This is a genomic window from Streptomyces sp. NPDC026522 (assembly GCF_055567555.1).
On the sequence record NZ_JBVHQF010000002.1, the window covers coordinates 386,195 to 442,789 of the forward strand.

General features: G+C 71.0%; 52 protein-coding genes and 2 pseudogenes (1 of these 54 running past the window's edge). 23 read left to right on the forward strand and 31 right to left on the reverse strand.

The features are described from left to right. A protein-coding gene (locus ACZ4M3_RS06365) for a transglycosylase domain-containing protein (protein ID WP_467730476.1) crosses the window boundary here: on the forward strand, positions 1-2,120 show its 3' portion. Its footprint begins 160 nt before the window's first position; 2,120 of the gene's 2,280 nt are visible here — the last part of the coding sequence; the start codon falls outside the window, past its left edge; it ends in the stop codon at positions 2,118-2,120. 89 nt (positions 2,121-2,209) lie between these two features. Here ACZ4M3_RS06365 and ACZ4M3_RS06370 read toward each other — a convergent pair whose 3' ends face one another. The 3 genes from ACZ4M3_RS06370 to ACZ4M3_RS06380 form a co-directional block, all read right to left on the reverse strand. Further along, the gene (locus ACZ4M3_RS06370) at positions 2,210-4,336 is read right to left on the reverse strand and encodes a SpoIIE family protein phosphatase (RefSeq protein ID WP_467730477.1); all 2,127 of its coding nucleotides are present in this window, start codon (positions 4,334-4,336) and stop codon (positions 2,210-2,212) included. Between the two features lie 229 nt (positions 4,337-4,565). Further along, a complete protein-coding gene (gene fomD / locus ACZ4M3_RS06375) occupies positions 4,566-5,285 on the reverse strand; it encodes a cytidylyl-2-hydroxypropylphosphonate hydrolase (protein ID WP_467730478.1) in 720 nt (239 codons plus the stop codon). 102 nt (positions 5,286-5,387) lie between these two features. After that, on the reverse strand, positions 5,388-6,803 hold the full coding sequence (locus tag ACZ4M3_RS06380; RefSeq protein ID WP_467730479.1) for a class II fumarate hydratase: 1,416 nt from the start codon (positions 6,801-6,803) through the stop codon (positions 5,388-5,390). 107 nt (positions 6,804-6,910) lie between these two features. Here ACZ4M3_RS06380 and ACZ4M3_RS06385 point away from each other — a divergent pair, with 107 nt between their 5' ends. Then, positions 6,911-8,440, forward strand: coding sequence for a ricin-type beta-trefoil lectin domain protein (locus ACZ4M3_RS06385; protein ID WP_467730480.1), 1,530 nt, complete (start codon positions 6,911-6,913; stop codon positions 8,438-8,440). A 61-nt stretch (positions 8,441-8,501) separates the two neighbouring features. Here ACZ4M3_RS06385 and ACZ4M3_RS06390 read toward each other — a convergent pair whose 3' ends face one another. Next, positions 8,502-9,275 (reverse strand): glycerophosphodiester phosphodiesterase, encoded by a 774-nt coding sequence (locus ACZ4M3_RS06390; protein ID WP_467730481.1) that lies wholly within the window; start codon positions 9,273-9,275, stop codon positions 8,502-8,504. Positions 9,276-9,328: 53 nt separating this feature from the next. Between ACZ4M3_RS06390 and ACZ4M3_RS06395 the strand changes: the two genes are divergently transcribed. Further along, complete coding sequence (locus ACZ4M3_RS06395) at positions 9,329-9,715, forward strand: hypothetical protein (RefSeq protein ID WP_467730482.1); 387 nt, start codon at positions 9,329-9,331, stop codon at positions 9,713-9,715. A gap of 257 nt (positions 9,716-9,972) precedes the next feature. Further along, on the forward strand, positions 9,973-10,401 hold the full coding sequence (locus ACZ4M3_RS06400) for a phage major capsid protein (protein WP_467730483.1): 429 nt from the start codon (positions 9,973-9,975) through the stop codon (positions 10,399-10,401). A gap of 70 nt (positions 10,402-10,471) precedes the next feature. Here ACZ4M3_RS06400 and ACZ4M3_RS06405 read toward each other — a convergent pair whose 3' ends face one another. The 7 genes from ACZ4M3_RS06405 to ACZ4M3_RS06435 all read right to left on the reverse strand — a co-directional run bounded on the left by ACZ4M3_RS06405 (position 10,472) and on the right by ACZ4M3_RS06435 (position 15,778). Then, positions 10,472-10,900, reverse strand: a complete 429-nt coding sequence (locus ACZ4M3_RS06405; protein ID WP_467730484.1) for a hypothetical protein — start codon at positions 10,898-10,900, stop codon at positions 10,472-10,474. Between the two features lie 72 nt (positions 10,901-10,972). Beyond that, positions 10,973-11,413 (reverse strand): glycine-rich domain-containing protein, encoded by a 441-nt coding sequence (locus tag ACZ4M3_RS06410; protein ID WP_467730485.1) that lies wholly within the window; start codon positions 11,411-11,413, stop codon positions 10,973-10,975. A gap of 405 nt (positions 11,414-11,818) precedes the next feature. Then, positions 11,819-12,085 (reverse strand): DUF7848 domain-containing protein, encoded by a 267-nt coding sequence (locus ACZ4M3_RS06415; RefSeq protein ID WP_467730486.1) that lies wholly within the window; start codon positions 12,083-12,085, stop codon positions 11,819-11,821. Positions 12,086-12,350: 265 nt separating this feature from the next. Next, the gene (locus tag ACZ4M3_RS06420; RefSeq protein WP_467730818.1) at positions 12,351-13,181 is read right to left on the reverse strand and encodes a helix-turn-helix domain-containing protein; all 831 of its coding nucleotides are present in this window, start codon (positions 13,179-13,181) and stop codon (positions 12,351-12,353) included. Continuing rightward, positions 13,178-13,696, reverse strand: coding sequence for a DUF6879 family protein (locus tag ACZ4M3_RS06425; RefSeq protein WP_467730487.1), 519 nt, complete (start codon positions 13,694-13,696; stop codon positions 13,178-13,180). The genes ACZ4M3_RS06420 and ACZ4M3_RS06425 overlap by 4 nt, the downstream gene beginning before the upstream one ends. Continuing rightward, entirely contained in the window at positions 13,686-13,883 is a 198-nt protein-coding gene (locus ACZ4M3_RS06430) for a hypothetical protein (protein ID WP_356866561.1), read from the reverse strand. The genes ACZ4M3_RS06425 and ACZ4M3_RS06430 overlap by 11 nt, the downstream gene beginning before the upstream one ends. Before the next feature lie 227 nt (positions 13,884-14,110). Further along, positions 14,111-15,778, reverse strand: coding sequence for a fumarate hydratase (locus tag ACZ4M3_RS06435; protein ID WP_467730488.1), 1,668 nt, complete (start codon positions 15,776-15,778; stop codon positions 14,111-14,113). A gap of 181 nt (positions 15,779-15,959) precedes the next feature. Here ACZ4M3_RS06435 and ACZ4M3_RS06440 point away from each other — a divergent pair, with 181 nt between their 5' ends. Together ACZ4M3_RS06440 and ACZ4M3_RS06445 are read left to right on the forward strand one after the other, a co-directional pair. Then, positions 15,960-16,646, forward strand: coding sequence for a DUF1707 SHOCT-like domain-containing protein (locus ACZ4M3_RS06440; RefSeq protein WP_467730489.1), 687 nt, complete (start codon positions 15,960-15,962; stop codon positions 16,644-16,646). Positions 16,647-16,823: 177 nt separating this feature from the next. Further along, positions 16,824-17,222, forward strand: coding sequence for a WhiB family transcriptional regulator (locus ACZ4M3_RS06445; protein ID WP_467730490.1), 399 nt, complete (start codon positions 16,824-16,826; stop codon positions 17,220-17,222). Between the two features lie 122 nt (positions 17,223-17,344). On the opposite strand, the gene glpX is transcribed toward ACZ4M3_RS06445, so the two are convergent. Further along, positions 17,345-18,376, reverse strand: a complete 1,032-nt coding sequence (gene glpX / locus ACZ4M3_RS06450; RefSeq protein ID WP_467730491.1) for a class II fructose-bisphosphatase — start codon at positions 18,374-18,376, stop codon at positions 17,345-17,347. 225 nt (positions 18,377-18,601) lie between these two features. On the opposite strand from glpX, the gene ACZ4M3_RS06455 reads away from it, so the two are divergent. Continuing rightward, on the forward strand, positions 18,602-19,120 hold the full coding sequence (locus ACZ4M3_RS06455) for a DUF4245 domain-containing protein (protein ID WP_467730819.1): 519 nt from the start codon (positions 18,602-18,604) through the stop codon (positions 19,118-19,120). 96 nt (positions 19,121-19,216) lie between these two features. On the opposite strand, the gene ACZ4M3_RS06460 is transcribed toward ACZ4M3_RS06455, so the two are convergent. The 4 genes from ACZ4M3_RS06460 to ACZ4M3_RS06475 all read right to left on the reverse strand — a co-directional run bounded on the left by ACZ4M3_RS06460 (position 19,217) and on the right by ACZ4M3_RS06475 (position 22,975). Further along, positions 19,217-19,807, reverse strand: coding sequence for a malonic semialdehyde reductase (locus ACZ4M3_RS06460; protein ID WP_467730492.1), 591 nt, complete (start codon positions 19,805-19,807; stop codon positions 19,217-19,219). Between the two features lie 121 nt (positions 19,808-19,928). After that, positions 19,929-20,165, reverse strand: coding sequence for an exodeoxyribonuclease VII small subunit (locus ACZ4M3_RS06465; protein ID WP_467730493.1), 237 nt, complete (start codon positions 20,163-20,165; stop codon positions 19,929-19,931). A gap of 77 nt (positions 20,166-20,242) precedes the next feature. After that, complete coding sequence (gene xseA, locus ACZ4M3_RS06470; protein ID WP_467730494.1) at positions 20,243-21,571, reverse strand: exodeoxyribonuclease VII large subunit; 1,329 nt, start codon at positions 21,569-21,571, stop codon at positions 20,243-20,245. Positions 21,572-21,580: 9 nt separating this feature from the next. Continuing rightward, a complete protein-coding gene (locus ACZ4M3_RS06475; RefSeq protein ID WP_467730495.1) occupies positions 21,581-22,975 on the reverse strand; it encodes an APC family permease in 1,395 nt (464 codons plus the stop codon). Positions 22,976-23,061: 86 nt separating this feature from the next. Here ACZ4M3_RS06475 and ACZ4M3_RS06480 point away from each other — a divergent pair, with 86 nt between their 5' ends. Both ACZ4M3_RS06480 and ppgK read left to right on the forward strand, forming a co-directional pair. Next, positions 23,062-24,084: a 4-hydroxy-3-methylbut-2-enyl diphosphate reductase gene (locus ACZ4M3_RS06480; RefSeq protein ID WP_467730496.1), complete on the forward strand. Its 1,023-nt coding sequence runs from the start codon at positions 23,062-23,064 to the stop codon at positions 24,082-24,084. Positions 24,085-24,117: 33 nt separating this feature from the next. After that, positions 24,118-24,867, forward strand: coding sequence for a polyphosphate--glucose phosphotransferase (ppgK, locus tag ACZ4M3_RS06485; protein WP_467730497.1), 750 nt, complete (start codon positions 24,118-24,120; stop codon positions 24,865-24,867). Positions 24,868-24,889: 22 nt separating this feature from the next. Here ppgK and ACZ4M3_RS06490 read toward each other — a convergent pair whose 3' ends face one another. Further along, a complete protein-coding gene (locus tag ACZ4M3_RS06490) occupies positions 24,890-25,390 on the reverse strand; it encodes a DUF6542 domain-containing protein (RefSeq protein WP_467730498.1) in 501 nt (166 codons plus the stop codon). Positions 25,391-25,525: 135 nt separating this feature from the next. On the opposite strand from ACZ4M3_RS06490, the gene ychF reads away from it, so the two are divergent. Further along, a complete protein-coding gene (gene ychF / locus ACZ4M3_RS06495) occupies positions 25,526-26,614 on the forward strand; it encodes a redox-regulated ATPase YchF (RefSeq protein WP_467730499.1) in 1,089 nt (362 codons plus the stop codon). 109 nt (positions 26,615-26,723) lie between these two features. Here ychF and ACZ4M3_RS06500 read toward each other — a convergent pair whose 3' ends face one another. Then, a complete protein-coding gene (locus ACZ4M3_RS06500; RefSeq protein ID WP_467730500.1) occupies positions 26,724-27,056 on the reverse strand; it encodes a tyrosine-type recombinase/integrase in 333 nt (110 codons plus the stop codon). Between ACZ4M3_RS06500 and ACZ4M3_RS06505 the strand changes: the two are divergent. Beyond that, a pseudogene (locus tag ACZ4M3_RS06505) lies at positions 26,991-28,013 on the forward strand (tetratricopeptide repeat protein); the annotation flags it as partial. The gene ACZ4M3_RS06500 and the pseudogene ACZ4M3_RS06505 sit on opposite strands and share 66 nt — an antisense overlap. 1 nt (position 28,014) lies before the next feature. Continuing rightward, entirely contained in the window at positions 28,015-28,542 is a 528-nt protein-coding gene (locus ACZ4M3_RS06510; RefSeq protein WP_467730501.1) for an NUDIX domain-containing protein, read from the forward strand. 68 nt (positions 28,543-28,610) lie between these two features. On the opposite strand, the gene ACZ4M3_RS06515 is transcribed toward ACZ4M3_RS06510, so the two are convergent. Together ACZ4M3_RS06515 and ACZ4M3_RS06520 are read right to left on the reverse strand one after the other, a co-directional pair. Next, a complete protein-coding gene (locus ACZ4M3_RS06515; protein WP_467730502.1) occupies positions 28,611-29,549 on the reverse strand; it encodes a restriction endonuclease in 939 nt (312 codons plus the stop codon). A gap of 238 nt (positions 29,550-29,787) precedes the next feature. Then, positions 29,788-30,027, reverse strand: a complete 240-nt coding sequence (locus ACZ4M3_RS06520; protein WP_467730503.1) for a hypothetical protein — start codon at positions 30,025-30,027, stop codon at positions 29,788-29,790. Between the two features lie 377 nt (positions 30,028-30,404). Here ACZ4M3_RS06520 and ACZ4M3_RS06525 point away from each other — a divergent pair, with 377 nt between their 5' ends. Then, a complete protein-coding gene (locus ACZ4M3_RS06525) occupies positions 30,405-32,582 on the forward strand; it encodes a hypothetical protein (protein WP_467730504.1) in 2,178 nt (725 codons plus the stop codon). Positions 32,583-32,785: 203 nt separating this feature from the next. Here ACZ4M3_RS06525 and ACZ4M3_RS06530 read toward each other — a convergent pair whose 3' ends face one another. From ACZ4M3_RS06530 to ACZ4M3_RS06545, 4 genes and pseudogenes are all read right to left on the reverse strand, one after another. Then, complete coding sequence (locus ACZ4M3_RS06530; protein ID WP_467730505.1) at positions 32,786-33,175, reverse strand: CPCC family cysteine-rich protein; 390 nt, start codon at positions 33,173-33,175, stop codon at positions 32,786-32,788. Between the two features lie 319 nt (positions 33,176-33,494). Further along, positions 33,495-34,076, reverse strand: coding sequence for a Uma2 family endonuclease (locus tag ACZ4M3_RS06535; protein ID WP_467730506.1), 582 nt, complete (start codon positions 34,074-34,076; stop codon positions 33,495-33,497). A 509-nt stretch (positions 34,077-34,585) separates the two neighbouring features. Beyond that, positions 34,586-34,978: pseudogene (locus ACZ4M3_RS06540) on the reverse strand (Uma2 family endonuclease); the annotation flags it as partial. Positions 34,979-35,019: 41 nt separating this feature from the next. Next, a complete protein-coding gene (locus ACZ4M3_RS06545; protein ID WP_467730507.1) occupies positions 35,020-36,009 on the reverse strand; it encodes an SMP-30/gluconolactonase/LRE family protein in 990 nt (329 codons plus the stop codon). 92 nt (positions 36,010-36,101) lie between these two features. On the opposite strand from ACZ4M3_RS06545, the gene ACZ4M3_RS06550 reads away from it, so the two are divergent. From ACZ4M3_RS06550 to ACZ4M3_RS06565, 4 genes are all read left to right on the forward strand, one after another. Then, complete coding sequence (locus ACZ4M3_RS06550) at positions 36,102-36,539, forward strand: MarR family winged helix-turn-helix transcriptional regulator (protein WP_467730508.1); 438 nt, start codon at positions 36,102-36,104, stop codon at positions 36,537-36,539. A 130-nt stretch (positions 36,540-36,669) separates the two neighbouring features. After that, positions 36,670-37,797 carry an alpha/beta hydrolase gene (locus ACZ4M3_RS06555; protein WP_467730509.1) on the forward strand — a complete coding sequence of 376 codons (1,128 nt, stop codon included), beginning with the start codon at positions 36,670-36,672 and terminating at the stop codon, positions 37,795-37,797. A gap of 269 nt (positions 37,798-38,066) precedes the next feature. Then, positions 38,067-39,143, forward strand: a complete 1,077-nt coding sequence (locus ACZ4M3_RS06560) for an alpha/beta hydrolase (protein ID WP_467730510.1) — start codon at positions 38,067-38,069, stop codon at positions 39,141-39,143. An 8-nt stretch (positions 39,144-39,151) separates the two neighbouring features. Next, entirely contained in the window at positions 39,152-39,937 is a 786-nt protein-coding gene (locus ACZ4M3_RS06565) for a trypsin-like serine peptidase (RefSeq protein ID WP_467730511.1), read from the forward strand. A gap of 15 nt (positions 39,938-39,952) precedes the next feature. On the opposite strand, the gene ACZ4M3_RS06570 is transcribed toward ACZ4M3_RS06565, so the two are convergent. From ACZ4M3_RS06570 to ACZ4M3_RS06580, 3 genes are all read right to left on the reverse strand, one after another. Next, positions 39,953-40,846, reverse strand: a complete 894-nt coding sequence (locus ACZ4M3_RS06570; RefSeq protein WP_467730512.1) for an EamA family transporter — start codon at positions 40,844-40,846, stop codon at positions 39,953-39,955. Positions 40,847-40,889: 43 nt separating this feature from the next. Further along, positions 40,890-41,720: an isocitrate lyase/PEP mutase family protein gene (locus tag ACZ4M3_RS06575; RefSeq protein ID WP_467730513.1), complete on the reverse strand. Its 831-nt coding sequence runs from the start codon at positions 41,718-41,720 to the stop codon at positions 40,890-40,892. A gap of 367 nt (positions 41,721-42,087) precedes the next feature. Continuing rightward, positions 42,088-43,200: a pyridoxal-phosphate dependent enzyme gene (locus tag ACZ4M3_RS06580; RefSeq protein WP_467730514.1), complete on the reverse strand. Its 1,113-nt coding sequence runs from the start codon at positions 43,198-43,200 to the stop codon at positions 42,088-42,090. 202 nt (positions 43,201-43,402) lie between these two features. Between ACZ4M3_RS06580 and ACZ4M3_RS06585 the strand changes: the two genes are divergently transcribed. The 6 genes from ACZ4M3_RS06585 (at position 43,403) to ACZ4M3_RS06610 (ending at position 49,866) form a co-directional block, all read left to right on the forward strand. Beyond that, complete coding sequence (locus tag ACZ4M3_RS06585) at positions 43,403-44,554, forward strand: DUF4190 domain-containing protein (RefSeq protein WP_467730515.1); 1,152 nt, start codon at positions 43,403-43,405, stop codon at positions 44,552-44,554. A 141-nt stretch (positions 44,555-44,695) separates the two neighbouring features. Beyond that, the gene (locus ACZ4M3_RS06590; protein ID WP_467730516.1) at positions 44,696-45,448 is read left to right on the forward strand and encodes a GntR family transcriptional regulator; all 753 of its coding nucleotides are present in this window, start codon (positions 44,696-44,698) and stop codon (positions 45,446-45,448) included. Between the two features lie 235 nt (positions 45,449-45,683). Continuing rightward, the gene (locus tag ACZ4M3_RS06595) at positions 45,684-45,878 is read left to right on the forward strand and encodes an SPOR domain-containing protein (RefSeq protein ID WP_467730517.1); all 195 of its coding nucleotides are present in this window, start codon (positions 45,684-45,686) and stop codon (positions 45,876-45,878) included. A 62-nt stretch (positions 45,879-45,940) separates the two neighbouring features. After that, complete coding sequence (locus tag ACZ4M3_RS06600; RefSeq protein WP_453353523.1) at positions 45,941-46,345, forward strand: (deoxy)nucleoside triphosphate pyrophosphohydrolase; 405 nt, start codon at positions 45,941-45,943, stop codon at positions 46,343-46,345. Positions 46,346-46,654: 309 nt separating this feature from the next. Then, a complete protein-coding gene (locus ACZ4M3_RS06605) occupies positions 46,655-47,083 on the forward strand; it encodes an ATP-binding protein (protein WP_467730820.1) in 429 nt (142 codons plus the stop codon). 149 nt (positions 47,084-47,232) lie between these two features. Further along, on the forward strand, positions 47,233-49,866 hold the full coding sequence (locus tag ACZ4M3_RS06610; protein ID WP_467730518.1) for a SpoIIE family protein phosphatase: 2,634 nt from the start codon (positions 47,233-47,235) through the stop codon (positions 49,864-49,866). A gap of 48 nt (positions 49,867-49,914) precedes the next feature. On the opposite strand, the gene ACZ4M3_RS06615 is transcribed toward ACZ4M3_RS06610, so the two are convergent. The 4 genes from ACZ4M3_RS06615 to ACZ4M3_RS06630 are packed head-to-tail and all read right to left on the reverse strand — an operon-like array spanning position 49,915 to position 56,571. Beyond that, positions 49,915-53,004, reverse strand: a complete 3,090-nt coding sequence (locus ACZ4M3_RS06615) for a protein kinase domain-containing protein (RefSeq protein WP_467730519.1) — start codon at positions 53,002-53,004, stop codon at positions 49,915-49,917. Positions 53,005-53,058: 54 nt separating this feature from the next. Further along, positions 53,059-53,832 (reverse strand): succinate dehydrogenase/fumarate reductase iron-sulfur subunit, encoded by a 774-nt coding sequence (locus ACZ4M3_RS06620; RefSeq protein ID WP_467730520.1) that lies wholly within the window; start codon positions 53,830-53,832, stop codon positions 53,059-53,061. After that, positions 53,829-55,736, reverse strand: a complete 1,908-nt coding sequence (locus ACZ4M3_RS06625) for a fumarate reductase/succinate dehydrogenase flavoprotein subunit (protein WP_467730521.1) — start codon at positions 55,734-55,736, stop codon at positions 53,829-53,831. The genes ACZ4M3_RS06620 and ACZ4M3_RS06625 overlap by 4 nt, the downstream gene beginning before the upstream one ends. Position 55,737: 1 nt before the next feature. Next, positions 55,738-56,571, reverse strand: coding sequence for a hypothetical protein (locus tag ACZ4M3_RS06630; RefSeq protein WP_467730522.1), 834 nt, complete (start codon positions 56,569-56,571; stop codon positions 55,738-55,740). Positions 56,572-56,595 lie beyond the last annotated feature (24 nt).

A 56,595-nucleotide genomic window follows, 5' to 3' on the forward strand; every position in this document is an offset into this window, starting at 1 on the left:
TCCTGCTCCTGATAGCCGGCGCGTTCGCCGCCTACTTCCTGGTGGAACCGCCGGACCCGAGGAGCGACGCGGTCCTCCAGAGCAACACCTACAAGTACGCCGACGGCTCGATCATGGCCCGTACCGGCCAGACGAACCGCGTGATCGTCCCGATCGAGAAGATCCCCGACGACGTGCGGACGGCGTTCATCGCCATCGAGAACAAGTCCTTCTACAAGGACAGCGGCGTCGACGTGATGGGCATCGGCCGCGGCTTGTTCAACACCCTGCGCGGCAAGGGCACCGCCGGTGGCTCGACGATCACGCAGCAGTACGTCAAGAACTACTACCTGACCCAGGACCAATCGGCGACCCGCAAGCTGCGCGAGCTGGTGATCGCCATCAAGGTCGACCAGCGCATGTCGAAGGACGACATCCTCGCCGGCTACCTGAACACCAACTTCTACGGCCGCAACGCCTACGGCATCCAGGCCGCGGCCCAGGCCTTCTACGGCGTCGACGCGGACAAGCTCACCCTCGCGCAGGGCGCCTACCTCGCCGCCGTCATCCAGGCCCCCAGCCAGTACGACTGGGCGACCGCCGGCCCGAACGGCAAGCACCTGGTGATGCTCCGCTTCAACGCCGTCCTCGACAACATGGTCGAGATGGGCAAGCTGGACCCCGCCAAGCGCAAGACGATCCAGTTCCAGGAGCCCATCAAGCCCAAGCCCGCACCCGGGCTGGACGGCCAGAAGGGCTACCTCATCGAGGCGGCCAACGCCGAGCTCAACCGGCACAACGTCACGGACGCCCAGATCACCGCCGGCGGCTGGACGATCACGCTCAACGTCGACAAGAAGAAGCAGGCCGCGCTGGAGAAGGCGGTCCAGGACAAGCTGGAGTCCCAGCTCGACCGCAAGAACGTCCAGGAGCGGCCCCAGGACCAGAGCGTGCAGGCCGGTGCCACCTCGGTGGACCCGAAGACCGGCGCGATCGTCGCGATGTACGGCGGCACGGGCCTGAACGAGAAGTACAACAGCAACGCGCTGCGCACCGACTTCCAGCCCGGCTCGACCTTCAAGCCGATCGTGCTGGCCACCGCGCTGGAGACCGGGGCGACCACCCAGGACGGCCGCAAGATCACCCCGAACACCCTCTACGACGGCACCAGCAAGCGCCCCGTCGTCGGCAGTTCGGTGCCCTTCGCCCCGCAGAACCAGGACAACATCAACTACGGCGACCCGATGCTCACGGTCCAGGAGGCCACCAACTCCTCCGTGAACTCCGTCTACGCGCAGATGATCGTGGACGCCAAGCCGGCGAGCGTGAAGAAGCAGGCCCTCGCCCTCGGCATGCGCGACCGCGACGGCTGGCCCGAGGACAAGCCCGCCATGTCGCTCGGCACCATGAGCGCCAACACCGTGGAGATGGCCGGCGTCTACGCCACCTTCGACAACCACGGCAAGAAGGTCACCCCGACCATCATCAAGAAGGCCGAGCGCAAGGACGCCCAGTACGACCCGGGCAGCCCGATCGGCGGCCAGGCCATCAGCCGCAAGACCGCCGACACCGTCACCAAGGTGCTCACCGGCGTGGTCGCCGACGGCTCCGGCAGGGCCGTGAAGAGCGACGCCTACCAGGCCGCGGGCAAGACCGGCACCACCGAGTCCAACGTGGCCGCCTGGTTCACCGGGTACACCCCGGAGCTGGTCACCGTCGTCGCGATGTTCGGCGAGGACCCCAACAGCCACCGGCAGGTCACCCTGACCGGTACCGCCGGCGGTGGCCGCGCCGGCGGCTCCAGCTTCCCCGCCGAGATCTGGAAGGCGTACACCACGGCCGTCCTCAGCGGGGTGAGCACGGGCGAGTTCGACCTGTCGGACGCCGAAATGGGCCCCGTCCAGGCGCCCACCCGGTCCGCCTCCCCCACGAAGGACCCGAGCCCGACCGCCAGCACCTCGGCGAACACCAAGTCGCCGACGGCCACCAACAGCCCGACCAAGACCGCCGACCCGACCGGCCACACCAAGGACCCGACGAAGACGGCCGACCCGACCAAGCCGACGAAGGACCCGACGAAGGGCCCGGACCCGACGAAGTCGTTCATCTTCCCGCCGCCGCCGCAGGAGCAGCAGCCCTGACGGCCCGGAGAACGGAATACCGCCCCGCGACGTGAACGTCGCGGGGCGGTTGCGTACCGCCCTGGCTCCGGCCCCGGCTCCGGGGCGGCTCAGCCCGCGTCGCCCCGCGGCAGCGTGAGCTCGAACCAGACCACCTTGCCGCTGCTCAGCCGGGTGGCACCCCACCGGCGGGCCATCCGGTTGACGAGGAACAGGCCGCGGCCGCCCTCGTCGGTCTCCCGGGCCCGGCGCTGGCGGGGCAGCTGCGGGGAGTCGTCGCCGACCTCGCAGCGCAGTACGTCCGTGCGCAGCAGCCGCAGGGTCACGGGCCGCTCTGCGTACCGGACTGCGTTCGTCACCACTTCGCTGACCAGCAGCTCCAGCGAGTCCTGGAGCTCCTCCAGGCCCCACCGGGCGAGCGCCCGGCGGGCGAAGCGGCGGGCCCGGCCCGGAGCGGTCTCCTCCGGGTCCAGGAACCAGTACGCCACGTCACTGGGCGCGATCCCCTCGAAGCGGGCCGCGAGCAGCGCGATGTCGTCGTCCCGGTCGCCCGGGCCGAGCATGTCCAGCACGTCGTCGCACAGCGCCTCCAGCGGCGGCGAATGGTCGACGCCGGTCAGCTGCGCGGTGGTGGCCAGCCGCTCCCGCAGCTGCTCGATGCCGGTCCAGACGTCGCGCAGCCGGGATTCCACCAGCCCGTCGGTGTAGAGCAGCAGGGTCGCCCCCGCCGGGGCGTCCAGCTCCACCGCCTCGAAGTCCACGCCGCCGACGCCGATGGGGGCGCCCGGCGGTACCCGCAGTACCTCGGCGCGCCCGCCCAGGTGCAGGAGCACGGGCGGCGGGTGGCCGGCGTTGGCGATGGTGATCCGGTGCGAGACGGGGTCGTATACCGCGTACAGGCAGGTGGCCATCCGGTCGGACCCCAGGCGCTGGGCCTGCTCGTCCAGGTGGTGCAGGACCTCCGCGGGCGGCAGGTCCAGCTGCGCCAGGGTCTGCGCGGTGGTGCGCAGCTGCCCCATGATCGCGGCGGAGGTCATGGAGTGGCCCATGACGTCACCCACGACCAGCGCGACGCGGCTGCCGGGCAGCGGTATGGCGTCGTACCAGTCGCCGCCGACCCGGGCCGTCTCGGCGGCCGGCAGGTAGCGGGAGGCGAGCCGGACCCCGGTGGGCTGGGGGAGGCTGTCGGGGAGCATGGTGCGCTGGAGTTCGTCGGCGATGTACGCCTCGCGGCCGTACAGCACCGCCTTGTCGATTCCGAGCGCGGTGTGCGTGGCCAGCTGGGCCGCGACCAGCAGGTCGTTGGTCTCGAACGCGGGCCGCTCCGGGGTGCGCAGGAACACGGCCGAGCCGATCACCCGGCGCCGGCCGCGCAGCGGCGCGAGGATGGCCCGCTGCCCGCGCGGTACGGGGTGGTCGCCGCCCAGCAGCTCCGACATGGCGTCCTTCGCGGCGACGGAGGACCCGAACACCGGGCGGACGCCGCGGAGCACCTCGGCGAGCGGGCCGCCCGGCCGGATCTCGCACAGCTCGGCCGCGGGCAGGTCACCCTGCGGGCCGACCAGCGGGAGCCGGCTGAAGTCGAGTTCGCCGCCGGACCCGCCCGGGCCGGCGAGCTCGCCGCCCGTCAGATCGTCCAGCGGCCGGAGCCGGTCGGTGCGGCGGAGCCGTAAAACGACCGGGCCGACGGGACGTTCGTCACCGACCGGCAGCGGATCGCGCAGGTAGACGAGGATGGCGTCCGAGAAGGTCGGCACGGTGGCCCGGCACAGGCCGAGCACGATCTCGTCCAGGTCGATGCCGCGCGCGATCCGGCGGGTGGCCGCGCCGACGAAGCGCAGCCGGTCGCCCTCGCGGCGCGCGGCGGTGACGTCCGCGGTCCCGGCGACGGGACTGCCGCCGACCGGTCCGCCGCTGCCGGGTACCGGGCCGCCGGGTACCGGGCCGCCCGGCAGGCCCGCGCCCGGACCGCCGCCGACCGGGCCCGCAGCGCCCGGGGCGGACACCCCGTCCGGGGCCGGGCGGCCTCCGCTGCCGCCGCCCACGCCCCGGGGCCGGGGAAGTTCGGCGGACCGGCCGGGCGCGCGGGCGCCGTCCGGGTCGCCGGCCGTGTTCTGCGCATGCGTGCGCACGGCCTCGGCGGCCACGATCGGGGCCTTGCCGTGGCCGGCGTCGTCCGTACCTCCGCCGGAGGCGACGGGCTGCGGGCCCTCCTGGGAGGTGGGGTACTCCGTCACGCGTGGATTTCCGTCCGTTTGCGCTCGATGTGCGCTGCACTCAACTCGGTTCAGTCGCGGTATACCCGCTCAGCGGCAGGGGCACCACCGCCCCGCGGTTCCGCGTCCCGCTCGTTACCTCACCTCGCGTCGGTCTTCGGCCAAGTCCCCTGTGCAGCACGTCGATTGCGGATGTCCAGCCCGGCGGAGGACGATCCTACGGTTGCCCCCCGGGGGCGCATCAAGGGTCTCATGAGGTCATATGGGCCGGGGTGCGGTCCCAGTCACCGGGCAGAACCGGAACCGGCCAAACTGGATCGGGGCGCCAGTCCTGCCAGCCGTCGCGGAACGGCGGACCCCACTCCTTGACGACCTCCAGGGCCGCACGGCCGGCCGCCTCCACCCGGCGGGCCAGCGGCGGGTCCACCAGCCCGACCCGGCGCGCCTGCGCGAACTCGTCCTCGTCGCGCCACACCCAGCTGCGGTCCGGGTACACGGCGATGTCCAGGAAGTGGTCCACGGAGTCCACGCCGCCCGACCACCGGGTCCGCGGCTCCTCCAGGTTCACGTACCAGTTGTTGAACCGCCAGCCGTGCTCCCAGAACAGCCAGACCGACCAGGGCTCCCCGGGCCGGGCCAGTTTCAGCACCCCCGCCCCGAACCAGCGCGAGCGGACGGTGGTCCGCGGCGCGGTGTAGCGGGTGGCGAGCGGTTCCTCGTGCACCGGGGTGCCGTCGGCGAGCACCGGCTTGACGCATTCGGTGCCGGGCGCCATCCACACCGCCAGCAGCTCGTCGGTGTCCTGCACCACCGTCACCGGCCGGCAGATGTGCACCGGGCCGCTGAGCCCAGGGGCGTTGTCGCGGTAGCGCCAGAGGATCTGCTCCCCGGGCGCCCAGTGCGGGGCCGGTGCCCCGCCGTGCGCGGGGCCGTGCGCGACGCCGTCCCCGCGGCCTCCGGTACCTGTCATGCGCAGATCTTAGGTCGGAGCGCCCTCCCTGTGCTGCGGTGCAGGTCACGGTCCTGTCCGGGGACGGGAAACGACCGGATCCGGACCCCGCCCCCGGGGCGTTCAGGGCCGGGTCATGCGCAGTACGTCCAACGCCTCGTCCAACTGGGCGAGGGTGAGCGCGCCCTGGTCGACGTAACCCGACTCGAGCACGACCTCCCGGATCGTCTTGCGCTCCGCCAGGGCCCGCTTGGCCACCTTGGCGGCCTCCTCGTAGCCGATGTAGCGGTTCAGCGGAGTCACCACCGAGGGCGAGGATTCCGCGTACTCCCTGGCCCGTTCGGCGTTGGCGGTGATCCCGGTCACCGTCCGGTCGGCCAGCAGCCTGCTCGCGTTGCCCAGCAGCCGGATCGATTCGAGCAGGTTCCGGGCCATCAGCGGGATCATCACGTTGAGCTCGAAGTTGCCCGACGCGCCCGCCACGGCGACCGCCGCGTCGTTTCCCGTCACCTGGGCGGCCACCATCAGGACGGCCTCCGGGATCACCGGATTGACCTTCCCCGGCATGATCGAGGACCCCGGCTGGAGATCCGGGAGATTGATTTCGGCCAATCCGGTGCGCGGACCCGAGGCCATCCAGCGCAGATCGTTGCAGATCTTGGTGAGCGAGACGGCGACGGTACGGAGCATCCCCGAGGTCTCCACGAGCGCGTCCCGGGCCCCCTGAGCCTCGAAGTGGTTCCGCGCCTCGGTCAGCGGCAGCCCCGTCGCGGCGGCCACCTCCGCGATCACGGCGGCGGAGAACCCGGGCGGGGTGTTGATTCCGGTGCCCACCGCCGTCCCGCCCAGGGGAAGTTCGGCGAGCCGGGGCAGGGCCGCCCGCAGCCGCTCGACGCCGTACCGCACCTGGGCCGCGTACCCGCCGAATTCCTGGCCGAGGGTGACGGGGGTGGCGTCCATCAGGTGCGTGCGCCCGGCCTTGACCACCTCCGCGAACTCGGCGGACTTGAGTTCCAGCGCGCCGGCGAGGTGCTCCAGGGCCGGGACCAGCTCTGCGGTGACGGCGGCGGTGGCCGCGATGTGCACGGAGGAGGGGAAGACGTCGTTGGAGCTCTGCGAGGCGTTGACGTGGTCATTGGGGTGCACCGGGCGGCCGAGCCGTTCGCTCGCCAGCGTGGCGATCACCTCGTTGGCGTTCATGTTGGACGAGGTCCCGGACCCGGTCTGGAACACGTCGACGGGAAAGTGCTCGTCCCAGCGGCCGTCGGCCACCTCCGCGGCGGCGGAGCGGATCGCCGCGGCGACGTCCTCGTCCAGGACGCCGAGCCGGGCGTTCACCAGCGCCGCGGCGGCCTTGACGTGGGCCAGGGCGGCGATGTGGGCGCGTTCCAGGCGCTGCCCCGACACGGGGAAGTTCTCCACCGCGCGCTGGGTCTGGGCCCGCCACTTGGCGTGCGCGGGGACCCGTACCTCGCCCATGGAGTCGTGCTCGATCCGGAACTCGGCGGGTTCGGCTCCGGTGTGCTGATTGTCTGTCATGTCAGTTGCCTCCTGGAAAAGTTGAGCAATTGTCTTGTTCGAAGTGTTCCCAACTCCCCTACCGGCCAGTAAATACCGGGGGTAACACTGATATCGGGGAGGCGTTCATGGCACGTGCTCGTACGAAACCCAGGCTCAGATCTACCTTCGCCGCCGTCGCGGCGATCGCGGCCGCCCTCGGGGGCGTCACCGCCATCACCCCCATGGCCCAGGCGGCACCCGTCGCCGGACCGGCCGTCACCCCCCTCTCGCCGGAACTCGAAGCCATCCGGGCGGCCGAGGCCACCAAGATCTACGGGGACCCGGCCATCCGCCCGGTCGCCGACCGCAAGACCGGCCTGATCTCGCTCGGCGACAGCGAGATTTCGGGCGAGGGCGTCGGCAACTACGACCCGGCCACCAACACGTCCGCCAACCAGTGCCACCGCTCGCCCGACTCGGCGATCCACCGCACCGGCATCCCGGCCGACCTCACCTTCAACGTGGCCTGCTCCGGCGGGTACACCGGAAACATCCGGATCGGCGGCAGCAAGCAGTACCCCGACGAACTGGTGCAGAGCGACAGCCTGGCCATCAAGGCCCGCAACACCCGCATCAAGATGGTGCTGCTGGTCGCCGGAGCCAACGACGACCTCCAGTTCGGGCCCGTCATGACGGACTGCGTCACCCGCTGGGTGCTCAGCCAGGGCACCTGCGAGCCCAAGTACGGCCCCGGTTGGCAGGCCCGGGTCGACGGCCTCAAGCCCAAGGTGGAGGCGACCGTCGCGGACCTCAAGACGGTCATGCGCGAAGCCGGCTACGCCGACTCCGACTACAAGCTGGTCGTGATGGGCTACCCGAGCCCCATCGGCCCCGACTTCAACGACAACCCCAACTTCCCCGGCAAGCTCCCCGGAGGCTGCGCCGGCTACGACTCCGACGCCGCCTGGGGCCGTAACTACGCGGTGCCCACGTTCGAGAAGGGCATGCGCGAGGCCGCCCTCGCCTCCGGCGCCACCTACCTGGACAACTCGCGGCTCTTCCACGGCCACGAGGTCTGCATGGAGGACACCTGGGCCCGCGGGCTCTACCTCGACCTCGGGGACCACTTCCCGTGGGACGAGAACACCGCCCGGCAGTCCTTCCACCCCAACTACCGGGGCCACGGCGCCTTCGCCTCCTGCCTCACCCAGCTGTACGACTCCGGTCTGCGCGAGGCCTCCTGCGCCGACCCGGCGAGCACCGGCACCCCGGTCCTGACCCCGGGCGCCTGGGACTCCCTCTACCAGCCCCTCAAGAACGAGGCCACCGGCAACTGCCTCGACACCTTCGGCGGCTCCAGCGCCAACGACACCAAGGTGGTGGGCTGGGACTGCCACGGCGGGCGCAACCAGGGCTGGTGGTACGACACCACCCGCAAGGCCCTGCACACCGAACTGACCCAGGACCGCTGCCTGGACGTCCCCGGCGCCAACTACGGCAACGGCACCGCCCTGATCATCTACAACTGCCACGGAGGCGCGAACCAGCAGTTCGTCCGCGACGGCGCCACCCTGCGCCCGGCGGCCGCCCCCGGCACCTGCCTGACCGTCGCCGCCCCGCACGAACCGCTGCGCCTGCAGACCTGCAACGGCTCGGCCAACCAGCGCTTCGTCTGACCCGCCCCCGTACACCCCACACCCGGCCGGTCCCCGGCCGGGTGTCCCACCCCGTGTCCTCTTAACGCGCGCGGAGGGCCTCCAGCTGCTCCCGCACCTGCCGGGGCCGGTTGGTGATCAGCGTGTCCACGCCCAGGCGCAGGCACAGCTCCACGTCCGCGGGCTCGTCCACCGTCCACACCCGCACCGCGAGCCCCTTGGCCCGGAGCCGGCCCACCAGCGCCGGGTCGCTGCGTACGAGGTCGATACCGGGTCCGGCGTGACCCGCGAACGGCGGCCGCGGCGGGCGCAGCCGGCGCTCGATCAGGTAGACGGCGGGCAGCCCGGGCGCGAGCCGGTGCAGCCGGGTCAGGGCGGTCCGGGAAAAGCTCATCACCTCGACCAGGCCGTCGGCGCCGTCCGCGAGCCCGTGCTCCTTGAGCACCCGTACGAGCTCGGTCTCCAGCCGGCCGCCGGCCCGGGTGGGGTGCTTGGTCTCGACGGCCAGCCCGACGGGCCGGCCGGCGGCCAGCGCCTCCTTGAGCAGGTCCTCGAACAGCAGCACCTGCGCCCCGCGGTGCGCCTCGCCCTTCCACCGGCCGAAGTCGAGCGCGGCCAGCTCCTCGTAGGTCATGGCGGAGACCACCCCGCGCCCGTCCGAGGTCCGCTCCACCCGCCGGTCGTGCACGCACACCAGCCGCCCGTCGGCACTGAGCCGCACATCGCACTCCAGCGCGTCGGCCCCGTCCTCGACGGCCTGCCGGTACGCGGCCAACGTGTGCTCGGGGTGCTCGTACGACGCCCCGCGGTGGGCGATGACCCGCACGCCGCGGGCGGGGGAGGGCAGCTCAGTCATGGTGCAGACGTTATCGGGACGACGCGGCCGCCCCGTTACCGCATGCTGCACGGATGGCTGAACAGCCGATGACGGCAATGCTGCACTGCGGCCCGTGCGAGGAGTGCGTCGACGAGGAGCGGCAGACCGTCGAGGACGGCGAGCTGCGCTGGTACGCGGAGGAGTCCTGCCCGCGCTACGCCGTCCAGGCCTGCGACCGCGGCCGGGGCGTACCGCCGCCGTGGATCCGGGAACGCACAGCGGCGCGCGAGGGCACCGTGCACCTGCCGGTCGGCGGCCCCGACGGGGTGCCGATCGCCCTGCTCCGCCGGGTGTACGGCCTGAGCATCGCCGAGGTCGTCGCCGCCCGGGCGGACGCATGGCGGGCCCCCCCGTCGAAGCCCGCTACCTGGCGGCCGACGGGTAGCGGGCCCCGACGGCGTCGGGTACTCGGGTATTAGGCCAGGCCCGGGCCGCGGACCGGGATGTGGGTGAAGGTGGGCTCCGGGGCGGGGTTCTGGAAGAAGTCGTTCGGCTTGTGGGTACACCGTGCCCGATCAGGTGCCGTCCAAGTACGTTGACGCTCTGAAGGCGAATTCGACTTTCCTTCGAGGTCTGCCGACCAGCAGCATCATTCCCTTCACGTCGGACACTCTGTCCGTTCCGCAGCTTGTCTCTTCGACGGGTGCCGACTATGCGGCCGAGGGTTTCCCAGGGTGTGACCACGACCCTGGGCGCCGGAAAGGTCACTGTCACCTACCACGACCTCGCGGACGCGGTGGCTCGCATCGAGGCCACTAACGGGCGCCCCTCGGTCGTCTGGGCTTCCACTGATATGGCTGCGGCCCTCCGAAAGGAGAAGGCCAACGGGGCGGGTATCTACCAGGGCGGTCAGCAGACCGATTCTCCGGCTACGGCCGCGTGGGGCCTTCCCGTTCTGGTGAGCGGCTTCCTTGCGCCCAAGACCGTTGCAGTTGCTGACGCTTCGCGAATGGTGGTCGGTGTCCGTCGGAATGCTCAGGTGAGGGTGAGTGAGGACGCCCGCTTTGCCCCGGATCACGTCGGATCTAAGCTCACCATGCGCATGGCTGGTGTTTCCCTTGCCGAGCGTGCTTCGGTGCAGATTATGAAGGCCGCTGCCTCCTAGGTCGGCTGCAAGTGAAACCCCCCGTACCCGAAAGGGTGCGGTGGGTTCTCTGTGTTTGAGCCCCTGGGGGTTAGGCGTTGTAGTGCGTGGGGGGTTCCGCGACCTGACCCGGGGTGAGCCCATCGACGGTCAGGTTTCCCGTCCAGAGCTGGTCTCGGTTTGCATAGGTTGCATCGAACCGTACATGCTTCCCGCCCGGTTCCAATTTCCATCCCTGTTCATGGAATTGCGCGATGCGGTCGCTGCCGCACACGAACGCCCGGGTACCTTGGGTGAGCACCCATTGCGCTAGCTCGGTCTCGCTGGCCGTGGGCCGTCCGCAGTTGCGGGCCATCTGCCACAGGCGCGGCCATTCGACCCCAGGAGTCAGGGGGCCCACGATGGCCACGTCTCCGATTCGCCGTTCGTCAAGATGATGCGTGGCATACCCGAATACCACGCCGAACATGGCGAATACGGTGACCCTGCTACGACCGGTGAGACCCTCGTCAGATGCCATGGGCGGTACCTTTGCTCAGGGTAGGACCCGGGCACCTGTGACGTGCCCGGGTCCTACTTCGTTCGAGGGGGATCAGCAGCCGTCGCCGTCGCCGCAGCAGGCCGGGGGATTGCAGTCCTTCGCGGAGCCCCACAGCCGGTTGTCGACGTAGAAGCCGGCCGCCTCGATTCGATCCACTACGGAGCCGATCAAGGGACGGGTGCGGACGGTGGCCTTCGGTTCGTGGTGCAGGAAGTAGCCGAACTGTTCCTGACACCACGCGGCGTAGGCCGTCGTGTGGAGCGCGAACGAGTGCCAGCCGGGGTCCACGGTGGCCGAAGGGGTCATGTCGAACGCGCGGGTGTCCCCCATGACCTTAAGGAAGGCCAGGGCCTGGTCCACGATCGCGCAGGCGGCGGGCAGTTCGTGCCCGTACTCCTCCGCGCAGAATTCGGACACCTTCTCGAACAGCTCGGGACTGACGAGATCCCGACCGCGCCGTAAGGCGACGGGGCTTTCAACCGTGATCGTCATCGTGAGACTTCCTCTCTCGGCGATTGGGTGTGGTGCTGGGGTCCGCTTCCGCCAGGCAGCGGGCGGGGGCGGGAACTGGCCCCCGCCGGACCCTCCGTCTCCCGACTTGTCTCCAGGGTCGTTGCGCATGCGTGCACCTCCTTCGGTCGTGGACGTCTCGCTGCCGTCCCAGCCGCTCGACCTGTCCAGGTCTCCACCACTGGGGGGAGCCGATCGGATGATGCGGACCCCCGCCAGCCATGGGGGTAGCTGGCAGGGGTCCCATTCCTCACCGTGCGTCGAGCATCAGCACGGCACCCCGCATACGAGGGCGGGTCGGGTCGTGGCTCGGAGCGCGTCCGTTCCGACGCGGGATCGTCTCCCGCTACCTGGCGATGCCCGATCGGGGAACGTGAGCCCCCGCCCTTACCGCGCCGCGCCGCCGCGACCACGGGAAGGACGGGAGCTCTGAGAGTCGGCGCGCACGACGATCGCGAACGATGTGCAGAGCCGCCGGAACGACTTGTGACCACCCAGACCCGCATGACTCATGCATTCGACATCCACAGCCGCACCATCTGGGGAGGCTGCCGCCTTCCATTCACATGCCAGGCACTCGGCTTCGAACGTCACGTCGGTGTCAGGGTGTTGCGTGATCCGATGCGTGACGAATCGCAGGACTGCGCGGGTCATCGCGCGGAACGCCTGCCGTGGGGGTGGTTCCGAATTTCCACATCCGCATCAGTCACGGCCGACATGTCCCCCCGCTCGACCGCCGCTCTCTTCTGCTTCACCAGCGACTCGCACACACCACAACCTGGGGCCGCCGTTGGAGGGTCATTGGGGAGGGACAGGTGAACGGGGCCGTCCATGGTCGTCTGCCTTGCGCTCATCGCTGTTGCCTCCCCGGCTCGGGAATCTCGGTGCGAGCAATGCTCTACCGGGAAGGAGGCCCCGCCTAACCGATTTCCTGTTCGCGCAAGAACTCGTCCCGAACCTTGTCAAGCAGGGCGCGGGCCTCGTCGCCGGAAATTGCCATGGCTGCGAAACCCTCAAACTTGCGGACGTAGAGAGACACGTCCCTCGGATCCGTAACTACTATTTCGGCATGGGTCGTTTCGATCGTCACCGTTCGGTCATCCCGGATGGCGAAGGCGTGGTTGGCTATGTCGTGTTGCCGCGCAGACAGAGGGACGATTCGAACGTCTATATGTGGAAGGCGAGAGAGAGAAACGATCCGGTCCATTTGCTCCGCCATCCTGGATGCCGTCACGATCCGCCACCGCAGGGCAGGTTCCGTGATGATGAACTGGAGTTCCTTGGTCGAGTCGTAGAGCGCTTGTTGGCGCTCCAGGCGGGCGCCGATGGTTCTGGTAAGGACATCGTCGCCGAGATCATGACGCGCCAGAATCGCTCTGATGTACTCGGGCGTTTGCAGTAGGCCGGGGATCAAAGCCGGCTGGAACAGCCGAAGAAGTGTCATCTGGGCTTCCAAGGCTCGCGTTTGCTGCTGAGCCTTATGTACTCCCATGCGGCGGATGAGACGCCATGCTGTGGCCTCTGTCGCCGCCGCCCTGACGGCTTCTAGGTACTCTTCCTTGACCTCATCCGAAACGCCGAGGGCTGCAAGGATGCGCTCAACATCCACGACGGACGGAGCAACCTTCGCAGTCTCGATCTTGCTCAACTTGCTTGCGGACATGACCGCACTGCGGGCTACGGCCTTAGCTTCCTTACCGGATGCCAGCCGTAGTGCCCGCAGTGCGGCTCCCAGCTCTCCTCTGTTCACTCGCCGTGCTTCGCCCACCATTCTAGGAATGGCGCGGCGTGAGTCATGGCCGTGTCTCGGTACGCACGAAATTCTTCAGCATGTTGCTCAGAGAGGATTTCAACCCCGAGGAATGATCCATCGTCCGAGTAGTTCATGACCCCTGGCGTCAGGTTGTCCATCAACCAGAAATCGGGAACGCCTTCGAGCGGATTCGATCCCTCGGTGGTGTCGAGGATGTAGAATTCCTCGCCGCCTGTCATATTTTTGCGGTAACCCCAACTCAGCTCGAACCGTAGATACGGCGTGAGAGGGCGAGAGAGAATGTGCACGCGATAGATGCGCTTTCCGGCGTCACTGTGGGAACGGAGTTCTGACACCCAGGCCTGGTTGTAGTCAGCCGGCTGAGGGTTCCCCGCGAGGAAGGCCCGATAGGCCTCCACGTTCCCTGAGTTGCTGTAGTCATCCAGGGTCTCAAGCCGGAACGCCTCCTGCTCGAAGGTGTCGAACAGTTCGCTGAGTGTCCTAGGCGCCACGAAGACCCTTCCGGATGAGATCGAATACGAGCTGTTCGGGGATCTCCACCACGGTTTCGTGGGCGGGAATGTCGAGCCCGTGGTCCGTGGGGGTTTCTCCCTGGACAAGCAGGGTGCCCCTGTCGGTGAGGTAGATCGTCGGACAATCCTTGAGGTCGCAGGTGCTCACAAGCTTGGTGACCTTCATCAGGTTCCCCTCCTGGCCTTCGGCGTTGCGTCTCAGTCGATGCTCGCGAGCAACTGACCTGAGACGCAAGGGGTTCCAGTTTCTGGAACAGGAAACCGACGCAGGTGAAACGGACCCGAGGTCGGCGGGGCCGCTTCGGCGCGGGCCTGCGGGGGTGGGAGGGGCGGGAGCGACAGAGAGCCCCCGGCTTGGCGCCGGGGGCTCTAAAGGGCCGTGAGAAGCGGTGGCTACGCCAGGCCGGGACCCCGGACCGGGATGTGGGTGAAGGTGGGCTCCGGGGCGGGGTTCTGGAAGAAGTCGTTGCCCTTGTCGTCGACGACGATGAAGGCCGGGAAGTCCTCGACCTCGATCTTCCAGACCGCCTCCATGCCGAGCTCCTCGTACTCCAGGACCTCGACCTTCTTGATGCAGTCCTGCGCCAGGCGCGCCGCCGGGCCGCCGATCGAGCCGAGGTAGAAGCCGCCGTGCGTACCGCAGGCGTCCGTCACCTGCTGCGAGCGGTTGCCCTTGGCCAGCATGACCTTCGAGCCGCCCGCCGCCTGGAACTGCTCGACGTAGGAGTCCATGCGGCCGGCCGTGGTCGGGCCGAAGGAGCCGGAGGCGTAGCCCTCGGGGGTCTTGGCGGGGCCGGCGTAGTAGACCGGGTGGTCCTTGAGGTACTGCGGCATGCCCTCGCCCGCGTCCAGCCGCTCCTTGATCTTGGCGTGCGCGATGTCGCGCGCCACGACCAGCGGGCCCGTCAGGGACAGCCGGGTCTTGACCGGGTGCTGCGAGAGGGTCGCGAGGATCGACTCCATCGGCTGGTTCAGGTCGATGGAGACCACGTCCGAGTCCTCGCTGAGGTGCTCGTCCGTGGTCTCCGGCAGGAACCGTGCCGGGTCCGTCTCCAGCTGCTCCAGGAAGACGCCCTCGGCGGTGATCTTCGCGACCGCCTGGCGGTCGGCCGAGCAGGAGACGGCGATCGCCACCGGCAGCGACGCCCCGTGCCGCGGCAGCCGGACGACCCGAACGTCGTGGCAGAAGTACTTGCCGCCGAACTGCGCGCCGATGCCGATCTTCTGCGTCAGCTCGAAGACCTGCTGTTCGAGGTCGAGGTCGCGGAAGCCGTGGCCCAGCGCGGAACCCTCGGTCGGCAGCTCGTCCAGGTAGTGCGCCGAGGCGTACTTGGCGGTCTTGAGCGCGTGCTCCGCCGACGTGCCGCCGACCACGATCGCGAGGTGGTAGGGCGGACAGGCCGCCGTACCGAGCGAGCGGATCTTCTCCTCCAGGAACTTCATCATGGAGGCCTCGTTGAGGACCGCCTTGGTCTCCTGGTAGAGGAAGGACTTGTTGGCGCTGCCGCCGCCCTTCGCCATGAAGAGGAACTTGTACGCGCCGCCGTCGGTCGCGTACAGCTCGATCTGCGCCGGCAGGTTCGAGCCGGTGTTCTTCTCCTCCCACATGGTGAGCGGCGCCATCTGCGAGTAGCGCAGGTTCAGCCGCGTGTACGCGTCGTAGATGCCGCGCGAGAGGGCCGCCTCGTCGGCGCCCTCCGTCAGCACGTTCTGCCCGCGCTTGCCCATCACGATCGCGGTGCCCGTGTCCTGGCACATGGGGAGCACGCCGGCGGCCGCGATGTTCGCGTTCTTCAGCAGGTCGAGGGCGACGAACTTGTCGTTCGAGGAGGCCTCGGGGTCGTCGATGATCCGGCGCAGCTGCGCGAGGTGCGCGGGACGCAGGAAGTGCTGGATGTCGTGGATGGCCTCTTCGGCGAGCTTGCGCAGCGCCTCGGGCTCGACCTTGAGGAACGTACGGCCGTCGGCCTCGAAGGTGGAGACGCCTTCGGAGGTCACCAGCCGGTAGGGGGTGGTGTCCTCGCCCAGGGGCAGCAGGTCGGTGTACGCGAACTCCGGCATCGTGGCCATTCCTCACTCGGCAGACAGCGCTGACGACCAATTGGCAGCGCAGTCCACCAGCGTAGGACCTCGCCGGACGGCTGTGGCTGTGAGGTAAGGCTCACTGGCCCGGGGAGGGGTGCCGGAGGCGCGCCGCGACGGGGGAGTATCGCGATCTATCGTGTTTGGCTATGCTGGTGGCGTGGACCTGGAAAAGCACCCCGCCGCCCCCGCCGCGCCCGCCGTCCCGTCGGCCGTCGGGCTGCGCGCCTCCGACGCCGACCGGGACCGGATCGCACAGATCCTCGCCGACGCCGTGGCCGAAGGCCGGCTGACCGCCGAGGAGCACTCCGACCGCCTGGACTCCCTCTACGCCGTCAAGACGGTCGGGGAGCTGGACGTACTCGTACGTGACCTCCCCGCGGCCCACGGCGCCGCCTGGGCGCCCGCGGCGGGCGCGCCGCCGCCCGCACCGGTCGCGGGGCCGGCGGGAGCCGAGGCCGAGACGGTGCTGGCGGTGTGCAGCTCGGCCTCCCGCAAGGGCCGCTGGCGGCCGGGCGCGCTGATCCGAGCGGTCTCGGTCCTCGGCGACGTCTCCCTCGACCTCACCGAAGCCGTGTTCCAGCAGCGGGTCACCGAGATCAACGTGAACTGCGTCCTCGGCAACGTCGAGATCACCGTCCCGGAGAACGTGACGCTGCGCGGCTACGGCGGCGGCGTGCTCGGCAACTTCGAGGTGACCGACGAGAGCGGCGCGGCGGCCGACCCGCAGGCGCCGGTGGTTATCGTGCGCGGCTTCGCGCTGCTGGGCAACATCGAGGCCCGGCCCAAGCGCGGCGCCCGGGTGAGCGACCTCGCGGGCGAGCAGCGGCCGCACCTCGGCGGCTGAGCTCCCGGCGGCCGGACGCCGCGCCCGGAGCGCGGCACGGGTGGGAGCGGAGGGACGCGTTTCGGTCGAAGTTCGGTGCAGCGGCCGACGTGCGGCACGCAGTGCTTAGGGGCACGTACAGCGGGTAGGGACAGACGCATCGTCTCTCGCTCGCGTATACGTCGTCAGGAGTAGACCGTGCCGCATCCGCCGCATCAGTCCCTGCAGGTAGCCGCCGTCCAGACTCTTCGGCCGCGTCCGGCCGCCGTGCCGCAGCCGCGGGTGCCGGCGAGGGAAGAGGACGGCCCATGGCATGCGGAGGCGGTGTGCCGCAGGGACGAGGCGGGGCTGTTCTTCGCCCCCTCCAAGGAGCCCACCGCGGCGCGGCTCGCCCGCGAGGAGGCCGCCAAGCGGGTGTGCGCGCGGTGCCCGGTGATGGTCGCCTGCCGGGAGCACGCACTGCTCCAGCCCGAGCCGTACGGGGTGTGGGGCGGACTCACCGCCGCCGAGCGGCGCGTCGTACTGGCCCGGCGGCGGCGCCGGGCCGCGGAGCTGCGCCAGGGCAGCGCGGCGGGACCGGTGGCGGCAGCGGGGTGAGCCGGGCCCGCCGAGGCGGTGCGGCCCGTCCGTACGAAGGAACGTGAGCGGACAGCACGCGGAAGGGGCGGTCCTCCACCAGGAGGACCGCCCCTTCCGCATGGCCGGCCGGCCGCGGGCCGCTACTTGGCGCGGTCGAAGTCGATCGCGCTGTAGGCGCGCAGCTTCGACAGCCGGTGGGTGGAGTCGATCTGCCGGATCGTGCCCGACTTCGACCGCATGACCAGCGAGGACGTGGTCGCGGTCTCCGAGCGGTAGTGGACGCCGCGCAGCAGCTCGCCGTCCGTGATGCCGGTGGCGACGAAGAAGACGTTCTCGCCGGACACCAGGTCGTTGGTGTGCAGGACGCGGTCCAGGTCGTGGCCGGCGTCGATGGCCTTCTGGCGCTCGGCGTCGTCCTTGGGCCACAGCTTGCCCTGGATGGTTCCGCCCAGGCACTTGATGGCGCAGGCCGAGATGATGCCCTCGGGGGTGCCGCCGATGCCGAGCAGCAGGTCCACGCCGGTGCCCTCGCGCACCGCCATGACCGACCCCGCGACGTCGCCGTCCGAGATGAACTTGATGCGGGCGCCGGTCTCGCGGATCTCCTTGACGATGCCCTCGTGGCGGGGGCGGTCCAGGATGACCACGGTGACGTCCTCGACGGCGATGTTCTTCGCCTTGGCGACCCGGCGGATGTTGACCGAGACGGGGGCGTTGATGTCGACGAAGTCGGCGGCCTCCGGGCCGGTGACCAGCTTGTCCATGTAGAAGACCGCGGACGGGTCGAACATGGTGCCGCGGTCGGCGGCGGCCAGCACGGCGATGGCGTTGGGCATGCCCTTTGCGTTCAGGGTGGTGCCGTCGATCGGGTCCACGGCGATGTCGACCTCGGCGCCGGTGCCGTCGCCGACCCGCTCGCCGTTGAAGAGCATCGGGGCTTCGTCCTTCTCGCCCTCGCCGATGACGACGACGCCGTTCATCGAGACGGTGGAGATCAGGGTGCGCATGGCGTTGACCGCCGCGCCGTCCGCGCCGAGCTTGTCGCCGCGGCCCACCCAGCGGCCGGCGGCCAGGGCGGCGGCTTCGGTGACGCGGACGAGTTCCAGGGCGAGGTTGCGGTCGGGGGCGTCGGGCGAGACTTCGAGCTGGGGCGGCAGGTTGTGCTCGGTCATCGGAGCGCACCTTTCTGTACGACGACGGCCGGGATGTGAGGGTGCTGGAACTCTATCGGTACGTCGACATATTGAGCAGAGCGGGTCACTTATGAGCGGAATATCGGTCAGGGTGTCGGCCTGAGCGGACATCATCAGCCCTGGCCGACGGCTTCGCCCGGGCGCCGCGCCCTACCCCGGCGGTGATCGCTCCCGCGCGTACGGGACTATGGAGCCGTGGCAGGTATGAAGGGCAAGCAGACGGTCCTGGACATGGTCCGGTCGCTGGCGGTGATCGGTGTCGTCGTGGCGGGCATCTACATGTTCGTCCCGCATGACGAGAACGCCGACCCGACGCGCGTGGTCGACTACCGGGTGGAGACGGCGACGGCCCGGCGCGCGGCGCCGTACCCGGTCGCCGCGCCGGTGGGTCTGCCGGCCGAGTGGCGGGCGACCTCCGTGTCGTACGAGCGCAAGAACGCCGACGCCTGGCACCTGGGCTTCCTCGACCCGGACAAGCAGTACGTGGCGGTGGAGCAGTCCAGCGACGCTTCCGCCAAGAACATCGCCAAGGTGACCCAGCAGGCCAAGCCCACCGGGCAGTCGCAGCAGGTCGGCGACCAGAGCTGGGAGCGCTGGGACGGCGACCAGTACGACGCGCTGGTGCGCCGGGAGCAGGGCCACGTCACGGTGGTGACGGGGACCGCCTCCTTCGAGGGGCTCGGCGCGATGGCCGCGGCGCTGGAGTTCAAGCAGGGCCAGTAGCCCCCGGCCGCGTGCAACGCCAGAGGCCGCCCACCCCGGGATCGGGGGTGGGCGGCCTCTGGCGTTGCACGCGGCCGGTACGGGCCGCCACCGCACTCAGACGGTGGTGATGACCTGGTCGAACGACAGGCGCGGGGAGCGCGGGAACCAGGCGTTCTCGCCCGGCTTGCCGATGTTGACGACCATCAGCGGGGTGTGGTCGGCGTCCAGGAACTCCTTCTGGACACCGGCGAAGTCCAGGCCCGTCATCGGACCGGCGGCCAGACCGGCGGCACGGACGCCGATGATGAAGTACGCGGCCTGCAGCGAGGCGTTCACCAGGGCGGCCTGCTCGCGGACCGGACGCTCGGCGAAGAAGAGGTCCGCGGCCTGCGGGAAGTGCGGCAGCAGCTGCGGCAGCTCCTCGTGGAACTCGTTGTCGGCGGAGAGGATCGCGACCAGCGGCGCGGCGGCGGTCTTGGCCTGGTTGCCCTCGGCCATGTGCTTCACGAGGCGCTCGCGGGCCTCGGGGGAGCGGACGAGGGTGATGCGCAGCGGAGTCTGGTTGAAGGCGGTGGGACCGTACTTCACCAGGTCGTAGATCGCCTGGACCTGCTCGTCGGTCACCGGCTCGTCGGAGAAGGAGTTGGCGGTACGGGCCTCGCGGAACAGCAGGTCCTGAGCGGCGGCGTCGAGAACGAGAGACATCGGAAAGCCTTCTTCTATGCGGAGGTGAAGCGCGATGTCGTCGACTCTACGAGAGAGATAGGTGAATTTTCAACTAAATCCCCCGAGAGTGAGCGAGGTCACATCCGGGCGGCCGTGGCCTTCACTCGCCGTCGTTCCCGGTGCCCTCCTCGGCCCCATCGCGCGCGGCCAGCGCGGAGTCGAGCCGTGCGCGGGCCCCTTCCAGCCAGTGCCGGCACACCTTCGCCAACTCCTCGCCGCGCTCCCAGAGCGCGAGCGAGTCCTCCAGCGAGGTGCCACCGGCTTCCAGCTTTCGGACGACCTCGATGAGTTCGTCCCGCGCCTGCTCGTACCCCAGCGCCGTATCGGCCTCGGTCATTCCCATCTCACCTTCATGCGCTCGATTTGCGGTAGATCTGCGGTTGAACGGCTCGTGCGGCGAGCCGACGCCCGTCGTCATTCGGCGGTGCGGGCGGCCTCTTGCCCCGTTTCCGCGGCCCGCCGGGTCTCTCCGGCCGGCCCGGCCTCCGCGGCCCGCCGGGTTTCCTCGGGCCCACCCGTCTCCTCGGGCCGCCCGGCCCCGTCCACGCGGACCGTGAACTCCCCGGCCGCCACCCGGGCGCGCAGCACGTCCCCGGTGCCGACCTCCTGGGGCGAGCGCACCACATGGCCGTCGGTCCGCTGGAGCACCGCGTACCCGCGCTCCAGCGTGGCCGCCGGGGACAGCGCCAGGACCCGCGCCCGGGTGTGCGTCAGCTCCGAGTCCGCCCGGTCCAGCAGGTGGCCCAGCGTCCGCCGGCTGCGTGCCACCAGAGCCTCCACCTCCGCCTCCCGGGTCTCCACCATCCGCTGCGGGTGCACGAACACCGGTCGGCCGAGCGCGTGGGCCAGCCCGCGCTCCTCCCGGTCGAGCAGCCCGCGCACCGCGCGCAGCCCCCGGGCCTGCAACTGGCGTACCCGCTCCAGCTCCTCGCCGACGTCCGGGACCACCTTCTTCGCCGCGTCCGTGGGCGTGGAGGCCCGCAGGTCCGCGACCAGGTCGAGCAGCGGGGAGTCCGGCTCGTGCCCGATCGCCGAGACGACGGGGGTGCGGGCGGCCGCGACCGCCCGTACGACCTCCTCGTCGGAGAACGGCAGCAGGTCCTCGACGCTCCCGCCGCCGCGCGCCACGATGATCACGTCGACCTCGTCCATGGCGTCGAGCTCCCGTACCGCCCGGATCACCTGGGGCACCGCGTTCACCCCCTGCACGGCGACGTTGCGCACCTCGAAGCGGACCGCCGGCCACCGGCGCCGGGCGTTCTCCAGCACGTCCCGTTCGGCCGCCGACGCCCGGCCCACCACCAGCCCGATCAGCTGCGGCAGGAACGGCAGCGGCCGCTTGCGGTCCAGCGCGAACAGCCCCTCGGCGGCGAGCGAGCGCTTGAGCTTCTCCAGCCGCGCCAGCAGCTCGCCGATGCCGACCGGCCGTATCTCGGTGGCCCGCAGCGACAGCTGCCCGCGCGGGGCGTACCACTCCGGCTTCGCCCGTACGACGACGCGCGCGCCCTCCGACACCAGGTCCGCGACGTCGTCGTAGACCTGGCGGAAGCAGGTGACGCTCAGCGAGATGTCGTGCGACGGGTCGCGGAGCGTCAGGAAGACCACCCCCGCCCCCGGCCGCCGGGACAGCTGGGTGATCTGCCCCTCCACCCACACCTGGCCGAGCTTGTCGATCCAGCCCCCGATGAGCCGGGACACCTGACCGACCGGCAGCGGCGCCTCGGCCGACGTATTCAGACCCATGCAGGCAGGCTAGCCGCCCGGACCGACAGTGGGACCGGGCCCCGCCCCCCGGGGCCGTCCGCGTCGGCCCCGCTGGGCCACCAGCACCACCAGGCCCACCACGAGCCACAGCGCCCCCACCACCTGCGCCGTCCGGGCCGCCTCGGCGATCACCGCGACGGTCACCGCCGCGCCCAGTACCGGGACCACCAGGTGCAGCCACCAGTTCGGCGGCCCCGACCCGCGCCGTACGACGAACCACCCCACCACCGAGGCGTGCAGCAGCGTGAACGCCACCAGCGCCCCGACGTCCACCACCGACACCAGACGGTCCAGGCCGTCGTCGCGCCGCGCCGCCCACACCGCCGCGACCAGCGTCACCGTCGCCGCCACCAGCAGGGCCGGCCGGGGCGTGCCGTCCGAGGTCCGCGCCAGCACCCCCGGCAGCCGCCGCTCCCGGGCCATCGCGAACACCAGCCGGCCCGCCGCGGCCTGCCCCGCCAGCGCCGCGAAGGCCGCCCCGATCGCCTTGCTCGCCGCGACCAGGTCGTGCAGCCAGGTACCGGCCGCCGACTCCACCGCGGTGTAGAAGGCCGGCCCCTGCAGCGCCGGGTCGGCCGCCAGCTCCGCCGAGGACAGCGGCATCAGCAGCGCGGCCAGGTAGCTCTGCGCGACGAACAGCACCCCGGCCAGCGCCAGACAGAACAGCACCGCCCGCGCGACCCGCTCCGAGCCGCCCGTCACCTCCTCCGCGAAGGACGCGATGGCGTCGAAGCCCAGGTACGACAGGACCGCGACCGATACCGCGCCCAGCACGGCGGCCACCGAGAACTCCAGCGAGCCGTCCCCGGTCAGCGGGGACAGCCAGCCGCGCCGCGCGCCGCCCTGGGCGAGCACGGTCACCGCCGCGACCACGAACACCAGCAGCACCAGGACCTCCATCGCCAGCACGGCGAACCCCACGCGCGCGGCGGCCCGTACGCCCCACAGGTTCAGCAGGGTGGTCACCACCACCGCCAGCGCCGTCCACACCCACCGGGAGACCTCGGGGACCAGGGCGTTCATCGCGATGCCGGAGAAGAGGTAGGCGACCGCCGGGATCAGCAGGTAGTCGAGCATCGCCATCCAGCCCGCGATCAGCCCCGCCCCCTCGCCCAGGCCCTGGCGGGCGTACGTGAACACCGACCCGGCCCGCGGTGCCACCCGCACCATCTGGGCGTAGGAGCAGGCGGTGAAGGCCATGGCCACGGTCGCGGCGAGGTAGACCAGGGCGACCGCGCCGTGCGACTTGGCGTCGAGCGTGCCGAAGACCCCGACCGGGGCCATCGGCGCGATGAAGAGCAGCCCGTAGACGACCAGGTCCCGGAAGCCGAGGGTGCGCCGCAGGGCGGCGGGCGCCGTGGGGGTGTCCGTCGCGGACGCCATCGTTCCTCCGGGGGATAGCCGGTACGTACGTGCCACCCAGTCTGTGCCGAACGGGCGACGACCGGCCTGCCGGAGACCCCCGTACGATGGACCGCATGACTGCTCCCGCCCCTGCTCCCGCTTCCCGCCGCGTCCTGCTCGCCGCCCCCCGCGGCTACTGCGCGGGTGTCGACCGAGCCGTGATCGCCGTCGAGAAAGCCCTCGAGCAGTACGGCGCGCCGGTCTACGTACGCCACGAGATCGTGCACAACAAGTACGTGGTGCAGACGTTGGAGAAGAAGGGCGCCATCTTCGTCGAGCGGACGGAGGAGGTCCCCGAGGGCTCCATCGTGATGTTCTCCGCGCACGGCGTGGCCCCCGTGGTCCACGAGGAGGCGGCGCGCGGCAAGCTCGCGACCATCGACGCGACCTGCCCGCTGGTCACCAAGGTGCACAAGGAAGCCATCCGGTACGCGAACGAGGACTTCGACATCCTCCTCATCGGCCACGAGGGCCACGAGGAGGTCATCGGCACCTCCGGCGAGGCCCCGGACCACATCACGATCGTGGACGGCCCGCACGACGTGGAGAAGGTGACCGTCCGGGACGAGTCGAAGGTCGTCTGGCTGTCGCAGACCACGCTCTCGGTGGACGAGACGATGGAGACCGTCGACGCGCTCAAGACCAAGTTCCCGCTGCTGGTCTCGCCGCCGAGCGACGACATCTGCTACGCCACCTCCAACCGGCAGGCCGCGGTCAAGCAGATGGGCGCCGACTCCGACCTGGTCATCGTCGTCGGCTCCAAGAACTCCTCGAACTCCATCCGCCTGGTCGAGGTGGCGCTGGACGCGGGCGCGGGCGCGGCCCACCTGGTGGACTTCGCCAGCGAGATCGACGAGGCCTGGCTGGAAGGCGTCACCACGGTCGGTCTTACCTCGGGCGCCTCGGTGCCGGAGGTGCTGGTCGAAGAGGTGCTGGAGTGGCTGGCACAGCGCGGGTACGGGGACGTGGAGATCGTCAAGACGGCGGAGGAGTCGATCGTCTTCTCGCTGCCGAAGGAGCTGCGCCGCGACCTGCGCGCGGAGGCGGCCGGCCTGGTGGCCGACACCTCGGAGTCGGCCGACCAGTAGGCCACGGCCCGCACCGTTGCCTACGGTGGTCCCATGGAGATCTTCGGTGTGGACATCGGCGGAACCGGCATCAAGGGCGCTCCCGTGGACCTGGACCGCGGCGAGCCGGTGCACGAGCGCCTGAAACTACCGACACCGCACCCGGCCACCCCCGAGGGGGTGGCCGAGGTCGTCGTCGAGGTGGTCCGCCACTTCGAGTGGGACGGCCCGGTCGGCGTCACCTTCCCCGGCGTCGTCACGGACGGCGTCACGCGCACCGCGGCCAACATGGACCCCGCCTGGGTCGGCATGGACACGGCGTCCCTGCTCACGAGCCGGCTGGGCGGGCGCCCCGTCACGGTGCTGAACGACGCGGACGCGGCCGGGGTCGCGGAGATGACGTACGGGGCCGGCCGCGGCCGCACCGGCACGGTCATCCTGCTGACGCTGGGCACGGGCATCGGCAGCGCCCTCTTCACGGACGGCCGGTTGGTGGCCAACAGCGAGCTGGGGCACCTTGAGCTGCACGGCCACGACGCGGAGAAGCGGGCCTCGGTGAAGGCCAAGGAGGACGCGGAACTGACGTGGGAGCGCTGGGCGCGGCGGGTGGAGAAGTACCTGGCCCACGTGGAGATGCTGTTCTCCCCCCAGCTCTTCATCATCGGCGGCGGCGTCAGCCGCAAGCCCGAGAAGTTCCTCCCGCTGATCGAGGGCATCCGGGCCGAGATCGTCCCGGCGCAGCTGCAGAACAACGCGGGCATCGTCGGCGCGGCGATGGCGGCCCGCCCGGCGAAGACGGCGTAGCGGGGACGGCGGCTGCCTGTCCCTAGGCCGTGCGCCTGGGCAGCCGCCGCTTCCCGATCAGCACGGCCTTGCGCACCAGCGCGATCAGCGCGGCGATCACCGTGCCCGCGTACAGCCAGCCGGCGTGCAGGGACAGGGCCGACACGATCCCCATCAGCTCCCCGCCGAAGCCGCCGGAACCCCCCGAGACGGGCCACACCCCGACGGCGAACGCGATCGGCACGGACACCGGCGCGGTGATCAGGTCCGCCGGGCGCACCCAGAGCGCGGTGGCCGCGGCGACGGGCAGGAAGAGCAGCCCGTACGCGAACAGCGAGGAGCCGAACAGCAGCCAGTCGATCCCGCCGACCAGCACCATCGCGGCGCAGGCGAACAGCCCGCCGCCGAGCCCGGTCAGCCGGGGCCGGGGCAGCCGCCGGGCGGCCGCTGGCCGCGCCGGCCGCCCCGCCCGCGGGCCGCGCACGGGGCGCTTCGTTCCGTACCGCTCCGCGCTGCTGTACTGCTCCACCCTGTATGGCTCCACCGCACCAAACTAGGCGGGAGGGGCCGTCCGGGGCGGCCTGGACACGCGTACATCGAGCGCCACTCAGCGGAAAGTAAACTGTCAGGTGGCCCATCCCCGGGCCGCCGCCCCCTCCAGCTACGGGAAGTCGCCAACGTGTCGCTCACGATCGGAATCGTCGGCCTGCCGAATGTCGGCAAGTCGACCCTGTTCAACGCCCTGACCAAGAACGACGTGCTGGCGGCCAACTACCCGTTCGCCACCATCGAGCCGAACGTCGGCGTCGTCGGTGTCCCGGACAAGCGTCTGGCCGTCCTCGCGGGCATCTTCGGCTCGCAGAAGGTCCTCCCGGCGACGGTCGACTTCGTCGACATCGCCGGCATCGTGCGCGGCGCGTCGGAGGGTGAGGGCCTGGGCAACAAGTTCCTGGCGAACATCCGGGAATCGGACGCGATCTGCCAGGTCATCCGTGCCTTCAAGGACGAGAACGTGGTCCACGTCGACGGCAAGGTCTCGCCCAAGGACGACATCGAGACGATCAACACCGAGCTGATCCTCGCGGACCTCCAGTCGATCGAGAAGGCGGTGCCGCGCCTGACGAAGGAGTCCCGCCTGCAGAAGGAGAAGGTCGCCGTCCTGGCCGCCGTCACCGAGGCGCAGAAGATCCTCGAAGCCGGCGACACGCTCTTCTCGAAGGGCATCACCAAGGGCACGGAGCAGGGCGACCTGCTCCACGAGCTGCACCTGCTGACCACGAAGCCGTTCCTGTACGTCTTCAACGTCGACGAGGACGAGCTGACGGACGACGCCTTCAAGGCGGAGCAGAGCGCCCTGGTCGCCCCGGCCGAGGCCATCTTCCTGAACGCGAAGCTGGAGCAGGACCTCTCGGAGCTGGACGAGGACGAGGCCCTGGAGCTGCTCCAGTCGGTCGGCCAGGAAGAGCCCGGCCTGGCCACCCTCGGCCGCGTCGGCTTCGACACCCTGGGCCTCCAGACCTACCTGACGGCCGGCCCGAAGGAAACCCGCGCCTGGACCATCAAGAAGGGCGCCACCGCCCCCGAGGCGGCCGGCGTCATCCACACCGACTTCCAGCGCGGCTTCATCAAGGCGGAGGTCATCTCCTTCGCCGACCTGGTCGAATGCGGCTCGGTCACCGAAGCCCGCGCGAAGGGCAAGGCCCGCATGGAGGGCAAGGACTACGTCATGCAGGACGGCGACGTGGTGGAGTTCCGCTTTAACGTTTAATGCGTTCGGCAAAAGGCCGTCTGACCTGCGGCGGCGCGGGTTGGGCGGCCTTTGCAGTCCGCACAGAGTCCGCAGCGTGCTGGCTTCGGTCCGCGCGCGGGGGGAGCGGCTACGCCGCTTCGTCGACCTGCGGCTGGGCATCGGCGGACCGGTCCGCGTACGCCCTGTCGACGGCGGCCCGGGTCCGCTCCTCGGAGTCGGGCCACAGGTGGGTGTAGATGTTCAGCGTCATGGCCGCGTTGGTGTGGCCGAGGCGCTCGGAGACGGTCTTCACCGACTCGCCGTGCTTGATCAGCAAGCTGGCGTAGTGGTGCCGGAGAGAGTGGGGTCCGGTGCCCTTCGCTATTCCGGCCTTCGCGCAGGCGGGCCGCCAGGACCCCGCTTCCTCGCCATCGCGGCCTTCACCACCGCCGGCGTCGCCATGCCGCTCGGCTACGACCACGAAGCCACGACCCGTATGCTCCGAGCCCGCACCGGCACGTCCCTAGTCGGCGCGGAGGACGTGGACGTCGTACGCCAGATCACCGCGGCCTTCAGCGCCGCCGACGAACGCCTCGGCGGCGGGCACGGACTGACCACCGTCACCGCGTACCTCGCCGACACAGCGGCCCCCATGCTGCGCGGACGCTTCCCCAGCGATGCCTTACGCTGGGCCGCCTTCGGCGCCGTCGCCGAACTTGCCTACCTCGCAGGGTGGAAGCACCACGACCTCGGCCAGGAAGGTGCCGCCCAGCGCTACTACCAGGTCGGCTACGAGCTCGCCTGCGAAGCCGACCCCCACGGCCACGCCGCCTGGATGATGCGCGCCCTCGCCCACCAGGCCCTGAGCCTCAAGCAGCCCCACCACTGCGTCGACCTCGTCGAAGGCGCCCTGCGGCGCGGACTCAGCCACGTCGACGGCCAGACCGAGGCCCTCCTCCACATCACCCACGCCCGCGCCTACGCGGCCACCGACGAGAACCCGTCGGCCGCACGCGCCCTCCTCGCCGCCGAGGACGCCCTCCTACGGGACGACGGCCCCCAGCCCAGCTACTCCCGCGTGAGCGGCCCGGCCGCTGGCACCGTGGCCAGCCACACCGCCCGCACCCTGACCGACCTCGCCGACCACATCGGCACCGAACAACAGCACCGCGATGCCTTCACCCGCTGGGACCCTGAAAAGTACAAGCGCGTCCACGCCCTCACCCACGCCGACCTCGGCGACAGCCTCGCCGCCCAGGCCCGTGCCGACGAAGCCGTCGCCGCCTGGACCCAAGCCCTGGTCCTCACGGAGGGCATGACCTCAGACCGCACCCGCAAGGCGATCACCTCGATCCGCTCCACCCTCGTGGTCTACCAGCGCCGCCGTGTCCCTGGCGCCGTCGATCTCGCCCGCCGCGCCCGTGAAGCCCTCGCCTAACATGCCCAACAACCCACCCGAAGGGAAGACCGTGGCCCAGCAGACCAACGACCAACCAGAGGCCCTCAAGCCGGCCTTGGAATCCATGACCCTGCTGGTCGCCGCCGTCATCGTCCACGACAAGGCCACCAACCGCGTCGTCCTCCTCCAGCGCAGCGAAATCGCCAAGTTCGCCCAGGGCATGTGGGACCTCCCCGTCGGCAAGAGCGAACCGGGTGAACCCATCACGGAGACCGCCGTACGTGAGCTTTACGAGGAGACCGGCCTCACGGTGAAGCCCGAGTCCCTCAAGGTCGCCCACATCATCCACGGCGCCTGGGGCGTCGAAGCCCCCAACGGCTTCCTGACGGTCGTCTTCGCCGCTCACGAGTGGACTGGCGAACCCGAGAACCGCGAACCGCGCAAGCACTCCCAGGTCTGCTGGGTTGATGCCAACGCCATCCCTGACGCCTTTGTAGACACGACTGCCAGTGCACTCCATCAGTACCTGCGCGGCAGCTCTCAGGTGTCACTTAACGGGTGGCATTAGTTGCGCGTCCTGAGTGTGGGTGCCGTGCCATCCGCCGACTCCGGCTTGATGGCGACGGGCTGGTTGGGCTACTCACCTGGGAACATCGTGGCTGGGAAGTAGCAGCTTCCGGTCTCATTTGCATGACGCTTCTTGCGTCGCAAAAGTTCATCGAGCGTTAGGCGCCCGTCGAGAACATAGAAGAAATCGAGGCCCTCCATCGTTAGGAACGGCGTACTCTCTCTGTACGCTTCTCGGGCTCCGCTAGTGAATCCATTTACGCTGATAAATATTCCAAGCGAATTCTTTCCCTTCCGTCTCACCTTCTCATTGAAGCTGTAGAGGTGGTGGGGCTGGATCGCTTCCTGCCACCACTTGGCCTCAACGATGTAGTCGTCTGTGTCGAAAGTGAGTGAGCCGTCGATTTGCTCGTACTCCAGGCTGTATGACAGGCGAGGTTCCGTGTCGAACAGCCTGAAGATGTCATTCAGGAATGGCTCGAAGAGCCTGCCAGCCTTCTGGCGATTATCCATATGCTCCAGTTCGAGGAAGCGTTCTTTAAGGGCAGCAAGCTTAGCTTCAAAGCTGTGCTGGGCTTCTACCACAGCGCGGTATGTGAGAAGTTCGTCATCGAACTTCCACTGTTGTTCGTGGGCAACGCGCTGGCGGTCCACCAGCCCCCTGAGATGGTCGACTGCTTCTTTTGCCTCGGCGATCAGGGACTCGGCGTTCTCATGCCGCTTCAGGGCAGGGAAGCTCGTCAGCTGAGAAACCTCCGCCATCATCCGAAGCGAAAGGTCGCGGTATTGGCGCTCATTTGCCATCAACCGGTCCACGAACTCATCTGCGGTGGCCCACTTGTAGCCGCTGAAGTCCATGTGGGCCAGCAGTGAAGGGTGGTCTGTGGCCCACAAGCGGATGAATCGTTCGAGGTCGCGCTTGTACCAGAAGATCGACTTAAGCGCGCCGGCCAGGGCTCCGTAGGCGGCTGGGCTGATCGGCTGCGCTGGTTTCGGCGTGCTCGTCATCCCTCGTCCGACCTCCCAGTCTCTGTGCGGGGCTACTAACGCCTGGTCAGATGATGCTATAGAGGGGAGTCGGGTGCTTACCTGCCTTCGTGTTGGATTGCCCGTCCTGTGTGGCGCCGCAGGCCAGGATTGGGCCGCAGGCATTCTGCTTCCGTTACTGATGTTCCGTCAGGAATGTTGCTCAGCAGTCGAGCAGCGTTCTGGTTAGTGCCGGTCGGTCGGCTATGAGCGCCTCGTTCTACTGGCGGCGCCGCAGTTGCTGGATGGTCGGCACGATGGCCAGACAGAGCAGGGCGGTCCCGCCGAAGGCGGCGCCGCCTGCGAGCAGGGCGTCCACCGGCGTGCTCCCACCGAGGCGCTTGAGGAAGCCGGTGCACGCCGCGACCAGTAGCGAGAACAGCAGCATGACCAGCAGCCAGGGGAGCCACGTGCCACCTGTGGTGTCGGTGGACCGGGGCGGGCTTGGAGGGGGAGTCACGGCGGAGTTCCTTGTCGGATCGACTTTGACGCGTTGAAATCGCGTTGAGATTTCTAAGTTCTAGCGCAAGAGCGCAGGGTTATGCATCCAAGTCCACATATGTCATTGAAGTTGGGTAGATTCTCGCGTTAAGCGCTCAACGTTCAATGGCAATCGGTCACTTTCGTTCAGTTCATGGCATCGGCTTCGTATTTCCAATGTAACGCGTAAGTATGGATTCGAGGGACTGGCCTGGCTAGATGGATCGGCTTGAAAAAGAGAAGCTTCAAGGGTGTGGTCGATCGCGTCCGGCAGCGGTCTCGGTGAACCCGATGATGTGATGGGGAGAAACGGTGGTTGAAAACGCTCAGGCGGGGCCATTTGCTCGCCCTGCGTCTTTGAAGATGCAGCGCCAGTGGGTGGACGCCGGTCTGAACACGCCAGGGGTGAACGTTCCGCGTGAGGCGCTGCTCAATTTCGCCCCGTTCGTGGTCGATCCGGAGTCCATGCTGACCGAACAAGATCAGGTCGGAATACGAATGTGGCGACCGGATGCCCTGCGGCAGCTCCACACCGATGCAGGGGACATGCTGATCGCGGCGGTGCGGATGCATGGCGCTGGGGGAAGTGTCTGGGAACACAACGAGCGGATCAGCTCGTTGTGGCACTCGCCCGCCAATCCGGCACCGGTGCGGGAGGACGAGAGCTCGCTGTCCGCAGTGCGCCCCTACGTCCAGCAGGTGGCTGGCGGCTCGACTCAGGAGTTTGCGGCCGTGGAGAGCGTGGCCGAGAACCGCGAGTCACTGGTCGCGAATCTGGAGAAGGCCGCGTCGGGGCTGCGCGAACGGGAAGGCCACCGTTCCTACGATCTCAGGCAGGACCTGATCCTCAACGGGCAACTGGAGCCGTGCCTCTACGTCGCGCAGCACATCCTCATCAAGGAAGCACCGCTACAGGGTCGGGACGGACGTCCGCTACATCCGGCCGAACACTGGCAGTGGATGGCGGTCCGGGGCAACAACCGGACGCAGCGGCGCCACGACATTTTCCGGATCTCGTCCGCCGATGTGGTCGCGGGTGTCCCGGTCAAGAAGATCGGAGGGAGCGGGGAAGGCGTCGTCTTTGATCCGAACGACTGGCTCACGCGCCTCTCCGACCTGCTGAACGAGGAGTACGAATCGCTCTCCGCCGCCACGAGCCCTGCCGATCCTGACGACGACTCCCGTGCCGTGCAGGCTGCCAGGCTCGCGGTGGTGGAGTCCCACCTGGTCGTGGGCACCTCGACACCACGCAGGCTCTACCGCATCGCACAGATGAGCAATCGGCGTGACCACGTTCATATGCCGCTGGAGTTCACCCCGAACGACCGAGGGCGGGCGCTCGGTCGCAGCGTGCTCGGAATGTACGTAGCGGAGGGAGTGCTCGGCGAAAGGGTCGCGGACGTTTTGTCAGGAGGCGTTCCTATTGCGGGTTTGCCAGGACTGCCGGCGGATGCGGCGGTATCGGAGCTGCGGGACATCCGTTCGATGATGCTTATCCGGGAGCTGTTTCCGGTGGAGCGGCGCAAGCGGTTGCTGATCCGACGGGCACTCAGCGAGGCGCCGCCGTCCCAACTGAGCGCTCCGGAGGCCAACCGGCGGGCGCGGGTCTGGTCGGCTATGACCTCGGAGAGCTTTCCAAGCCCGTGGAACCCGCGGATCGCGGAGGTCTTCCAGCTCGGCGATGTCCGGGACGGCCTCAATCCCTCGGACCGGCGGTTGCCGGAGCTGCTTGCCAAGGCGGACACTGATGATGAGGCATTCGAGGAACTTATTTTTTTCCGGGCGGCACATTGGCTCGCGGCCTTCGACCTCATCGACGCGGACCGGGGATCGCTGACAGGGCAGAAGACCGACGACGACGGAGCCAAGGCGGACCGCGTCCGACGGACAGTCAAGAACAACCTGATGGCCATGCGGAACAACCGCCGCAAGGCGGTGGGTGTCCTGCGGGAGCTGGCGGCCGCGATGGACGAGGGGGACCGTCGCCCGCGGAAGGTCTCGGCGACTGGCGAACCCTTGCTGGAACCGATGAATCGGGCTTGGTTCAACCGGGAGTTCCCCAAAGAGGCGGGAATTCGTGGACGTGGGGTGCCGAAACCACGGGGCAACTCCTCTGCGCCGCGGTCAACCGCACAGTCCGTTCAGTTGGCGGTCGGCAACGGTGCTATGGCGGTGCCCGGCGAGGAGCGGGCGGCACCTGCAGCGAAGAACGGGCCTCTTCAATCTCCGAAAAACGTACCGACCCGTCCGGCGCCGGATGAGGTTCAGCCGCCGAGCCTAGAACGTGTCCCTGTGACCGACCCGGCGCCCGATTTGGCGGTGAACCTGGAGCAGCAGGTGGGGGCGCTTATCCAAGACGTCGGGAGATGTCTAGAGCTTGCCGCGTCTCTGGCCGTGCTTGCGAAGCCTGGAGGCCGGTCACTGGCTCGGGACCAGGCGGACAGCATGACACTGGGCTTGATGACGGCTGAGGTGGAGATCCGCCGGTTGCGGGCGAAGCTGGAAGGACTTGCCGAGCCGCTCGCAGGTCCGTGAGACGCTACTGGGTTCGTTCGGGCCGTGCCTGCAGCTACGGCCGAGAGGCGAGAGGCGGCTTAGCCCTCGGAGGCGGGGGCGAGTCCGAGGGCTGCAGGAGGGGGTCGCGCTCGGTGTTGAAGGGCCATCGCCGCCCATCCCCGGCGGCGTACAAGGCGTCGTTATCGCCGTCGAGCTGTTGGACGAGGGCCTCGATGGGGACGTCATGATGCAGCCGAGTGGCCGCGACGCCAGAAGGTGGGGAGCCACCAGCAGAGCACCGAGCGGTCGTCGGGCCACGGGGCGCGTTCGTCCGCGTCCCAGTCCTCGAAGGAGTCGCGCGTCAGGTCGATGGGGCGCCAGGCGGGCTCGAGGGGCTCGTCCTCGGCCGGAGGGCGGACGTACCGCAGGCCGTGATGGTCGCAGGCGCCGAAGTCCTGGTAGTTGCGCTGGGCCTCGATCAGGGAGACCTTGTTCGCTCCGCCGTCCATGGTCGGCCAGCGGAACTGGACCCCGTCGTCCTCCCAGAAGCAGACGGGGCAGATCTCGTAGGAGCCGGGCATGTCGTCGAGCACGCGGTGCCCGCAGCAGGGACAGGGGTAGGAGTCGCTCACCTGCGCAGTCTCGTTGCAGGTCCCGCCGGTGTGCCATGGATTTCTCTGCCTCGGCGTACCCAGCGAGTCCGCAGTCAGTCCGCGGGACACCCGTAAACGGCCGTCGGGTGCCAACGCCTGCCAACGAGGAAATCCCAGGTCAGGTCCCTGCGCGGGGCTCCGCCGCAGGGCAGGATTGGCCGCCAGACATTCCGCTTCAACGTGTAGTCATCTCGTTACTTCACGTTAGGTAATTTCGTCCGGTGTGCAGGTCAGAAGGGGTCGGACTCTGGTGACTCCGACCCCTTCTGCGTTCCCGTGCTGACTTGATGCTGACTTTTCAGCTGCTGCGTGGCGGTGTGAGCTTGTCGAGGTCCAGGCTGATCTCGAAGGGCACCGGGCGCTGGAGGGTGCCCCGGAAGATCCCGGCGGGGGCGTAGGCGCCGGTTGGTTCGTCGAGCTCGTAGACGTGGACGACGGGTGCCCCGTCCTCGTCCTCGATGCACCAGTAGTGCGGGATGCCGGCCTCCGCGTACTTGCGGAGCTTTACTGTGCGATCGCGATGGGCAGACTCGGGTGAGACCGCCTCCATGACGAGCTTCACGTCCTCCGGGGCGTACCAGGTGCGGTCGGGGTCGTACGGCAGGTTCGTCAGCAGAAGGTCCGGCTCGGGGCGGTTGCGGGCGTCCAGGCGGATCGTCATCTCGCGCTCGACCTCGAAGCCGGCCGGCGCCTGCGCCATGAGCGTGGTGGTCAGGGCGGTGACGAGGCGGCCGTGCCAGGACCGCTGGGGCGACATCATGAAGACGAGGGCTCCGTCGATCAGCTCGGTGTGGCGGGGCGCCTCGGGGAGGCGGTCGAGGTCCTCCGCGAACCAGCCTTCCGCGCGCGGCGGGCGCATCCAGTCGGGCAGTGCGGTCATGGCTTCACGGTAGCGCCTGCTGCTCATGCCGAGGAGCGAATGGCAGGGCGAGTGGAGCGCTGGCAACTTCTAGCAGACCGCCGCGCCTATCCGGTCTTGGAGGTGATCGAGGCGCTCTGGCCTCTTTCGCAACCTCATCTCCTGGAAACGACCGAGTCGCAGGCCGGTCTGGTGATGGTCAGGGGAGACCGGGACGCCGTCGGGACTACTTCCGTGCTCGCGCCTCAACCCCGGTCCGTCTGAGAGGTGCGTGGCCCTCAGCCGCTTTCACCGCTAATGAGGTGGGCGGTGCGAAGGGCGTGTCGCGCCGCTGCTGCGGCCCGTGCTGATTCTGTGCTGACTTGAGCCCCGCGAAAGTATGTTTCCACAGGTGGGAGCGTTGTGATGGAAGTTCCGGTTCAACGTCTGAGCGGATGAAATGACACCACGTCGCTGACGTGGCAAATATGCAGGTGGAAAAGGGCCGGACTCGGGTGAGTCCGGCCCCTTCCGCCCCCCTGTCGGTCGCCGCGTGGCGGGGTGAGCTTGTCGAGGTTCAGGCTGATCTCGGAGGGCACCGGGCGCTGGAGGGTGCCTCGGAAGATTCCGGCGGGCGCGTGGGCACCGGTGAGTTCGTCGAGCTCGTAGACGTGGACCAGGGGATCCCCGTCCTCGTCCTCGATGCACCAGTAGTGGGGGATGCCGGCCTCCGCGTACTCGCGGGGTTTACTGTGCGGTCGCGGTCGGCGGACTCGGGGGATACGGCCTCCATGACGAGCTTCACGTCCCCCGGGGCGACGTCGTGAAGACGAGGGCCCCAGCGATCAGCTCGGTGTGGCGGGGCGCCTCGGGGAGGCGGTCGAGGTCCTCCGCGAACCAGCCTTCCGCGCGCGGCGGGCGCACCAGTCGGGCAATGCGGCCATATGCCAACCCTAGTGATTGCAGCGCCCCTTTCGCCGTTCGGTCAGAGGCCGGGGACCGAGGCGATCGTGAAGGTGGTCGGGGTGCCCGTGGAGGGGGTCATCGGGCCGTCCTTGTCGAACTGGGAGCGGACCACCAGGGTGCGGCCGGCCCGGTGGGTGAGGGTCGTGGGGATCTGGAGGTCCGGGTCGGTGAGGGCGCGGGTCAGGCGGGCCGCGGTGCCGTCCGGGGTGAGCTGCCAGCGGGTCAGCGTGTTGGTGGCGTTGTGGGCCACGCGCAGGACGCCGCCGGGGGAGAGCTGGAGGCCGTCGCCGTGCTTGAGGTCGCCGCCCCGGAGGGTGACCCGGGACAGGGCGCCCGTGCGGAGGTCGATCCGGTGGAGGTCGCCCGCCGTCATGTCGACGGTCAGCAGGAAGCGGCCCGCCGGGTCCGCGACGATGCCGTTCAGCGTGGCGCTGCCCGCCGGGGCCGGGGGGACGTCGGCGCTCAGGTCGTACGCCACCTCCAGTGCGCCGGAGCCGGCGGCCAGTCGCGCCGGGGTGACGCGGTAGACCACCGCGCGGAGGCTGTCGGTGAGGTACGCGGTGCCGTCCGGGGTGAGCGCGAGGTCGTTGACGAAGGACGGGGCGCCGGCGGGGGTGTCGAAGTGGGCCAGGCGGGCGCCGGAGCGGGTGTCGTACACGGCGACGCCCTTGGTGGAGTCGGTGACCCACAGCCGGCCGTGGGCGTCGACGGACAGGCCGTTCGCGGTGTGGCGGCCGTCGGTCCCGGCCGGGAGGAAGACCTCGGCGGTGCGCTGTCCGGGGCGGGCGCGGTAGACGGTCCCGTTCGCGTACGAGCCGACGTACACCGTGCCGGTACGCGGGTCGGAGGCTATGCCCTCCGGGTAGACCTTCCCGCCGGGGAGGGAGAAGGCGGTGGACAGCTGCGCGGGGGCGGCCGCGCCGGCCGGGGCGGCGCCGAGGGTGAGGACCGTGGCGAGGGCGGCGGCGAGGGGCACGGCCTTGAGGGTGGACTTGGCTGCGAATCGCATCCGGCGACGTCCTGTTCTGTGTGGTCGATCAATGTTGTGGGTGCGAATGTAAGTTAGAGCTCTAATGTATGCAAGGGGTCTAGGATGTGGGAATGACTTCCATGCCTGCCCAGGAGCGCATCGGCGCGTACATCAAGCGCGCCGAGCAGGCGCTCCTCGCGGCGAAGAACACGGCGTGCAAGCCGGCCGCAGTAACGGTTCCCCAGTACGCCGCCCTGCTCTGGCTCTCCGAGAAGCCGGGCATCTCCGCCGCCGCGCTCTCGCGCCTGTGCGGGGTCACTCCGCCGACGATGAACACCGTGCTGAAGAACCTCCAGGAGCGCGGGTTCATCGAGCGGACGCCGCACGAATGGCACGGCAACGTGCTGGAGACCCGGCTCACCGAGCAGGGCCGGGCCGCGATGGAACTGGCGGACACCGGGGCGGTGCGGGTCGAGCGGGCGCTGGCGGCCGAGTTCAGCGGCGAGGAGCGGGAGCGGCTGATCGAGCTGCTGGAGCGGTGCGCGAGCGTCCTCGACGCGCTGAAGTGACCCCGGGCCGGGGTGGGTCGGGTCGCGGCTTTTTTGATCGTTCCGGGAACTCCCGGCAGGATTCGTACATCAGCACCAGTGGGTCAGTACTCGGGACGTCCCACCCCGTTCAGCGTTCGGAGCGAAGTCCGTGCCTCAGTACCCGCAGGGCCCGCGGCCCCAGGAGACGACCGCCGGCCCCGCGCCCGAGCGGTCCCGCCGCGCGATATGGATCAGCGTCGGCCTCGCGGTCGCGCTGATCGCCGGGGGCGGTGGCTTCGCCGCCTGGAAGGCCGAGTGGTTCTCCGGCAACGGCCGGGCCGTATCCTTCGGCAAGACCGCCCCGACCGCCGACGCGAAGGCGCCGCGGAGCCCGCAGCAGCAGGCGCCGGCGGCCCCGCCGCGGCCCACCGGAGATCCGGACGTCCTCATGGAGACGGGCCCGCGGTCCGACTTCAAGCAGACCGCCAAGCTGGACGACGGCACCGTCATCGCCAAGACGCGGCTGGCCGGCGCCAAATCCGGCTTCGAGGGCGACGTCTGGGTCTGGACGCCCAAGGAGTACGGCGACCCGAAGTACGCAAAGAGCGCCTTCCCGGTCCTGATCTCGCTGCCCGGCGGCAACGGCTTCCCGGCCAACTACTGGTCCGACCGCAGCCTCGGCCTGCAGAAGGCCGTCGAGGACGGCGTCGCGGCCGGCACCAGCCTGCCGTTCATCCTGATCATGCCGGTGCTCAACCCGGACAACAAGTACTACTACGACGGCTCCGACATCCCCGGTCAGCCCAAGATGGGCACCTGGCTCGCCGAGGACGTCCCGGACTTCACCCGCGCCAACTTCCGTACGTACAAGTCCCGCGACGGCTGGGCCTTCATGGGCTCCTCCGCGGGCGGCTTCGTCGGCATGAAGCAGGTCCTCCAGCATCCGGACCGGTTCAAGGCCGTGATCGCCAGTGGCGGTGAGATCGTTCCCGACTCGCCGCTCTGGAAGGGCCACCAGACGGAGATGGACGAGAACAACCCGGAGAAGCTCGCCAAGAAGCTGATCGACGCCAAGGGCCCGGACGTCTACATCAACTTCCAGGTCGGCACGAAGGAGACCGGCAAGGACCGGATGCTCAAGTTCCAGCGCGAGTACGGCACCGGCCCCGTCAAGACGACCATCCACGACATCCAGAACGGTGAACACAACGGCTGGCATTACGTCCGGGGGATGAAGGAAAGTTCCCTGGAGTGGATCAGCAAGGTGCTGAAGGGCCCCGTGCCCGCAGCCGGCTGACGGGCCGCCGCACCACCCCCGGCCTGCGCAAACGGCCGTCGGACCGGCCGCCGTACCGGTCCCCGGGCCAGTACGCCGACCCGTACGCCGGACACCTCCCGGGCCCGCCGTGCGCGCGGGGGCGCCCGTCCCCCGCGTGGCTCTCGCCACGTCGCACCCGTCCCAGGCAACCCATAGCGTCGTTCACACCTCTGTAAGGGGTGTAAGGGGGACCAATCGGTCCGACCCGCGCTCGCGCAGGGCGCCGGAGAGGGAACGGGACACGATCCGTGCAGCAAGACCAGCAAGGCGACGGCAGCCCGACGACCAGGACGACCGGCCGCCGCCGTCTGATCCTCCTCAGCGGCGCCCTCGCCCTCGCCCTCGCCGCCGGGGGCGGCGTGGCGGCGTACGAGACCGGCTTCTTCTCGGGCGTCGGCGAACCGGTCGCCTTCGGCAAGACCCAGGAGACCGCCGCGGCCACCGTGGCGATGCCCCGGGGCGTCCGGATGCCCACGGGCCCGAAGGCCGCCTTCGTCCGCACCGCCCGGCTGCCCGACGGCACCCAGATCGCCAAGACCACCCTGACCGGGGCGAAGTCCGGCTTCACCGGCGACGTGTGGGTGTGGGTGCCGAAGGAGTACGACGAGCCGAGGTACGCCAAGAGCGCCTTCCCGGTCCTGATCTCGCTGCCCGGGGGCCGCGGCTACCCCACCAACTACTGGGGGACCGGCCCCGGCCTCGGGCTCCAGCAGGCCGTGGCCGACGGCGCGAAGGCGGGCACCAGCCTGCCGTTCATCCTGGTCATGCCGGTGATCAACGCCGACACCAAGCACCACTTCGACGGTTCGGACATCCCCGGTCAGCCCAAGATGGGTACCTGGATGGCCGATGACGTCCCCGCTTTCACCAAGGCCAATTTCCGCACCTTCACCTCCCGCGACGGCTGGGCCTTCATGGGCTCCTCCTCGGGCGGCTTCGGCGCCTTCAAGCACGTCCTCAAGTACCCCGACCGGTTCAAGGCCGTCATCGCGAGCGGCGTGGACATCGTCCCCGACTCCCCGCTGTGGAAGGGCCACCAGAGGGAGATGGACGAGAACAACCCGGAGAAGCTCGCCGCCGAGCTGATCGAGGCGGGCGGCCCGGACGTCTACGTCAACTTCCAGATCGGCACGAAGGAGAGCGGCCGCGACCTGGCCGAGGGCTTCATCAGGGAGTACGGGAAGGGCCCCGTGCACACCCGGCTCCAGGTGATCCAGGATGGCGAGCACAATGGCAAGTCCTACGTGCGGGGCATGAGGGAGGGAGCCTTGGAGTGGATCAGCAAGGTGATGCTCGGACCGACCCCCGACCCCGACGTGCCGTGAGCCCGCCGGTGAAGGGACGCGCCGTCATCGGCGCCCTGGCCGCCGCCGGGATCGCGGCCGTGTTCGGCGTCGCGTTCGTCGAGGCGACGGGCGACCGGGCGGTGCACCCCTTCCCCACCGTCGGAGTCCTGATGGCCAACGGGGAGCACTGGTGCACGGCCAGCGTCGTCGACAGCCCCAAGGGCAACGTCGTCGCCACCGCCGCGCACTGCGTGGCCCCCGCCGGCGAGGACGGGCAGCCGGGCCAGGCCGCCCACGACGGCCAGGCCATCGGCGAGCTGGCCTTCGCGCCCGCCTTCTCCGGCGCGGGCTCCGGCACCCAGCCGCTGGGGCTGTGGAAGGTCCGGTCCGTCCACGTGGACGACCGCTGGACGAAGTGGGGCGACGAAACCGCCGACTTCGCCTTCCTCACCGTCGAGCCCGACGAGGACGGCCGCAGCGTGCAGGACCGCGTCGGCCGCGACGAGGCGCCGAAGCCCGACTGGACCTCCGGTTACGAGCGGGAGGTCACCGTCGTCGGCTACCCCGAGTCCGACCGCAACCCGCAGAACAAGCCGGTCTCCTGCACGACGCAGACCCGGCACGACGAGGACGACCCCGCCATGCTGTACATCAGCTGCTCGGGCTTCTGGACGGGGACCAGCGGCAGCCCCTGGATCGCCGACCGGGGCGGCCCGGGCCGGCCCGGCCGGCTGATCGGGGTGCTCAGCGGCGGCGACACGGACGTGGACTCCACGGCCGCCCTGTACGACGAACGGGCGAAGGCCCTGTACGAGCGGGCCGCGCGCGGCTGAACCGGGCCCGCGCCCTCAGCCGCGCTCGGTGCTGACGATCAGGCCCACGCCCGCCACGACGATCGCGCCGCCGGTCACGATCGGCCAGGTCAGCGGCTCGGCCAGGATCAGCCAGCCCAGCGCGACGGCGACGACCGGATTGACGTACGCGTACGTGGCCACCAGCGACAGCGGCGCCGAGCGCAGCAGCCACACGTACGCGGTGAAGGCGACGAGCGAGCCGAACAGCACGAGGTAGCCCAGCGCCAGCCAGGAGGCGGTGGAGAACTCCGCCGGACGCAGCCCGTGCTGCTCGCCCCGGGCGAGGCCGGTGAGGATGCCGCCGATCCCGCCCGCGAGCATCTGGTAGGCGCTGCCCGCGAACGGATTGGCGGGCAGCGGCAGCTTCGAGGAGGAGAACGAGCCGAGCGCCCACAGCACCGAGGCGGCCAGCACCAGCAGCACCCCCGACAGCGCTACGTCGCCACCGGTCCCGGGGCTGGTCAGCACGGCCAGACCGGCCAGCCCGAGCAGTACGCCGGCCACCGTGCGGGCCGGCGGCCGGTCCCCGGTGGCCGCCCGGAGCAGCACGAGCCACATCGGCACGGCGGCGACGAGGAGGGCGGCGAGGCCGGAGGGGATCGAGGTCTCGCCGAGCACCACCAGGCCGTTGCCGCCGAGGATCAGCAGCAGGCCCACCAGTACCGCCGAGCCGAGCTGCGCGCGGGTGACGCGCAGCGCGGCCGGGCCGAAGCGCCAGGCGACGAGGCCGGCCAGCAGGAGCCCGGCCGTGATGAACCGGGCCCCGGCCGAGAGGAACGGCGGCATCGTCCGCACGACGACGCGGATGGCGAGGTAGGTCGAGCCCCACAGGACGTAGACCAGGCCGAGGGCGGTCCATATGGACGCGGAGATCTTCGAGGTGCGCACCACGGGAGCCTACGGGGGTTTGCGGATCGGACTTGGCGGACCATCAGCCCTTGAGCAGGCCGTTCAGCTCGCCGTACGGGAGGCCGCCGGAGACGGCGCCGTAGGTGCCGGCGGTGAGCAGCTCCTCGGTGGCGCGGCGTACGACGGCGTACGCGGCTTCCGCCACCGCGGACCCGAGGCTGACGCGGGCCACTCCGAGGGCGCCGAGCTCGGCGACGGTCGGGGCGCCGGGGCCGACGAGGACGTTGAGCGGGGCGTCGATGCCCTTGGCGAGTTCGGCGACGGTGGCGGGGTCGGTGACCCCGGGGACGAAGATGCCGGAGGCCCCGGCCCGCAGGTAGGCCGCGGCGCGGGCGAGGGTCTCGTCGAGCCGGGTGTGCGGTGCGCCGAGGCCGAAGAGGTACGTGTCGACGCGGGCGTTGATGTAGAGCGGGATCCCGGCGGCTTCGGCGGCGGCGCGGGCGGCGGCGATGCGGTCGGAGTGGTCGGCGGGGGCGCGGTTGCCGTCCTCGATGTTGATCCCGGCCGCGCCGGCGGCCAGGACGGCGGTGACGGTCTCGCCGACGCCGGCGGGGTCGGCGGCGAAGCCGCCCTCGATGTCGGCGGTGACGGGCACGGAGACGGCGGCGACCACGCGGGCGACCAGGTCGAGCGCGCGGTCGCGGGCCAGGGCGTCGCCGTCGGGCGAGCCGAGCGACCAGGCGACGCCGGCGCTGGTGGTGGCGACGGCGGGGGCCCCGGCCGCCTCGACGAGGCGGGCGCTGGCGACGTCCCAGGCGTTGGCGAGGGCGAGGGGGGAGGCGGGGGTGTGGAGGGCGGCGAAGGTGCGGGCGGCGGTGGCGGTGGCGGTGGCCTTGGCGTCGGCGAGGGTCATGGGGTCAGTCCACCAGAGGGTGGGGGGTGGGGGCTGGCCATTTTCCGACGGGGTCGTGGGGAGGGCGGTCCGGGTGCGGTCCGGTCGCGCTGCGCGGCCCCGGCTGCGCCGGGCTCTGCGGGGCTCCGCCCCGCGCCCCGCGCCTCAATCGCCGGCGGGGCTGGGGGTGCCGGCCGGGCTCAAAGATCGGGGCTCCGCCCCGGACCCCGCGCCTCAATCGCCGGCGGGGCTGGGGGGTGCCAGGCGGGGCTCAAAGATCGGGGCTCCGCCCCGGACCCCGCGCCTCAATCGCCGGCGGGGCCGGGAGTGCCGGCGGGGCTGGGGGTGCCGGCCGGGCTGGGGGTGTCGGCGGGGCTGAAGGGACGCTTCACACGCCCGGGGCGCCGGAGGGGTTCGCGCCGCAGAGGGGGAGGGCTGCCGTGCGGCCCCGCAGGGGGTTGGTGGGGGAGTCGGGGGAGACCGCCGCCCAGCAGGCCGCCGCCGTCGGTTCGACCGAGAGGCCGCGCCGGGCCAGGTCGGCGCGGGCCGCGCGGAGGCGGTCGTCCGGCACCGTCACGATGGCGCCGCCCGACTCGCGGACCGCCGCCAGGATCTGCCGGGCCCGCGGCGGGGCCGGGATCGCGATGCCCTCCGCCAGGGTCGGCCGCTGCACCACCGGCTCCGCGTCGTCCGCGCCCGCCGCGAACGCCGCCGCCAGCGGGGCCACCGCCGCCGCCTGCACCCCGATCAGCGCGGGCGGCCGTACGCCGCGCCGGGACAACTCCGCCACCGCCAGCGCCGCGCCCAGCAGCAGCGTGCCGTTGCCCACCGGCACCACCAGCACCTCGGGCAGCCGTCCCCCGAGTTCCTCCCAGACCTCGTACACGTACGTCTTCGTCCCGTGCAGGAAGTACGGGTTGAAGACGTGGCTCGCGTAGAAGACCCCCGGCTCGTCGGCGGCCGCCCGTGCCGCCCGGGCCGCCGCCTCGCGTCCGCCCGGTACCACCCGGACCGCCGCCCCGTGCGCCCGCATCCGTTCCGTCTTCTGCGCCGAGGTGCCCTCCGGCACGAAGACCTCGAGGTTCAGCCCGGCCCGCGCGCAGTACGCCGCGAACGCCGTCCCCGCGTTGCCGCTGCTGTCCGCGACCACCCGCTCCGGACTCAGCCTCCGGGCCAGTTCCACCAGCATCACCGCGCCCCGGTCCTTGAAGGACAGCGTCGGCATCAGGAAGTCGAGCTTGGCGTGGATCCGCTCCGTCAGCGGCACCAGCGGGGTGAGCCCCTCGCCGAGCGAGACCGGGATCTCCCCCTGCAACGGCAGCACCGGCGCGTACCGCCACAACGACGCAGGCCCGGCCGCCGGTTCCAGCGCCACGGCCGGGTCCGGCGCGAAGTCGAGGTCCCAGGGGCCGCCGCACGCGGGGCAGCACCACCGTGCGGTCGCCGCGTCCGACCGGGTGCCGTCCTCAGGGCAGACGTAACCGGGGAGTTCCTGTGTCATACACGGATGTTACGCGTCAGCCGGGGCTCAAGGCGGGCTGTTCCGCGCCGTCCTGACACCCCGTCCCGCGCGGCGGCACGGCCGGGCCGGGAACACGGGGCCGACCGGCGGACCGGTCGCCTCCGCCTCGTACTATGCGCGCAATCGTCCGCGCCCCGCGCCCTCGCGCCCCGCGCGCCCTTGTGATGGAGCACCGCACCTCGTGACCACTCCGCCCCTGCCGCCCCCGCCCGCCGGCCCGGGCCACCACTGGCCCCCGCCGTCCCCGCCGTCCGTGTGGGGGTCGCCCGTGACGCAGCTGCCGCCCGCGCTCAACGGTTTCGCCGCCGCCTCGCTGCCGGTCGGGCTGCTCTGCCTGCCGCCGCTGGGCGTCGTCCTCGCCGTCGTCGCGCTGGTTCAGATCGCCCGGAAGGGCGACCGCGGCCGGGCGCTGGCCGTGGTGGGCCTGGTGGTGTCCCTGGCGATGACCGCGGCCCTGCTGTTCGCCACGGGCCGGTACGCCGACCCCTTCCTCCAGCGCCTCGGCTCGGCGCACATCGGCCGGCACGTCGAGGGCCGGCTGACGGATCCGGACCAACTCCAGTCCGGCACCTGCTTCAACGTTCCCGGCGGTGACCTCCTGGTCGAACGCACCCCCGTCTACGCGACGGAGTGCGCGGGCGTGCACCACGCGGAGGTGACGTTCGTGGAGAACATGGAGGACGGGCCGTTCCCGGGAGCGGAGCGCCTCAAGGACAGGTGCTGGAAGTGGCAGGACGAGTTCGCCATGGACAGCTGGGCGCTGCCCGACTACGCGGAGATGTACTACTTCGCGCCCTCGGCGCAGGCGTGGCGCCTCGGGGACCGGCGGCTGGTGTGCTTCATAGGCACCTCCACCAAGGAGCACCGGGGCACCCTGCGCAACGACGAGGGGACCCTGCGGCCGGACCAGGTGACGTTCCTGCGGGCGATGAACGGGGTCGACCAGGTGATGGGGCGCGAGCCGGAGGCGGACGTCGACGGCGCGCTCGCGGAGTACCGGACGTGGGCGCGGGAGGTCGAAACGGCGCTGGGCGGCGAGGCGCGGATGCTGGAGACCGCTCCCATGATGCGCCCGGCGGCGGCCGCTCCGGCGGCGGCCCGGCTCCGGGAGGTCGAGGCGGCGCGCAGGGAATGGCGGCGGGCGGCCGCGGCGACGACCCCCGGCCAGTTCCAGGAGGCGTGGGACCGGGCGCTGGACCCGGTCACGGTGGACACGGAGAAGGCGCTGCGCGGTGCCTACGGGCTGGCGACGGACGTTCCGGTCTGGCTGCGGCCGGCCCCGGGGGCTACGAGCGGTGGTTCCGGGAAAGGTCCCTCGACCGAGCGGGTGTGAGGGAGCGTCGGTGTGTAACGCGCGGTAACGGGTTTGAGTGACCAGGCTTCATCACTTCGGGTGAAACTCTGGCCTCTGCTTGCGGCGTACAACCATGGGTTGCCAGGGTGTAGCTGTCTGTCAACCTGATGGGAGTGGCCAGTGACTTTCGGTGAGCAGCCGGCCTATCTGCGCGTCGCCGGGGATCTGCGACAGAAGATCGTCGATGGGTCCCTGCCCCCGCACGCCCGGCTCCCCTCGCAGGCCCGGATCCGCGAGGAGTACGGGGTCTCCGACACCGTGGCGCTGGAGGCCCGCAAGGTCCTCATGGCGGAGGGCCTGGTGGAGGGCCGCTCCGGCTCGGGCACGTACGTACGAGAACAGCCGGTGCCGCGCCGGGTGGCCCGCTCCGGCTACCGGACGGGCGGCCCGTCCACGCCGTTCCGCCAGGAACAGGCGGACGCGGGGGCGCGCGGCACGTGGGAGTCGAACAGTGAACAGGCCGACGCCCCGCCCGAGATCGCCAAGCGGCTGGGTGTCGCCCCGGGTGACCGGGTCATGCGGACGCGGTACGTCTTCCGCGACGCGGGGGAGGCGATGATGCTCTCCACCTCCTGGGAGCCGCTGGCCGTGACCGGCCGGACCCCGGTGATGCTGCCGGAGGAGGGGCCGCTGGGCGGCTCCGGCGTGGTGGAACGGATGGCCGCGATCGACGTGGTCGTGGACAACGTGGTGGAGGAGGTCGGCGCGCGGCCGGGTCTGGCGGAGGAGATCGCGCTGTTGGGCGGAGTGCCGGGCCATGTGGTCCTGGTGGTGAGCCGTACCTACTACGCCTCGGGGCTGGCCGTCGAGACCGCGGACGTGGTGGTTCCGGCGGACCGCTACCGGCTGGCGTACCACCTGCCGGTGCGGTGATCCGGCGCGGGTGGTGCGCCGGCTGACCCCCGACCGGACCGTGCGCCGTGTGACCGCGCGGTACTGGATGTGCGCCGGTGCACGCGCGGTGTGTTCGTACGCGTGGCCGGATGCGTACGCCTGCCAGGTACCTCTTCGTGAAAAACCGTATCCGCTCAGTAAAGGTCGGGCGTAAGCTCCGGCATATGCGCAATGCGGTTTCCCGGGCAGGCACATCGGCGGAGGGTGAAACGCGATGAACGACAGCGGTGCCCTGCTCTCATGGCTGGTCATACGTCAGGACGACAACGGCAACCGCTACCGGGTGGGCCGGTACGCCACCCGGGCCGAGGCCCAAAAGGTCGTCGACAGTCTCGATGACCGGGGACACAAGCAGCTCTACTGGGTCGAGCGGGTCGGTCAGGACACCCAGACCGCGACGACGAACTGATCCACGCACTGATCGATGAACCGGGCGCCCGGGCCGCCGGCGCGCTGACATAGGCTCCGCCCATGACTGTACGCGTGGTCGTGGGCGGAGCCCTTTGTCATGACGGGCGGCTGCTGGCCGCCCGGCGCAGTGCGCCGCCCGAGGTGGCCGGCCGGTGGGAACTCCCGGGCGGGAAGACCGAACCGGGCGAGTCGGTCCCCGAGGCGCTGGTGCGCGAACTGCGCGAGGAACTCGGCGTGGAGACCGAGGCGCTGGAGCGGATTCCGGGTGAGTGGCCGGTGCGGCCCGGCCTGGTCCTGCACGTGTGGACGGCCCGGCTGGTGTCGGGCGTTCCTGCGCCGCTGGAGGACCACGACGAACTGCGCTGGCTCGGCCCGGACGAACTGGACTCGGTGGACTGGCTCGACCAGGACCGCCCGGCGGTCACCGAAGCCGGCCGCCGCCTCGCCCTCCTGAACCGCGAGTAGGCCCCCTTCGAACCCCGCCGAGTAAGCCCCGCTTCTTCCCCCGCTCGAAGTCGGCACGGGCGAGTGGGGCGAAGGGGCGCGCCGGTGGGGGTACCTCCCGGCCGGAGGCTGGGGGACCGGACCGAGCCCCCCAAAAAAGAAGAGGGGGCGCATGCCGGCTCGCGCTCTAGGCCGTCTGCGCCACAGTGCGCCGGTGGGTGGGCGATGGTGTGGTACGACGCCTCAAATATCGGGTATGTCGCTATTAATCCCTATCTCGTCTCCGAAACGTCCCTGCTGAACCCGACTGGGGTCGCCGCGGCCCGGGAAGTGATCGGCGTGATCGACACAGACGGTGAGTGCGCCGAGTGGGCCTTCCCCGCCGAGCCCGGTGCCGTTCGCACCGCTCGCCACGCCGTGCGCGGAAAGCTCCGCGCCTGGGGCCTCGATTCCGTGGGTGACGTGACCGTTCTGCTGGTCAGCGAGCTGGTGACCAACTCCCTGCGCTACGCCTCCGGCCCCATCGGGGTCCGCCTGGAGCGGCGCGATTCCGCCGCGGGGGATAACGTGTCGGGTCCGGCGCTTCTCGTGGAGGTTTCCGATCCGCTTCCGGATCCGCCCCGCGAGCGGGCCGCGGACCCGGACGACGAGGGCGGCCGGGGCCTGCACCTGCTGGCCGTCTCGGCGCAGCGGTGGGGGACCCGGCACGGGAAGTCGGGCAAGACTGTGTGGTTCGAGTTGGCACTTCCTGGTGAGTAACAAGGAGAAGGGTGGCCGACCACCATCCAGAATGGCTCAAAAACAACGGGACCTTTTTGTGATCGTGAACGCCGTGCCGTCCCGGGCCGTGGTGCTGAATACTTCGGTCATGGCCGGTCCGGTTGCGGTGAGCTGGAGGGGACGGTCGCGTGAGCGAGATACCTGCACAGGCACATCAGGCCCGCGTGCGCGGGGAGGCGTGGCATGACTCCCTGTGGCACAGCAGCCCGCCTGGCTCGATATACGACTACATAAGGGTCGCCTCTTTCTCGATCGGGCCGGACGGTCTCATCGACCAGTGGAGCCTGCGTGCCGAGGAACTCTTCGGCCTGACCGCCGCCCAGGCGGTGGGACGCGACCCGGTCGACGCCTTCATGCCGCCTGAGCTGCGCGCCGGCGGACACCGCAAGGTGGCGGAGATCCTCGACGGCGAAGAGTGGACGGGCCTGATCCCCTTCCGCATACCCGGCGGGAACGGGGCGCACGGGGTGGCGGAGATCTATGTGATGCCCACCCGGACGGAGACGGGCCGGCGGGCCGCCCTGTGCGTCGTCGTCGACGTACGCGCGCTGCGCCGGATCGAATCCGATCTCGCGGCCTCGCAGGCCATATTCGGTCAATCTCCCTTCGGCTTCCTGCTGTTCGGTACGGACCTCACCGTGCAGCGCGCCAACCGCCGGTTCGCGACCGTCTTCGGCGGCGCGGTGGAGGAGCACCGGGGCCGCACGGTCCACGACTACCTGCCGGCGCACGAGGCCGACCGGATGACCGATGCCCTGCGGCGGGTGCTGGAGACCGGGCAGTCCGTCAACGACCTGCGGATCACCGGGGCCACCCCGCGCAGCCGGGAGGACCGGCACTGGTCGATCAACCTCTACCGGGTGCACGACGGCACCGGCAGCCCCATCGGCATCGCCGGGATCGGCATCGACGTCACCCGCCGCCACCTCGCGGCCCGCGAAGCCGCCGGGGTCCGGCGCAACCTCGCCCTCCTCAACGAGGCCGGGCACCGGATCGGGAACTCCCTCGACCTGGAGACCACCGCCCGCGAACTCCTCGATGTCACCGTCCCCGGCTTCTGCGACCTGGCCTCCGTCGACCTCTACCAGGGACTGCTGCTCGGCGACGACGACCGGCCCGCCCGGCCGCAGGGCCGGCGCCGGGAGCTGCCGGCCCTGCCCGGGCAGGGCTCCGGGCGCACGCCGTCCGCCCCGTCCGCGCCGCTGCGGCGGGTGGCCTTCGCCTCCGCCGTGTCCGACGCCCTGCCGGCCGGGCCGGACGCGCCGGTCTCCGTGGGCGGGATCCACCGCTACCCGGCCGGATCGCCGGGCGCGCTGGCGCTGCGGACGGCCCGGCCCCGCCTCGTCGAGGGCGGGGGGTCCGAGGACCTCGTGCAGTCGACGCTCGTCGTGCCGATGGTCGCCCACGACACCGTGGTCGGGCTCGCGCAGTTCTCCCGCGCGAAGGGCAGCGAGCCGTTCGGGGAACGCGACCGGGCGGTCGCGGTGGAGCTCGCCGCGCGGGCCGCCGTGTGCATCGACAACGCCCGCCTCTACCGGCGCGAGCACGAGCGGGCGCTGATCCTCCAGCGGAGCCTGCTGCCCCCGGGCGACCCCGAGGCGGCCGGGCTGGACATCGCCTGCCGCTACTTGCCGGGGAACGCCGCGACCGAGGTCGGCGGCGACTGGTTCGACGTCATCGAACTGCCCGGACACCGCACGGCGCTGGTCGTCGGGGACGTGATGGGCCGGGGGCTGCGCGCCGCCGTCGCCATGGGCGAACTGCGCACCGCCGTACGGACGCTGGCCCTGCTGGACCTCGAACCGGCCGAGGTGCTCACCGCGCTGGACGAGGTCGCCCGCGGTCTCGGCGCCCCGGGCGGCGCGCAGCAGGCCTCGCGGGCGGCGCTGCACTCGCGGGACGCCGACCGCTCGGAGGTGTACCTCGCCACCTGTGTCTACGCCGTCTACGACCCGGTGACCCGGCGCTGCACCATCGCCAACGCCGGCCACATGCCGCCGGTCCTCGTCGAACCCGCCGAGGAGGGCGCCCCGCCGCGCCCCGGGCTGCTGCTGGAGGTGCCACCGGGGATGCCGCTGGGCGTGGGCGGCGAGCCGTTCGAGGAGGTGGAGGTCGAGCTCCCGGAAGGGGCCCTGCTCGCCCTGTACACCGACGGGCTCGTCGAATCGCGCGACCATCCGCTGGAAGAGGGCCTGAGCGGGCTGCGCGAGGCGCTGGCCGATCCGGCGCGCCCGTTGGAGGAGGTCTGCGACCACGTGCTGAACACCCTGGAGACCCGGCACGGCGAGGACGACATCGCGCTGCTGATGGCCCGCGTCCAAGGGCTTCCGGTGGACGCGGTCGGGGACTGGCAGCTGCCGCGCGAGGCCCGGTCGGTGGGGCGCGCGCGGGAACTGGCGCGGGCCAAGCTGCCGGCGTGGGGCCTGGAGGGGCTGCTGGACACCACCGAGCTGCTGGTGAGCGAGCTGGTGACCAACGCCCTGCGGTACGGGGAGGGCGAGATCCGGCTGCGGCTGCTGCTGGACCGCACCCTGGTGTGCGAGGTGTGGGACGCGAACCTCGCCCAGCCGCGCCGGCGCCGGGCGCGCGACACCGACGAGGGCGGCCGCGGACTCCAGCTGGTCGGGCTGCTGTCCGCCGGGTGGGGCACGCGGCGGACCCACCGGGGCAAGACCGTCTGGTTCGAACTCCCGCTGCCGGGCGCGGCCGCGGAACCGGTGACGGAGCTCTCGGCGGAGCAGCTGCTCAGCATGTACGGGTAGTCGCGCGGTCCGGGCGGTTGCCCCCCAGGTACGGTCGCCGCCGCGCGGTCAGGGCAGAGCGACCGCCGTCAGCTCCGGCAGCGCGAGGACGACGCTGTCCCCCGCCAGGACCGCGTCCCTCGGCGCCGCCCCGATCCCGGGGTGCGCCCAGCGCCAGTCCACGGCGCCGGAGCGCACGTCGAGGCCGGCGAGGAACGGCGGCGCGGCCCGGCCCAGCAGGCCGCGACGGCCCCCGTACCCGGCCTTGACGTACAGCATCCCGTCCCGGACGCCGAGCAGTTCGAGCCCGGAGCCGTCCCCGCCGCGCCGGCCCAGCGTGCGCCGCCAGCGGACCGTGCCGCTCTCCGCGTCGAGTGCGCACACGGTGTCCCCGCCGTACTGGGCCAGGTACGAAGCCGCGTAGACGGTGGCACCGTCGACCAGCATCCGGGCCGACGGCGAACCCAGCTCGGCGTGCCACAGCTGACGGCCCTCGCGCCGGTGCAGGGCGCGCACGCTGCCCCCGTCCAGTACGTGCACCGGTCCGCCGTGCAGTTCCGGCCCGGCCGGGTGGCCGTTGCGGGGCCAGGCCCACACCGGCCGCCCGTCGGCGAGGCGCCACGCCGTGAGCAGCAACCGGTGCGCGACCACCACGCAGTCGCCGGACACGGTCGGCTTCGCGGCGCCGCCCCCTTCGAGCGGGACCCGCCACACCGGCTCACCGGTCGTCTTGCGCAGGGCGGTCAGCTCGCCGCCCGCCACCAGCAGGACCACCCCGTCCGCCAGGCGCACGGTCGCCGCGGTGGTGTCCGCCAGCTCCCGCCACCAGCGCACCCGGCCGTTGGCGGGTTCCCGGGCCACCAGCCGGCCGCCGTCCTTCCCCCGTACCAGCACCGCCAGCAGGTCCGGATCGGCCGCGCACCACACCTGCGGCGGGCCCGGCCGCGGCGGCGCCGGCACCCCGTCGTCGCCGTACGCCGACCAGCGCGCCGCGCCCGTGTCGGCCCGTACGCAGCCCACCTCGTCCCCCACCGTCCACACCACGGCGTCCCCGCACCGGTGCAGGGCGTCGGGCACCACCGCGCCGCTCCAGCGCGCCCCGCCCGGCGCGGGCCGCCCCGGTCCGGACACCGTCCGCGGGCCGGCGCCGGCCACCGCCCACGCGCTCTGCGGCGGCGGGCTGCCGGGATCGGCGGCCGCCTCCGCGAGCCAGGGGGTGCCGGCCGTGCAGTCCCGGGCGATCCAGGCCAGCTCCCGGCCCCGCTCCCAGGGGGTCTCCAGGGCCCGGGCGGCGGCCACCCGCTCCCGGACGCCGGCCAGGTCCGGCACCGGTCTGGGCGCCGGGCCGCCCCGGTCGCGGACGCCGGCCAGGGCGGCCCGGGCCGCTTCCACCTCGGCCTCCCGGGCGCCCCCGCCGGGCCGGGCCGCGCGGTCCGCCACCAGGTCGGCGTAGGCCCGCTCGGCGAGGGCGGCGGCCTCGGCGGCCCCTTCCGGGTCGGCGGCGGCCGCCCGTTCCTCCGCGACCCGGCACAGCGCCCGGACCCGGCCCCCGCCGACCGGGAGGCGGCCGGCCAGGCGCAGCGCGGCGGGCAGGTCCTGCCGGGCCACGACGGGCACGGCCTTCGCCTCGGCGGCCGTGCGCAGCGCCGGGTTCCCGATCCGGGCCGCGTACCGCTCGGCCAGCGCGGGATCCGTGCGGGCGGCGGCCACGGCGGCCCGGGCCAGGACCCCTTCCTCCGCCGGGGTTCGCGCGAAGTGCCGCCGGGCCAGCTCCGCCCCGCGCTCGGGCGAGACCGCGGCCAGCTCCTCGGCGACCTTCCGCAGCCGGCCCTCCCGCTGCGGGCCGAACACCGTGAACAGGGCCTGCTGGGCATCGGTCAGTACCCGCTCGGTACGGACCGGGGCGTGCTCGGAGATCCGCCGGGCCAGCCCGGTCAGCAGCCCCGCGACCTTCGCGCCGTCCCCCTCGCCGTCGGCCCACGCCCACTGCTCGGCGTCCGCCAGCAGCCGTCCGGCGAGGCCGGCGTCGAAGCGGGCGGCCGCGTCCGCCGCGAGCGCCAGCCCCTCGGCGCGGTGCTCACCGGCCGTGGCGGGCAGCGAGTTCAGCGTCTCCTCGGCCTCCAGGAGCAGTTCGCGTACGAACTCCAGCAGCGGCTCCCCGCCGGACCCGCCGGAGCCCTCACCCGCAGGGCGGCCCTGCGACCGCGGCGCAGGCTCCGACCGCGGCTGCGGCACCGGGACCGGCGCCGCACCGCCCGCGATCAGCCCCCGCAGCGTCTTGGCCACCACCTGCGCCGACTCCGGCCGGTCCGCCGGGTCCTTCGCCAGCAGGGCGCGCAGCAGCCCGTCCAGTTCCGCCGGCACCGGCAGCGGGAGCGGCGGATCCTCGATGTGGCGGAGCATGAGCACCCAGGGCCCCTCGCCGTCGCCGGTCCCGGAGCCGAACGGGGGCGTCCCGCTCAGCAGGGCGTACAGCACGCACCCGAGCGCGTACAGGTCGCACCGGGCGTCCACGTGTTCGCCGCGCCACTGCTCGGGGGCCATGTACGCCGGGGTGCCGAAGACGCCGCCGGTGACCGTCCAGCCCGCCGTCGCGTCCGAGGAGTGCGCGATGCCGAAGTCGCAGATCTTGAGCCGCCCCGGGCCCGGGACGCCGCCGGAGCCCGGGCCGTGCTCCCCGCCGGAGCCCGCCGCCGGGGCGGCGCCGCCCAGCAGGAACAGGTTCCCCGGTTTCAGGTCCCGGTGCACGACGGCCTGTTCGTGCGCGGCGGCCAGCGCCTCGGCCGTCTGCGCGGCCAGGTCGAGCGCGGTCGCCCGCGGCAGTCCGTCCGGCGAGCGCGCCAGTACCGCTCCCAGGTCCTCGCCGGAGAGCAGCTCCATCACGATGAACAGCCGCCCGTCCTGCTGCCCCACGTCGTGCACCACCGTGATGCCGGGGTGCTGGAGCCGGGCCCCGATGGTGGCCTCGCGCCGGAAGCGGACGACGAGCTCCTCGTCCGCCGCTTCCTCCCGCAGCACCTTCACCGCCACGGCCCGGTCCAGCGCCAGGTCGTGCCCGCGCCACACCTCGCCCATGCCGCCGGACCCGAGCCGCCGGTCCAGGCGGTACCTGTCCGCCAGTCGATCCCCCACCCGCACCGGCCGTGCCCCCTGACTCACGTCGATGACGTTCCCCAGGGGGCATTGTGTCCTGCGAAGTGAACAGTCGGGGTGCTATGGCTGCGAACGCCGGCCGATCTTGTTCCCCAGCCACACCAGCGGGTCGTACTTGCGGTCCACCACCCGCTCCTTCAACGGGATCAGCGCGTTGTCGGTGATCTTGATGCCCTCGGGGCAGACCTCCGTACAGCACTTGGTGATGTTGCAGTAGCCCAGTCCGTGTTCCTCCTGGGCGGTGCGCTTGCGGTCCAGGCCCTCCCCGGCGGCCGCGTCCAGCGGGTGCATGTCCAGTTCCGCCACCCGCATCAGGAACCGCGGACCGGCGAAGGCGCTCTTGTTCTCCTCGTGGTCGCGCACCACATGGCAGGTGTCCTGGCACAGGAAGCACTCGATGCACTTGCGGAACTCCTGCGAGCGCTCCACGTCCACCTGCTGCATCCGGTACGCACCCGCGGCCACCCCGGGCGGCGGCACGAAGGCCGGCACCTCCCGCGCCTTCGCGTAGTTGAAGGACACGTCCGTCACCAGGTCGCGGACCACCGGGAAGGCCCGCAGCGGGGTCACCGTGATGGTCTCCTCCCGCGAGAAGGTGGACATGCGGGTCATGCACATCAGCCGCGGCCGGCCGTTGACCTCCGCGCTGCACGAGCCGCACTTGCCCGCCTTGCAGTTCCAGCGGACGGCGAGGTCCGAGGCCTGCGTGGCCTGGAGGCGGTGGACGATGTCCAGCACCACCTCGCCGTCGTTCACCTCGACGGTGAAGTCCCGCAGTTCCCCGCCGTCCGCGTCGCCCCGCCAGATCCGGAAGCGGGCGTCGTAGGTAGTCACTCGTAGAGCTCCTCTTCGGCGAGGTACTTGGCCAGCTCTTCCTTCTCGAAGAGGGCGAGCAGGTCAGGGCGGATGGGTTCGGTACGGGTCCGCTCCAGGCGGATCCGGTCCGCGGCCGGGCCGTCCCCGGGCTCCGGTTCCACGAGCCGGCACAGCAGGTTCACCGGCCGCCAGTCCCGCTCCATCGACGGGCAGTCCTCGCGCGTGTGGCCGCCCCGGCTCTCCGTGCGCTCCAGGGCGGCCCGCGCCACGCACTCGCTGACCAGCAGCATGTTCCGCAGGTCCAGGGCCAGGTGCCAGCCCGGGTTGAACTGGCGGTGGCCCTCGACCCCGGCCCGCGCGGCGCGCGCCCGCAGTCCGCGCAGCCGCTCCAGCGCCTCGGCCATCTCGCCCTCCCGGCGGATGATGCCGACCAGGTCGTTCATCGTCGTCTGGAGCTCCTGGTGCAGGGTGTACGGGTTCTCCGCGCCCTCGGCGGCCTGGAAGGGGGCCAGCGCCTCGGCGGCCGCAGCGTCGACCTCCGCCTGCGAGACGGCCGGGGGCGAGGCGCCCGCGCCGGAGGCGTACTGCGCCGCGTGCAGCCCCGCCCGCCGGCCGAACACCAGCAGGTCGGAGAGCGAGTTGCCGCCGAGCCGGTTCGAGCCGTGCATACCGCCCGCGACCTCACCGGCGGCGAACAGCCCCGGCACCCCGGGGGTGGCGGCGGTCTCCGACTCGACCGCGATCCCGCCCATCATGTAGTGGCAGGTCGGGCCGACCTCCATCGCCTCCGCGGTGATGTCCACGTCCGCCAGCTCCTTGAACTGGTGGTACATCGACGGCAGCCGCCGCTTGATGGTCTCGGCGGGCATCCGTGTGGACACGTCCAGGAACACCCCGCCGTGCGGGGATCCGCGCCCGGCCTTGACCTCGGAGTTGATGGCCCGCGCCACCTCGTCGCGCGGCAGCAGCTCGGGCGGACGCCGGTTGTGGTCCGGGTCCTCGTACCAGCGGTCGCCCTCCTCCTCGGACTGCGCGTACTTCTCCTTGAACACGTCCGGGATGTAGTCGAACATGAACCGCTTGCCCTCGCTGTTGCGCAGCACCCCGCCGTCGCCGCGCACCGACTCGGTGACGAGGATGCCCTTCACCGAGGGCGGCCAGACCATGCCGGTCGGGTGGAACTGCACGAACTCCATGTTCAGCAGCGGGGCCCCGGCGAGCAGGGCCAGCGCGTGGCCGTCGCCGGTGTACTCCCAGGAGTTGGAGGTCGTCTTGAAGGACTTGCCGATCCCGCCCGTGGCCAGCACCACCGCCGGGGCCTCCAGTACGAAGAACCGGCCCGTCTCGCGCTCGTAGCAGAAGGCCCCCGAGACCTGCTGCCCTTCCTTCAGCACCCTGGTGACCGTGCACTCCTGGAAGACCTTGAGCCGGGCCTCGTAGTCCCCGTACTCCTTGAAGTCCTCCTGCTGGAGCGCCACGATCTTCTGCTGGAGGGTGCGGATCAGTTCCAGGCCGGTCCGGTCCCCGACGTGGGCGAGGCGCGGGTACTCGTGGCCGCCGAAGTTGCGCTGCGAGATCTTCCCGTCCGGGGTCCGGTCGAACAGGGCGCCCCAGGTCTCCAGCTCCCAGACCCGGTCGGGCGCCTCCTTCGCGTGCAGTTCCGCCATGCGCCACTGGTTGAGGAACTTCCCCCCGCGCATGGTGTCGCGGAAGTGCACCCGCCAGTTGTCGCCCTCGTTGACGTTGCCCATGGAGGCGGCGATGCCGCCCTCCGCCATCACCGTGTGGGCCTTGCCGAAGAGGGACTTGCAGATCACGGCCGTACGGGCGCCCCGTTCGCGGGCCTCGATCGCGGCCCGCAGCCCGGCGCCGCCCGCGCCGACCACGACCACGTCCCACTGCTGCCGGTCGACTTGAGCCATGTCAGAAGAACCTCGGATCGGTGAAGGCGCCGCTGGCCACCAGGTAGACGTAGAGATCGCACAGGGCGACGCTGATCAGCGAGGCCCACGCCAGCTGCATGTGGCGGGCGTTGAGCCGGCTCACCCAGCCCCACAGGCGGTAGCGGACGGGGTGCTCGGAGAAGTGCTTGAGCCGGCCGCCGATGATGTGCCGGCAGGAGTGGCAGGAGAGCGTGTAGGCCCAGATCAGCGCGATGTTCACGACGAACAGCAGCGAGCCGAGGCCCATGTGGCCCCACTCGTAGCGGTCGTTGCGGAACGTCAGCACGGTGTCGTACGTGAGGATCCCCGCGACCGGCAGCGCCGCGTAGAAGAAGTACCGGTGCAGGTTCTGCAGGATCAGCGGGAACCGGGTCTCGCCCGTGTACGCGGTGTGCGGCTCGGCGACCGCGCAGGCGGGCGGCGAGGCCCAGAAGCCCCGGTAGTAGGCCTTGCGGTAGTAGTAGCAGGTCAGCCGGAAGCCGAGCGGGAAGACCAGGATCAGCAGGGCGGGGGACAGGCCCCACCAGCTGCCGAACAGGTCCAGGTTGGGGCCGCCGCGCATGGTCCGGCAGTTCTCCGCCAGGCAGGGCGAGTAGAAGGGCGAGACGTAGGGCGCCGCGTAGTAGTCGGCGTTCGCGAAGGCCCGCCAGGTCGAGTACGCGATGAAGGCGAGCAGTCCGGCCGCGGTGCCGGCGGGCGAGAGCCACCACCGGTCCGTACGCAGGTGACGGGCCGCGATGGCGGCCCGGGCGGGATCGTGGACGCCGGACCGCGGAGGCCGGTGGGATGGGGGCAGGTCCGTGCCTGTGGCCAAGGGGGACTCCGGGTGGAGTGATGA

Bases quoted from the DNA above. Each gene is read 5' to 3' on its own strand.
- ACZ4M3_RS06435 (WP_467730488.1), bottom strand. From the start codon at position 15,778: ATGCCGGAGTTCGCGTACACCGACCTGCTGCCCCTGGGCGAGGACACC.
- ACZ4M3_RS06385 (WP_467730480.1), top strand. From the start codon at position 6,911: ATGGCACGTGCTCGTACGAAACCCAGGCTCAGATCTACCTTCGCCGCC.
- ACZ4M3_RS06430 (WP_356866561.1), bottom strand. From the start codon at position 13,883: ATGAAGGTCACCAAGCTTGTGAGCACCTGCGACCTCAAGGATTGTCCG.
- ACZ4M3_RS06390 (WP_467730481.1), bottom strand. From the start codon at position 9,275: ATGACTGAGCTGCCCTCCCCCGCCCGCGGCGTGCGGGTCATCGCCCAC.
- glpX (WP_467730491.1), bottom strand. From the start codon at position 18,376: ATGACCGAGCACAACCTGCCGCCCCAGCTCGAAGTCTCGCCCGACGCC.
- ACZ4M3_RS06415 (WP_467730486.1), bottom strand. From the start codon at position 12,085: ATGACCCGCGCAGTCCTGCGATTCGTCACGCATCGGATCACGCAACAC.
- xseA (WP_467730494.1), bottom strand. From the start codon at position 21,571: ATGGGTCTGAATACGTCGGCCGAGGCGCCGCTGCCGGTCGGTCAGGTG.
- ACZ4M3_RS06455 (WP_467730819.1), top strand. From the start codon at position 18,602: ATGAAGGGCAAGCAGACGGTCCTGGACATGGTCCGGTCGCTGGCGGTG.
- ACZ4M3_RS06460 (WP_467730492.1), bottom strand. From the start codon at position 19,807: ATGTCTCTCGTTCTCGACGCCGCCGCTCAGGACCTGCTGTTCCGCGAG.
- ACZ4M3_RS06545 (WP_467730507.1), bottom strand. From the start codon at position 36,009: ATGCGATTCGCAGCCAAGTCCACCCTCAAGGCCGTGCCCCTCGCCGCC.
- ppgK (WP_467730497.1), top strand. From the start codon at position 24,118: ATGGAGATCTTCGGTGTGGACATCGGCGGAACCGGCATCAAGGGCGCT.
- ACZ4M3_RS06575 (WP_467730513.1), bottom strand. From the start codon at position 41,720: ATGACCCTCGCCGACGCCAAGGCCACCGCCACCGCCACCGCCGCCCGC.
- ACZ4M3_RS06395 (WP_467730482.1), top strand. From the start codon at position 9,329: ATGGCTGAACAGCCGATGACGGCAATGCTGCACTGCGGCCCGTGCGAG.
- ACZ4M3_RS06380 (WP_467730479.1), bottom strand. From the start codon at position 6,803: ATGACAGACAATCAGCACACCGGAGCCGAACCCGCCGAGTTCCGGATC.
- ACZ4M3_RS06475 (WP_467730495.1), bottom strand. From the start codon at position 22,975: ATGGCGTCCGCGACGGACACCCCCACGGCGCCCGCCGCCCTGCGGCGC.
- ACZ4M3_RS06595 (WP_467730517.1), top strand. From the start codon at position 45,684: ATGAACGACAGCGGTGCCCTGCTCTCATGGCTGGTCATACGTCAGGAC.
- ACZ4M3_RS06550 (WP_467730508.1), top strand. From the start codon at position 36,102: ATGACTTCCATGCCTGCCCAGGAGCGCATCGGCGCGTACATCAAGCGC.
- ACZ4M3_RS06510 (WP_467730501.1), top strand. From the start codon at position 28,015: ATGCCCAACAACCCACCCGAAGGGAAGACCGTGGCCCAGCAGACCAAC.
- ACZ4M3_RS06480 (WP_467730496.1), top strand. From the start codon at position 23,062: ATGGACCGCATGACTGCTCCCGCCCCTGCTCCCGCTTCCCGCCGCGTC.
- ACZ4M3_RS06625 (WP_467730521.1), bottom strand. From the start codon at position 55,736: ATGGCTCAAGTCGACCGGCAGCAGTGGGACGTGGTCGTGGTCGGCGCG.
- ACZ4M3_RS06405 (WP_467730484.1), bottom strand. From the start codon at position 10,900: ATGGCATCTGACGAGGGTCTCACCGGTCGTAGCAGGGTCACCGTATTC.
- ACZ4M3_RS06515 (WP_467730502.1), bottom strand. From the start codon at position 29,549: ATGACGAGCACGCCGAAACCAGCGCAGCCGATCAGCCCAGCCGCCTAC.
- ACZ4M3_RS06465 (WP_467730493.1), bottom strand. From the start codon at position 20,165: ATGACCGAGGCCGATACGGCGCTGGGGTACGAGCAGGCGCGGGACGAA.
- ACZ4M3_RS06535 (WP_467730506.1), bottom strand. From the start codon at position 34,076: ATGACCGCACTGCCCGACTGGATGCGCCCGCCGCGCGCGGAAGGCTGG.
- fomD (WP_467730478.1), bottom strand. From the start codon at position 5,285: ATGACAGGTACCGGAGGCCGCGGGGACGGCGTCGCGCACGGCCCCGCG.
- ACZ4M3_RS06600 (WP_453353523.1), top strand. From the start codon at position 45,941: ATGACTGTACGCGTGGTCGTGGGCGGAGCCCTTTGTCATGACGGGCGG.
- ACZ4M3_RS06410 (WP_467730485.1), bottom strand. From the start codon at position 11,413: ATGACGATCACGGTTGAAAGCCCCGTCGCCTTACGGCGCGGTCGGGAT.
- ACZ4M3_RS06580 (WP_467730514.1), bottom strand. From the start codon at position 43,200: ATGACACAGGAACTCCCCGGTTACGTCTGCCCTGAGGACGGCACCCGG.